A 55078-nucleotide genomic window follows, 5' to 3' on the forward strand; every position below is an offset into this window, starting at 1 on the left:
GAGGCGTCTCAACGAGCGTCCGCGTAAGACGCTAAACTTTGACACACCCGCCCAGCGGTTCCATCAATCCGTTGCATCGACCGGTTGAATCCGCAGCCCACGCCGGCCGCCACGCCCGATGCCGATGCGAACGTCGCATTGGTCATCAGGCTCGACGCATCGCCGGCCGCATACACGCCGGCGACGCTCGTCTGCTTCCACGCATCGACGCGAATCGCGATGCCGAGCGGCCCTTCGTCGAACGCGCAGCCGAGCTGCTGCGCGAGGTCGCTCGCCATGTCGGTGCGCGCGCCGACGAACAGCGCGTCGATCGGCACGACCTGCCCGTCGGCGAGCCGCAGCGCGTCGATACGCGGCGCGTCGCCGAGGATCTCGACGACCGGCGAGCGTTCGATGCGTACGCCGCGCGCGGCGAGCAACGCGGCTTCCTCTTCGTTCGCTTCGACCACGCCCTGCGTGAACCACGTCGTCGGGCCCCAGTCCGGAATCAGGATCGCCTGATGGACCGACAGCGGATGCGTGGCGAGCACGCCGAGCCGCTGGCCGCTCACTTCGTATCCGTGACAGTACGGACAATGCAGCACGCTGATGCCCCAGCGTTCGGCGAGCCCCGGCAGCGCGGGCAGTTCGTCGCGGATGCCGGTCGCGAGAATCAGCCGGTCGGCGCTCGCGCGGCTGCCCTCGGCGAGCGTCACGTGAAAGCGTCCGTCCGCATCACGTTCGGCGGTGCGCGCGTCGCCGTCGATGCGCTGCACGGTCGGATACGCGGCAAGCTGCGCGCTCGCTTCGGCGACGATCCGCGCGGGCGGCTTGCCGTCTTGCCCGAAGAAGCCATGCGCGTGTTCGGCAAAGCGGTTGCGCGGCCGGCCGGCGTCGATCACGAGCACGCGGCGGCGTGCGCGCGCCAACTGCATCGCGGCCGACAGCCCGGCAAAGCTGCCGCCGATCACGATCACTTCATGATGGGTATCCATGCATCCACTCCTTTCTGAATCTGCGTGACGGATAGACGTGCTTCGCTGGCGGTCAACTCATGAAACACGAGAAGTTGCATGATAGGGCGATGGTATCATTCATGCAACTTCAGAAGTTTCGAAAGAGGGGAGTCCCGCCCGTGAGAACCGACAGCCGTTTGTCGCGCATGCTGCATGCGCTGATCCACATGGACCAGGCCGACGGCCCGCTGACGTCGGAAACGATCGCGACGATGCTGGGCACGAATCCGGTCGTCGTGCGGCGCCTGCTTGGCGGGTTGCGCGATGGCGGCTACGTGCAGTCGGAGAAGGGGCACGGCGGCGGCTGGGCGCTGAGCGTCGCGCTCGACGACATCACGCTGCTCGACGTCTATCGCGCGGTGGGCGAGCCGCCGCTGTTTTCCGACCTGGTGTCCAAGGACGCGCCCGAATGCCTGGTCGAACAGGCGGTCAACGCGCATCTGTCGGCGGCGCTGAAGGAGGCTGAAGCGTCGCTGCTCGCGCGCTTCGGCGAAGTCACGCTCGGCATGCTGTCGCGCGATTTCGAAGCGAAGGCGGCGCGGTTGCGCAAGCCGCGCTGACGCAGCGCAGCACGCCCGCCGTACGCGCATAACGCACGCTGCGGCGCGCGCCGGCACGATCGAAACCGTCGCGCCGCCACGTTCTGTCCCCCAACTTCTGCCCGGTTCGCCCGCCACAGGGCAAAATACGGGTTTTCCGCACCCGCGAGGGCGCGTTCGAATCACGCGCCGGGCGGCGGCAGTGCGCATGCCGCACGCCGCCGCCGGGCGCCCAGGCAAGAAACGCTCGCCATGCCGCGAGCCCACAGGAGTCCAGACCCCATGCCCGAATCCAACCTGTCCTTTTTCGGCCGGCTGTCGCTGGCCGTCGGCACGTTCTTCTCCGTGCTCGGCAATCGCGAGTTCGCGGCCGAAGTGCTGCGCGTGCGCGATGGCGCCCCGGCACCGGTCGCGCCGGTCCCGACGCCGGCGCCCGCTGCCGCGCCCGTCGCGCCCGCGCCGGTGAAGGCGCCGGCCCCCGAGCTGCGCGAAGCGAGCCCGCAGGCCGCGCTGCAGCTGCTCGGCCTGCTGCAACGCGATGCGCGCTTCATCGATTTCGTCGAGGAAGACATCGCCGGCTACGCGGACGCCGACATCGGCGCGGCCGCGCGCCTCGTGCACGACGGCTGCCGCGCCGCGCTGCGCGAGCACTTCACGATCGTGCCGGTGCGCGACGAAGCCGAAGGCAGCCGCGTGACGCTGCCGGCCGGCTTCGACGCGACGGCCGTGCGCGTGACCGGCAACGTGGTCGGCTCCGCGCCGTTCACGGGCACCGTCAGCCATCGCGGCTGGCGTGTTTCCGACGTGCGCCTGCCGAAGCTGACGGGCAGCCACGACGCATCGGTCATCGCACCGGCGGAGGTGGAACTGTGAGCGATCCGCGCTATTCGATCGGTATCGACCTCGGGACGACCCACTGCGCGCTGTCGTACGTCGACAGCAGCACGAGCGACGGCGAAAAGATCGTGCAGCAGGTGCTGCCGATCGCGCAGCTGACCGCACCGGGCGCGCTGGAATCGCGCGACCTGCTGCCGTCGTTCCTCTACCTGCCGCATGAAAGCGAGCTGACGCAGGGCGACCTGACGCTGCCGTGGACGGATTCGCGCGCGTTCGCGGTCGGCGAGATGGCGCGCACGCGCGGCGCCGGCACGCCGATCCGCCTCGTGTCGAGCGCGAAAAGCTGGCTGTGCCACCCGGGCGTCGATCGCCGCGCGGCGATCCTGCCGAGCGATGCGCCGCCGGAAGTGGCGCGCGTGTCGCCGCTGGAAAGCTCGATCCGCTATCTCACGCACCTGCGCGAAGCGTGGGACCACGCGCATCCCGACGCGCCGTTCGCCGACCAGGACGTGACGGTCACGATCCCCGCGTCGTTCGATCCGGCCGCACGCGAACTGACGGCCGAGGCCGCGCGCGCCGCCGGCTACACGCGGATGACGCTGCTCGAAGAGCCGCAAGCGGCGCTCTACAGCTGGATCCAGAAAAGCGAAGGCGGCTGGCGCAAGCAGGTGCAGGTCGGCGACCTGATCCTGTGCGTCGACGTCGGCGGCGGCACGACCGACCTGTCGCTGATCGCTGTGGTCGAGCGCGACGGCAATCTCGAACTGCATCGCGTGGCCGTCGGCGAGCACATTCTGCTCGGCGGCGACAACATGGATCTCGCGCTCGCGCACGTGGTCGCGCGCAAGCTCGCGCAGCAGGGCACGCAGGCCGATCCGTGGCAACTGCGCGCGCTGACCTACGCGTGCCGCTCGGCGAAGGAAACGCTGCTGTCCGACCCGACCACCGACGCGGTGCCGCTCGTCGTGCCGAGCCGCGGCTCGAAGCTGATCGGCGGTTCGATCCGCACCGAGCTGACGCGTGCGGAACTCACGCAGACGATCCTCGAAGGCTTCTTCCCGCAAGTCGATGCGGCCGCGCGCCCGGTGAGCCGCGCGCGCGTCGGCCTGACGCAGCTCGGCCTGCCGTATGCGCAGGACGCGGGCATCACGCGCCATCTCGCGGCGTTCCTCGGCCGCCAGGTCGCGGCGCTCGACACGCTCGAAGGCGTGCAGCGCACGCTGCCGCAGGGCGCGACGTTCCTGCATCCGACCGCCGTGCTGTTCAACGGCGGCGTGTTCAAGTCGACGCTGCTCACGCAGCGCGTGCTCGATACGCTCAACGGCTGGCTCGCCGCCGAAGGCGCGCCGCCCGCGCGCCTGCTCGAAGGCGCGGATCTCGATCTCGCGGTCGCGCGCGGCGCGGCGTACTACGGTTATGTGAAGCGCGGTCGCGGCGTGCGCATTCGCGGCGGCACGGCGCGTGCGTACTACGTCGCGATCGAATCGGCGATGCCCGCGGTGCCGGGGCTGGAGCCGCCGGTGCAGGCGCTGTGCGTCGCGCCGTTCGGGATGGAGGAAGGCACGGACGCGGCGCTGCCGCCGCAGGAGTTCGGCCTCGTCGTCGGCGAACCGGTGCAGTTCCGCTTCTTCGGGTCGTCGGTGCGCCGCCAGGATCAGGTCGGCACGCTGCTCGACTACTGGTCGGCGGAAGAGCTGCAGGAGCTGGAGGAAATCCAGGCGACGCTGCCCGCCGAAGGGCGCACCGTCGGCGAAGTCGTGCCGGTGAAGCTGCACGCGCGCGTGACCGAAGCCGGCACACTCGAACTCGAGGCGATCCCGAGCGGCACGAACGAGCGCTGGAAAGTCGAGTTCGACGTGCGCGGCGCCGCCTGAGCGCGATGAAGCGTTATACGGTCGGCATCGACCTCGGCACGAGCAATACGGTCGTCGCGTACGTCGAGGCCGGTTCCGACGCGATCCGCGTGTTCGACGTCGAGCAACTGGTCGGGCCGGGCGCGGTGGCCGCGCAGCCGCTGCTGCCGTCGGTGCGCTATCACCCGGCGGCGGGCGAGCTGCCGCCGGACGCGCTGCGGCTGCCGTGGGCGGCCGATCCGAAGGCAAATACGAAGGCGAATGCGCAATCGGCCAGGACCGACGCGCCGCCGGCCGTGATCGGCCGCTATGCGCGCACGCTCGGCGCGCAGGTGCCGGGCCGGCTCGTGTCGAGCGCGAAAAGCTGGCTGTCGCACGCGTCGGTCGATCGGCTCGCGGCAATCCTGCCGTGGGGCGCGGCCGACGGCGTCGACAAGGTATCGCCGGTCGATGCGAGCGCGAGCTATCTCGCGCACGTGCGCGACGCGTGGGACGCGCGTTTTCCCGATGCGCCGCTCGCGCGGCAGGACGTGATCCTGACGGTGCCCGCGTCGTTCGACGACGGTGCGCGTGCGTTGACGGTCGAGGCCGCGCGACGCGCGAAGCTGCCCGCGCTGCGCTTGCTCGAAGAACCGCAGGCTGCGTTCTACGACTGGTTGTACGGCCAGCGCGCGACGTTGCGCGACACGTTCGCCGCGCCGCGGCGCGTGCTGATCTGCGACGTCGGCGGCGGTACGACCGACCTCACGCTCGTCGATGTCGCGCCGGGCGACGACGGCGAGCCGACCTTTACGCGCGTCGGCGTCGGCAACCATCTGATGCTCGGCGGCGACAACATGGACCTCGCGCTCGCGCGCCTGGTCGAGTCGCGGCTGACCGAGCCCGGCACGCGCCTGTCGGCCGCGAGCCTGTCGCAACTCGTCGAGCGTTGCCGCGCGGCGAAGGAGCGGCTGCTCGGCGACGACGCGCCGGCGTCCGTCACCGTCACGCTGCTCGGCGCGGGCAGCAAGCTCGTCGGCGGCGCGCGATCGGCCGAGCTGACGCGGCAGGAAGTCGAGCAGATCGTCGTCGACGGGTTCTTTCCGCAGGTCGCGGCCGGCGAATTGCCGCGCCGTGCGCGCGCGGCGATCGTCGAATTCGGCTTGCCGTATGCGAGCGACGCGGCCGTCACGCGCCATGTCGCCGCGTTCCTGAACCGTCATGCGGAAGGCCCGCTGCCCGACACGCTGCTGCTCAACGGCGGCGTGTTCCGCGCGAGCGCGCTCGCCGGCCGTCTCGCGCAGACGCTCGGCGCGTGGCGCGGCGCGCCGCTCGACGTGCTGCACAACGCGCATCCGGATGTGGCCGTCGCGCGCGGCGCGGTGGCTTACGGGCTTGCGCGTGCCGGCCATGCGCCGCGCATCGGCGGCGGCTCCGCGCGCAGCTATTTCCTCGTGCTCGACGATGGCGCGGACGCCGCCGCCGCACGCGGCGTCTGCCTGCTGCCGCGCGGCGCGGAAGAGGGCCGCGAGATCCGCCTCGACGATCGCACGTTCGCGCTGCAGCTTGGGCAGCCGGTGCGTTTCCACCTCGTATCGACCGTGGCCGACACGAAGTACCAGCCCGGCGATCTCGTCGATCTCGACGCCGGCGATTTCGTGCGGCTGCCGCCGATCGCGACGGTCGTCGACGCGAAGGCGGGCGGCGACGCACGCGAAACGCCGGTGAAGCTCACCGCGTCGCTGACCGAGGTCGGCACGCTCGAAATGCATTGCATCGCGACCGACGACGCGGCGCGCCGCTGGCGGCTCGAATTCCAGTTGCGCGGCGATGCGCCGGTTCATGGCGACGATGCGGCGCTCACCCGGCATCCGCGGCTCGACCAGGCGATCGAGCTGATCGAGCGCTCGTTCGGCAGCAAGGCCGCGGGCGTCACGCCGAAAGACACGCGCCGGTTGCGCGCGCAACTCGAACAGGTGCTCGGCGCGCGCGAAGACTGGGACGTCGCGCTTGCGCGCGAACTGTTCGACGCGTTGCTCGCGCGGGCGCGGCGGCGGCGCCGCTCGGCCGATCACGAGCGCGCATGGCTGAACCTCGCCGGGTATTGCCTGCGTCCGGGTTTCGGCCATCCGCTCGACGCGTGGCGGATCGAGCAGCTGTGGCCGCTGTTCGACGACGGCATTCAATACGTGACCGACGCGCAGGTGTGGTCCGAGTGGTGGACGCTGTGGCGGCGCGTGGCCGGCGGCCTCGACGACGATGCGCAGACGCAGGTGCGCGACGCGATCGCGTTCCTCGAACCGTCCGACGACAAGCGGCGCAAGCTGCCGTTCGATCCGGCCAAGGTCGGGCCCGCCGACATGACGCGGTTGTCCGCGTCGCTCGAACGGCTGCCCGTCGAGCGCAAGGTCGAACTGGCCGAGCGGCTGATCGCGCAATTGCAGAAGCCGGCCGACCGTGCGTTGTGTGCGTGGGCGCTCGGGCGGATCGGTGCAAGGCGGCCGTTCTATGGCAGCGCGCATAGCGTCGTGCCGGCGGAAATCGTCATCGGCTGGCTCGATGCGCTGTTCGCGCTCGACTGGAAGCAGGTCGAACCGGCTGCGTTCGCGGCCGCGCAGATCGCGCGGATGACGGGCGACCGCTCGCGCGATTTGCCGGACGACACGCGCGAGGCCGTCATCAAGCGCCTGTTGGCCGCGCATGCATCGGCGACGTGGATCGACATGGTCCGTGAAGCGATCGCGTTCGATGAAGCCGATACGGTGCGCGTGTTCGGCGAAACGCTGCCGGCCGGATTGAAGCTGCTGGGCGATTGAGAGTCGTGCGGGATGCTTCGATCTCGTTCGCGGATCGAAGCGTCCGGTCTCGGTCGACGTCGCGCCGCCCATGGCACGACGTCGAAGCCGGTTTCATTCAGGCGTGCGACACCCCTTCGCGACGCTTTTCCGCTGATCCGATTTCTGCGTCATCACGCGCGGTTGCCGAGCGGGAATCGCCAATACCGAGACGAGCATCTTGTTGTCGACGCACAAGGCGTGACGCGGCACGTTCCTGCGCGCGGTCAGGCGCCGGCCGCCGGCTCCGGAAACACCGGCTCACCAAGCGTCAGCATCAACCGGTTCGCCCAAGCGAAGATCGCGATGGCGTGCGACAGGTCGAGAATTTCCTCATGCGTGAGCCCTTCGGCTTCGAGCGCGGCAATATCGCTGTCATCGATCGCGTCGGGCCGTTCGGTCAATGCAATCGCATAGCGGACGATCGCGCGTTCGCGCGCCGTCGTGCCGGCCGTCGCCGGATCGTCGAACACCTGCTCGATCGCATCGGTGCGTTTCGCGAGCTGCGTGAAGCGCTGCGCATGCACCGACGCGCAGTACACGCAGCCGTTCACGCGCGACACCGCGGTGCTCGCCAGTTCGCGCTCGGCGCGCGACAGCCCGCCGGGGCCGTACATGATCGCGTTGAACACGCCCGAGCGCTGCAGCAGGATCTCGGCATGATGGACGAGCAGCAAATAGTAGTCGGACGTTTTCGCTTGCGGGTGGCTCGCTTCGAGCACCGCGAGCTGATCGGGCGTCGCCGCGTCGAGCGGGACCGTGTCGAGCCACGCGCGCCAGCCGAGCGTATCAAACGTGAAGCCGTGGGTAGCCGTCGTCATGCGGCCTCCCTGGCGGTGCGTGCCTGAAGTGCCCGCGCGGCGGCAGCCACGCGCAACTGATACGCGACGAACGCAACGAGCTGCGACAGCGCGACGATCGCGGGCGTCGTGAGTCCGGCCGATTTCAACGCGTCGAGATCGGCCGCGCGTGCGTCGACGGGTGCGTGCGTCAGGCGCTTCGCGTGCAACAGGATCGCGCCGAGGCGGCGAGGCAGCGCGTCGAACGCGTCGGCATCGGCTCGTTCGATATCGTCGAGCGTGCCGCCTGCGTCGAGCAATCGCGTGCGATAGATGTCGGCCAGTGCGTGTGCGTTCGACTGTCGCGCGACATAGCGCGCCGCATGCAGCCGCTCGACCGGCGAAAGATCGGGCAGGGATGGATCGAACAGCGCGGCTTCGCTCAGTTGCGTATGCAACAGCACCTTGCCGCGTGCACGGCGCAGCGCGGCGACGGCGTCGCCTTCGCGCAGGCCGGCTGTCGCATCGATCGTATCCGGCACGGCGGCCGGCGTGAGGGAGTCAGTCATCGTTTCGGTTTTCCTTCGTCGTCAAAGTGCCCGATGGCGTCGGCGTCGCGCCATTCGTCGCCTTGCAGTTCGGCATTCGCGTACGCGACGAGCGCGTCGTAGTGGCGGTCGCGATCGGCATCGAACAGCCGGCTCGCAATGCCGCGCGCGAGCCGCTGCGCACCCGCGCTGATGGCCGGAATGTCGCCGGACAGCTTGCCGTGGCTCAGGCTCGCCGCATGGTTGAAGCAATGAATCCGCGTGACGGCCGGGCACGCACCGCGCTCGCGCTCCTGGAAGGCGAACGCTGGGCCGAGATCGGGCGACTCGGCGAGTTCGTCGAGCCACAGCGCCGGTTCCGGCCGATAGCGATCCTTCCAGCGCCGCACGTGTGCGCCGAACGACGCGAATGCCTCGCGCGTCGTCCAGTCCGAATGAAAGCCCGTCGCGAAGATCAGGAAGTCGACCGTGTAGCGGCCGCGCGGCGTCGTCACGTCGAGGCCGTCCGCGTGGTCGGCGAGCGTCTCGATCGGGCTGCCCGCATGGAAATGCGCATGATCGTGACGCGACACGCGCAGCACGCTGTCTCGCGGCGGCGGCGTCTGCGACGTCAGCGCGTAGTGCATGAAGCGCCATTTCGTCGCGTCATCGAGATCGGCGTAGCCGTGCACGAGGCCCGGGCTGCCGATGCCGGTCAGCTTGTTGATGCGTGGAATGTCCGCGCGGCGGAAGAACAGGTCGACGCGCGCGGCGCCCGCTTCGAGCGCGGTGCCCGCGTTGTCGAACGCGGACGCGCCCGCGCCGACCACGCCGACGCGCTTGCCCGCGAGCGCGGCGAAATCGATCGGCTCGGACGAATGGGCCCAGCGCGTGCGCGGCGCGCGTTGCGCGACGGGCGGCACGTACGGGCCGCCGAGCCCGTCGCGGCCGGTCGCGAGCACGACGTGCCGCGCGAGCAGCGTCTGCGCTTCGCCGTTGCCGCGCACGTCGAGCGCGAGCAGCCCGTCCTCGCGCGGACGCAGCGCGACGAGCGTCGTGTCGTTGCGCACCTGCAGGTCGAGCGCGCGCCGATACCAGCGCAGGTAGTCCATCCATTGCGGGCGCGGAATCTTGTACAGCGCATCCCACGCGTCGCGGCCGTATTGCGCTTCGAACCACGCGCGGAACGTCAGCGCCGGCAGACCGAGCGCGGGGCCCGCAAGCTGCTTCGGAGAACGCAGCGTTTCCATCCGCGCGAACGTGACCCACGGGCCTTCGTAGCCGGCCGGCGCGCGATCGATCACGCACTGGTTGTCGATGCCGAGCAGTCGCAGTTCGGCTGACGCCGCGAGCCCGGCCATGCCGCCGCCGACGATCGCGACGTCGAGCACGCGCGCGCCGTCCGCTTCACGCGGCGGCACCCACGACGGCGCGGGCAGGTCGAGCCAGCGCAGGTCCTGCGCGAGCCGTGCTTCGAGTGCGTCGAGTGGCGTCGTCATGCGGCCTCCGGGCGCGCGCGGCGGGTTCGTGTCGGGCGAGGCGGGCGCGACGTGCGTTCGGTGCGCAGCCGGTCGCCGCGCAGCAGCGCGTCGTGCGCGGCGGCGTCGTGAAAGGTCACGTCGTCGAGCAGCGCGCGCGTCGTGCGGCGCAGCGCGTCGAGCAGCGCATCGACGGCGGCCGTGCGCGCCTTGCCGGCCGGCGTCGCGACGCCGAACGCGAACGGGATGTCGACGTCGAGCGCGCGTGCGACGACGCCGTCCACCGGCAACGCGACACCGGTTGCCGGATCGACGATGCCGATCCCGATACCCGCGCGCGCGGCCATCACCGCATTCAGCGACGCATTGGTTTCGATGAACACGCGCGCATCGACCCGCGCGGCCGCGAACGCCGCGTCGATCCGCTGGCGCAGCCGGTGCCGGTTCGCGACCGTCACGATGCGGCGCCGCGCGAGGTCGCGCAGCGCAATGCGAGGTTTCGCCGCGAGCGGATCGCCGGCCGGCAGCACGGCGACGCACGGCGTCTGCGCGATCCAGTGCACGTCGAGCCCGGCATGCGCCATCGGCAGCGTGACGACGCCGACATCGGCCGTGCCGGCCAGCACCTCGTGCACCACATGCTCGGCCGATTCGCTGCGCAACTGGTAGTGCGGCGCATGCGTATCGTCGGGCAGCGCGGCGAGCGCCGTCGGCACGAGCGTGGCCGCGAGCGACGGCGTGGCCGCGATGCGTACGGGTTCGGCGGTTTCGTCGCCGAGCGCGCGGGCCCGCGCCTCGATCGCGCGCAGGCCGACGAGCGAGCGTTCGACTTCCTCGTACAGCAGGAACGCGCGGCGCGTCGGCGTGACGCGCGGGCCGTGCCGGTCGAACAGCGCGTAGCCGAGATCGGCTTCGAGTTCCTGGATCTGCCGCGTGACGGCCGGCTGCGAGCGGCCGAGCAGTTCGCCCGCGCCGGTCACGCTGCCGGCCGACATGACCGCGGAAAAGGCTTCGAGTTGATGCAACTCCATGACGCGTTCCGATGATGCGATTTGCGCATTGTAGGAGTGCAAGCATGCGCGATTCATATAATGATTTTTGCTATCGACAGCGGGAAAACTGCGAAGCGCGCGATCGTCGCGGCGGCCGGCCATGCGCGCATGCGCGCCGATTGCGCGGGGTGACAAGAACAAAACGCCAATCGAATCAACGCGATGCGATGCATGCCGGCGTGTCGGTCGATGCGGTGGATCGCCACGATCGATCATGAACGTCATCCGCTTCGCGCCGCGGGCGATATCGATATGCGCAAAACTTCGTTGGATCGTCCTGAACCCGATGGTTACATGCCCTCACTCTTTTCGATTGACTGAAGCAGGGGGGACGCATGAACGTTTCGGGGAACGACGCGCGCGGCGCATGGCGGCGCGTGCTGGGCACGGTGGCGGCACTTGCTGCCGCATGGGGCTTGTCGACGGGCGGCGCGCTCGCGGCCGGCGTGTCGGGCGAGCCGGTAGTGATCGGCGTGAGCGGGCCGCTCACGGGCCAGGACGCGCAATACGGCGAGCAGTGGAAGCGCGGCTTCGATCTCGCGCTCGACGAGATCAACGGCAGCGGCGGCATTCACGGCCGGCCGCTCGCGATCGACTTCCAGGACAGCCGCAGCGACCCGCGCCAGGCGGTGGCGATCGCGCAGAAGTTCGTCGCCGATCCGCGCATCGCGATCGAGCTCGGCGACTTCTCGAGCGCGACGTCGATGGCCGCGTCGCCGATCTACCAGCGCGGGCAACTGATCCAGTTCGGCTTCACGAATTCGCATCCGGATTTCACGAAGGGCGGCGACTATCTGTGGAGCACCGCGCTGAGCCAGGCGGAGGAACAGCCGCTGCTCGCGCGCTATGCGGTGAAGGAACTCGGCTTCAAGCGCATCGCGGTGCTGTACCTGAACACCGACTGGGGCCGCACCAGCAAGGATATCTTCGCGAAGGCGGTGACGGGGCTCGGCGCGCAGGTCGTCGCGGCCGAGGGCTACCAGCCTGCGGAGAAGGATTTCCGCTCGACGCTCGTGCGCATCGGTGAATCGAAGCCGGATTCGATCGTGCTGATCTCGTATTACGCGGACGGCGCGCAGATCGTGCGCCAGGCGCGCACGTCGGGCGTCGCGCTGCCGATCGCGGCGGTGGGCTCCGTGTATTCGCCGAAGTTCCTCGAACTGGGCGGTACGGCCGTTGAAGGCGTCTATACGGAATCGAACTTCTTCCCGGCCGAACCGCGCCCCGAGGTGCAGGCGTTCGTGCAGCGCTATCGCGCGAAATTCCACGCCGATCCCGATTCGTTCGTCGCGCGCGCGTACGACGCGCTGATCCTGTCGGCGGAAGTGCTGCGTCGCTACGGCACGACGCGCCAGGCCGCGCACGACGGCTTCGCGAAGATCAGCGACGTGCCGAGCGTGATCTTCGGCAAGGTGCGCTTCGATCCGCAGACGCGCCGCGTCGCCGGCGCGCGCACCGTGTATCTGGTCGTGAAACAGGGGCAGTGGGCGCTGTGGGACGGCGCGAAGCCGCAGCTCGCGGCGCGCTGAACCCGAACCGCACGCACATGACGGACGCATCCTGATGGCTTCCTGGCTCGACTACACGCTCAACGGCCTCATCGTCGGCAACATATACGCGCTGCTCGCGGTCGGGCTCGCGCTGATCTTCGGCGTGTCGCACCTGATCAACTTCGCGCACGGCTCGGTGTACATGGTCGGTGCGTTCATCGGCTGGCTGTGCCTGACGCGCTTCGGGCTGCCGCTGCCGGTCGCGCTCGCGGCGGTCGTGGTCGGGTGCGGCGCGCTCGGCATCGCGATCGAGCGGATCGGGTTGCGGCCGCTGCGCCACGCCGCGCGCATCGCGCCGCTACTCGCGACGATCGGCATCAGCTTCATCCTCGACCAGCTCGCGCAGCTCGCGTTCGGCGCGGACCCGCGCGCGGTGCCGACGCCGCTGCCCGACTGGCACGTGCGGATCGCCGGCGCGACGCTCGGCTCGCTCGACCTGCTGATCGCGGGCATCGGCATCGCGGCGGCCGCGCTGCTGTACGGCTTCCTGCGCTTCACGCGGCTCGGCTGGGCCGTGCGCGCGACCGCGCAGGATCGCGACGCCGCGTTGCAGATGGGCGTCGACGTCGATCGCGTGAACCAGACCGTGTTCGCGATCGCGTGCGCGCTCGGTGGCGTGAGCGGGCTGCTGGTCGGCATGTACTACAACAGCATCGACCCAGCGATGGGCTTCCAGGCGACGCTGAAGGGCGTCGTCGCGCTGCTGATCGGCGGGCTCGGCAACGTGCCGGGTGCGATCGCGGGCAGCCTGCTGCTCGGTCTCGTCGAAAGCTACGGCGTCGCGCTGTTCGGCACCAGCTATCGCGACCTGTTCGCGTTCGGACTGCTGATCGTATTCCTCGTGTGGCGGCCGAACGGCTTGTTCAGTGCGAACCGTGCGCTGCCGCCGGAGCCGATGACGGGCACCTTCCTCGCCGCCGCGAAAGCCGTGCGCGTGCCGCGCCCGGTGCTCGTCGCGCTGATCGCGGCGGCGGCCGTGCTGCCGTGGCTCGGGGCATCGCCTTACGTGCTGCAGACGCTGACCAACGCGTGGCTGTACGGGTTGCTCGCGCTGAGTCTCACGCTCGTCGCGGGTACGGTCGGGCAGATCTCGCTCGGCCACGCCGCGCTGCTCGTGATCGGCGCGTATGCGTCGGCGCTCCTGTCGTCGGATCTCGGCTGGTCGCCGGCCGTGACGATTCCGTGCGCGGGCGCGATCACCGCCGTGCTCGGCACGCTGCTCGTCTATCCGGCGTTCCGCTTGCGCGGGCATTACGTGTCGATCGCGACGCTCGGGATCGGCGAAGTGGTGAGCCTCGTGATCCTGAACTGGGACGGCCTGACGCGCGGCCCGCTCGGCATCACCGGCATCGCGCCGCTGCCGTGGGCGACGACCGCGCGCGCCGCGTACTGGTTCACGTTCGCGGTGCTCGTCGTGTTCGCGCTCGTACAGGTGCGGCTGCTGCGTTCGCATCTGGGCCGCACGCTACGCGCGGTGCGCGAGGACGACGTCGCCGCGCGTGCGCACGGCATCGCGCCGAACCGCTACAAGGCGATCGCGTTCGCGGTCGGCGGCGTCGCGGCGGGCGTGAGCGGCGGCATCGCCGCGCATCTGTACAGCTACATCAATCACCAGACCTTCGATTCGCAGGTGTCGATCCTCGCGCTGACGATGGTGATCCTCGGCGGGCTCGGCAACGTGCTCGGCGGCATCGTCGGCGCGATCGCGCTGATCGGGCTGCCCGAGCTGTTCCGCTGGGCGGCTGACTACCGGATGCTGATCTACGGCCTCGTGCTGCTGCTCGTCCGGTTCCGGCCGCAGGGCCTGCTGGGCACGGTGTGAGGAGAAATGCGATGACCACCACTCGACCCCTGCTCGACGTGCAGGGCCTGACGCGCCGCTTCGACGGCGTGACCGCGCTCGACGGCGCAAGCCTCACGCTAGCGGACGGCGAACTGCTCAGCGTGATCGGCCCGAATGGCGCGGGCAAGTCGACGCTGTTCAACCTGATCGCGGGCGCCGACCGGCCCGACGCCGGCCGCGTAACGTTCGACGGCCGCGACATCACCGGCACCGCGCCCGAGCGGCTCGCGGCGCTCGGCATCGCGCGCACGTTCCAGCACGGCCGCGTGTTCGGCAACCTGAGCGTGCTCGACAACGTGCTGATCGGCGCGCATGCGCGGCTGCGTGCGGCGCGGCCCGGCTGGCCGGCGCTCGGCGCGGCCGCCGAAGTGTTGCGCGCGCTCGTGCGGCCCGCGTCGGTGCGGCGCGAGGAAGCCGCGTTGCGCGAAGAAGCGCGCGCGATCGTCGCCGGCTTCGGCGAACGGCTCACGCCGCGCATCGATCATCCGGCGCACAGCCTGTCGTATGCGAACCGGCGGCGCGTGGAAATCGGCCGTGCGCTCGCGCTGCATCCGCGCCTGCTGCTGCTCGACGAGCCGACGGCCGGCATGAACGAGACGGAGACGGCCGAGATGCTGCAACTGATCCAGTCGCTGAAGGCGCGCGGGCTGACGATCCTGCTGATCGAGCACAAGCTCGAGCTCGTGATGCGCGTGTCCGACCGCGTGATGGTGCTCGACAACGGCGTGAAGATCGCCGAAGGCGCGCCGCGCGACGTGCGGCACGATCCGCGCGTGATCGAGGCTTATCTCGGCCGCCGTCACGCGGGCGGTGTGCCGGCCGAGCGCGCCGCGCAGGCGGCCGCATGAGCTTGCAATCTTCCGGACCCGATACGACCATGACCGACGCGCTGCTGAAACTCGAACACCTCGACACGTTCTACGGGCCGGTGCAGGTGCATTTCGACGTGAACTTCGAAGTCGGTCGCGGGCAGATCGTCAGCCTGCTCGGCGGCAACGCGAGCGGCAAGTCGACGACGATGAAGCTGATCCTCGGGCTGATGCGTCCGCGTCGCGGGGTCGTGCGTTTCGACGGCGACGACGTGACCGCGCTCGCGACGCCGCAGCGCGTACGGCGCGGGATCGCGGCCGTGCCGGAAGCGCGGCGGCTGTTCGGCGACATGAGCGTGCGCGAGAACCTGCTGATGGGCGCTTACACGCGCGGCGATCGTGCGGCGGTGGCCGACGACTACGCGCGTGTGCTCGATTTGTTTCCGCGGGTGCGCGAACGGCTCGCTCAGCGCGCGGGCACGCTGTCGGGCGGCGAGCAGCAGATGCTCGCGATGGCGCGTGCGCTGATGGCGCGGCCGAAACTGATCTGCATGGACGAGCCGACGATGGGGCTGTCGCCGCTGTACGTCGACAAGGTGCTGGAGCTGATCGACGCGATCAACAAGCAAGGCGTGACAGTGTTCATGGTCGAGCAGAACGCGAGCCTCGCGCTGGAGATCGCGCACTATGGGTACGTGCTGCAGACGGGGCGCGTCGTGCTCGAAGGCCCCGCGAAAACGCTGCTCGACGACGAGCGCGTGCGCGATGCGTATCTCGGTGGGGAGGCGGTGGCGGCGTAGGCGGCGCGAGCTGGGGCTGCCAAGCGCCGTGAAATGTGGAGTAGATTGGCGTTCTGTCGCGATCGACACCACGGAGAGCACCGCGCCATGTTGACCTATTCCATCCAGAAAGTCGGCTACGATTTCAATCAACTCGATCAGCAGGGCGCGACCGACTACGCGTCGTTCGTTCACGCGTTCGATGCGTTTCCTTGGGCCGCTCAGCACGTCGAATGGAACGAGACGCAGGACGGCCCGCTGCCGGCGCTCGTGCTGCAGCATGCCGACGATCAGCGCGAGCTGTGGGTGACTGCGTTGACGGATGCGCATTCGGACGGCTTCCAGCTGAATGCGGTGTCCATGCGGATGAAGAAGGGGCTCTTCGGCATCGGCAAGGGCAAGCTGGAGCAGCACGTCGACACGATCGACGTGAGAAAGCGCGTCGACGCCGATGCGTTGTGCCGGTTGTTCTGCGAGCGCCAGTATGACGAGCTGGACCAACGGGTTGCGCGACACGCGAAGCGCAACCCCGACGACGATCGGGACAGCGACGACTGAACGCGTGTTGCGCGGCGGCGTTCGATCGAACGTGCGTGCGCCGGATCTGCGGTTGCCTAAGCGTCGCTTGCGGCGTGCGTCGTCGCCGCGCGTGGAAACATCAGCACCACCGCGAACCCGCCCGCATCGGGAAACGCAAACCCCACGCGCCCGCCGTGCGCCTTCATCACTTCCTGCACGATCGCGAGCCCGAGACCGGACCCGGTACGTCGCTCGCTGCCGTCCGGCGCGATTCGCACGAACGGCTGCAACGCCGCGTCCCAATGCTCGCGCGGTATCCCGCGCCCGTTGTCGGTGACGGTCAGCGTCACCGCGCCCTCTGCATTGCCGGTGGTCGCGACCGACACGACGATGTCGTCCGCGTGGCCGTGCAGCAGCGCGTTGTGCAGCACGTTCGACAGTGCTTCCTGAAGACTGATCGCATCGCCGTCGATCCATGCGTGCGGCGCGTCGCTCGCGAACGCAACGGCCACGTCGCGTTCGCCGGCGAGCGGAATCGTGCGGCCCAGGACCTCTTTCGCGAGCGCGACGAGTTCGACCGGTTGCAGCGGCACGGCCTCGGTGCGATGAATCACCATCGCATGATTGAGCAACTGCCCGGTGAGCCGGCCGACGTCCGACGAGGTCGCACGCAGCGCGTCGAGCCGCGCCGCATGACGCGCGGGATCGGATTCGCCGTCGAGCAGCTCGATCTGCGCGTCGAGCCGCGCGAGTGGCGTGCGCATCTGGTGCGCGGCGTCGGCGATGAAGCGCTGCATCGCGTTGATCCGCTCGGCGAGGCGGTGCATCAGGCCATTGATCGACCCGATGATCGCGTCGATCTCGCTCGGCGTATCGACGGCCACCGGCCGCAGGTCGGCCGGGTCGCGCGCGGCGATGATCGTGCCGATCTGCGCGAGCGGGCGCAGGCCGCGCCGGATCGCGAGGCCGCTCGCGCCGATCGCGAGCACGCTCATCAGCAGGATCAGCGTCCATACCTTGATGCTCATGTCGTTCGTCAGCTGCTGGCGCGCGTTGGTTGTCTGCGCAACCGTCACGAGCGCCCAGCCCGGCGTGCTTTCCTCGGGCATGAAGCGCGCGATCGTCGCGGTGCGCACCCGATGCCCCTGGTAGACGGCATTCGCGAACGCGGGGCCCTGCTTCGCGGCGGCGAGCGTCGCGGGGCTCGCGAGATCGTGGTAGCCGGCCACGACCACGCCGCGCGAATCGACCACCTTGTAGTAGACGAGGTCGTAGCGCGACAGCGTCGACAGCGCGGCCACCGGCGGATTCAGCGCGAGCACGCCGCCTTGCACGTAGAGGTTTTCGGCAACCTGGATCGATGCGCCGGCGAGCAACTGGTCGTACGCGCGTTCGGCCGCGACGCCCGCGTAGTAGCGCGCGATCGCCGCGAGCGCGAGCGCGCCGGTCGCGACGACGAACGCGATGAACAGCAGCGTGCGCCCGAACAGCGTCTTCGGGAACCAGTCAATGCGCGGCAATCTGATACCCCATCCCGCGTGCGGTGCGGATCTCGACCGAGCTGCCCTGCAGCTTCTTGCGCACGCGCGTCACGTATTGCTCGACCGCATTCGCGGTCGGCTCGTTGCCGAAGCTGAACAACTGGTTCAGCAGTTCTTCCTTCGAGAAAATGCGTTGCGGGCGACTCGCGAGGATTTCGAGCAGCGCGAATTCCTGGCGGGACAGCGACAGCGGCTGGCCGTCGAGTTCCGCGAGACGGCTGCTGCGGTCGATCACGAGGCCGCCGAGCGTCAGCACGTCGTTCGCATGGCCGCTGTTGCGGCGCAGCAGCGCCTGCACGCGTGCGTCGAGTTCGCGGTAGTCGAACGGCTTCACGAGGTAGTCGTCGGCGCCGAGGCCGAGGCCGCTCACGCGGTCGTCGATCGCCGAGCGCGCGGTGACGAGTAGCACGGGTGTCGTGCTGCCCGATGCGCGCAGGTTGCGCAATACCGTGAAGCCGTCCATGCCGGGCAGGTTCGCATCGAGCACGACGAGATCGAAGCGCTCGACGCGCAGCAGCCCGTTCGCGGTCGCGCCGTCGGTTTCGAGATCGACGGCGTGGCCGAGCCGGGCCAGACGGCTGCGGATCGCCGCGCCGATTTCGGCATCGTCCTCCACGACGAGAATGCGCATGGTGCCGTTTGCAGATAGGTGGGTTAGGGGTTTTCCCGGGGCCGGGATGTCAGCATTTTCTCAGACTCGGCCGATAACCTGTGTCGAGCCGGAAGCAGGATGCAAGGACGGCATTAATACCAGAAATATTCATGGAGACGGCAACATGCAGCATGTCACGGGCACGACGAACGCGCGCCGCGGCGCCACGCCGGCCTGCGCGTGGCCGCAGGCCGTCGGCCGCACGGCGGCGCGCGCATGACGACGTCGCCGCGCCGCCGCGCGTTGATCGCAGCCGGCCTCGGCGTGCTGGGCGTGCTCGGGGCGCCGGCGCGGGTGCGCGCGAAGCCGCGCACCGTGCGGATCTCGAAAGGCTATGGCGTGCTGTACCTGCCGCTGCTCGTGATGGAGAAGCAGCGGCTGTTCGAGCGGCATGCGGCGCGCCACGGCGTGCGCGACGTCGCGGTCGAATGGGTGCTGCTCGACGGCGGCAATTCCGTCAACGACGCGATGATGGCCGGCACGCTCGATTTCGCGGCCGCCGGCGCGCCGGGTTTCATCGAGCTGTGGGCGCGGGCGCGCGGCATTCCGAACGTCGAGGTGATCGGCATCAGCGGGCTGTCGACCACGTCGCTGTCGCTGAACGCGAACCGCGCGGGCCTCGTGTCGCTGCGCGACTTCACGCCGTCCGACCGGATCGCGGTGCCGGGCATCCGCACGTCGCTGTCGGCGGTCGTGCTGCAGATGGTCGCGAGCCGGCAGCTCGGCCCGACGCATTTCGCGCAACTCGATTCGATCACCGTGAACCTGCCGCATCCGCAGGCGATGCAGGCGCTGATCCGCCGCGAGAACGGCGTGACCGCGCACTTCACGTCGCCGCCGTTCTCGACGCTCGAATTGCGGCAGCCGGGCATCCATCGCGTGGTGAATTCGGTCGACGTGCTCGGCCCGCTGACGCTCGACGTCGTGTTCGCGCCGAAGCGGCTCGTCGATGCGGAGCCGGCGCTCGCCGCCGCGTTTCTGGGCGCGCTCGACGAGGCGAATCGAATGATCGCGCAGGACCCGCGCGCGGCGGCCGCGCTCTATGCGTCGTCGTCGGGCGTCGGCGTGTCGCACGACGACGTGATGCGGATGCTCGCCGCGCCCGACACGCGCTTCTCGGTGTTGCCGAACCAGCTGATGGACTACGTCGAATTCCTGTACCTCGCCGGCACGATCAAGGCGAAGCCGCGCGCGTGGCACGAGATGTTCGCGCCGATGCTCGACGACTACCGGTCGGGTTGAGCCACGCGGGCCGCGATCCGAGTCCGTTTATCGAACCACGTGACGCCCGCGCGTTCATCAAGCGCGGCGCCGATTCAACCGACAAGCAACCGATATGCAACCGATTCACCCAAGGAGCCTGAAGTGAACGCTACCGACACCCTGGACCCCGCGTCCGCCGAAGAACAGCGCATCATGTCGAAGATGGCGCGGCGCCTGCTGCCCATCCTCGTCGTGATGTTCCTGATCGCGTTCATCGACCGGCAGAACGTCGGTTTCGCGAAACTGCAGATGGTGCACAGCCTCGGCATGACGGAAGCCGCGTTCGGGCTCGCGTCGTCGCTGTTCTTCATCGGCTACCTGCTGTTCGAGGTGCCGAGCACCCTCGCGCTGCATCGTTACGGCGCGCGCGTGTGGCTCGCGCGGATCATGCTGACGTGGGGGCTCATCACGGTGCTGATGGGCTTCACGACGTCGATGCCCGCGTTCTGCTCGCTGCGCTTCCTGCTCGGCATCGCCGAGGCCGGCTTCTATCCGGGCGTGATTTATTACCTGACGCTGTGGTTTCCGCAGAGCTACCGCGCGAAGGTGCTCGGCATCTTCACGCTCGGCAGCGCGCTCGCGAACATGCTCGGCTCGCTGGTCGGCGGCCTGCTGCTGAGCCTGAACGGCGTGTGGGGGCTCGCGGGCTGGCAGTGGGTGTTCGTCGCGACGGGCATTCCGGCCGTGATCGTCGCGATCGTCGTGTTCCGCGTGCTGCCCGCGTCGTTCCGAGAAGCGCCGTTCCTCGACGAGCGCGAGAAGCAGATCGTCGCGGTCGCGCTGGAGCGCGAGAAGCCGGCGCAGGCCGAGCACGGCCAGCCGTGGAAGGCGCTGCTCGATCCGCGCGTGATGCTGTTCGCGGCGACCTACATGCTGATGTCGACGTCGCTGTACGGCGTCACGTTCTGGCTGCCGACGCTCGTGAAATCGTTCGGCGTGTCGAGCACCACGAACGGCTTCCTGAGCATGCTGCCGTGGGCGCTCGCGGTGGTGCTGCTGGTGTGGCTGCCGGCGAAGCTGCGTCGCGCGAAGAGCATCCTGCGCACGATCGCGATCGTCGCGGCGCTCGGCGCGCTCGGCTTCCTGCTGAGCCTCGTGCTGCCGTCGACCGCGCTGCGCTTCATCGCGCTCGTGCTGGGCGGCGCGTGCATCCCGCTGCTGTATCCGTGCTTCTGGTCGATGCCGCCGCGTTACTTCACCGGCGCGCGGGCGGCCGCAAGCGTCGCGGCGATCAACTCGATCGGCAACCTGGGCGGCTTCTTCAGCCAGAACCTGATGCCGTTCGCGGGCAAGGTGACGGGCACCGCGTTCGGGCCGATGATCGTGCCGATCGTGTGCCTCGCGCTGCTCGGCGTCGGCGCGCTGGTCGCGTGGACGCGCTCGGAGCGGGGGATGGTGGCGGTGCGGGCGTGATGGCGTGCGGGTTCGACGGCAAGTACTCGAGCGCGCTACCATGCGGTGCACATGCGACGGATGGAGCGGGCAATGAAGAAAGTGACGGCGATGGAGATGTCTTGCGACGGCGATGAGCGCCGCCGCATGCAGCGCGAGTTTGTCGCGCACGGCCTGGCATCGCGTGATGAAGCACGGCTGACCGGCGAGTATATCGATGCGGCAAACGTGCGCGCGGAACTCGAGCGCATGCTCGAAGCGGCGCGTTCGACGAAGGCGGTCGACTAAGTCATCGTCGTGCGGCGGCTTCCACCGCCCTCCATCTAGCCCCGCGAACTCCCGTGCCCGCCATGCGCGAGCGCCGCGGACACCGGAACCCGCGGAATCTCGACCTCGACCGTCGTGCCTTCGCCGAGCGTCGTCGCGATCCGCAGCGTGCCGCCGACCAGATACGCACGCTCGCGCAACCCCACCAGCCCGAACGAAGCCGACTTGCGCGGCACCGCGGGATCGAAGCCCGCGCCGTCGTCGCGTATCGTCAGCGTGATCGCTTCGCTGCCGCACACGAGCTCGACGTCCGCGTGCGACGCGGCCGCGTGCCGGGCGACGTTCGCGAGCGCTTCCTGCGCGATGCGGAACACGGCCGTCGCATACGGCTCGTCGAGTTGCAGTTCGGGCGGCTCGACGTGCAGCGAACAGGCGATCCCGTGACGGTGCCGGAAATCCTCCACGAGCCATTGCATCGCCGCCGCGAAGCCGAGATCGTCCAGCATCAGCGGGCGCAGGTCCGACGCGATGCGGCGCGTCGCGGCCACCGCGCCGCGCGCGAGCGCATGCATCGCCGCGATCTTGCGTGCGAGCGATGCGTCGTCCTGCGGCACGCGGTCGATCAGCCATTCGAGATCGTTCTTCAGCGCCGCGAGCGACTGCGCGAGTTCGTCGTGCAGCTCGCGCGCGATGCGGCGCTGCTCGGCTTCGCGCGCGCTGGCGCTGATCGCGGCGATCTCGCGCAGCTCCTCGCGCGACGCCTGCAACGCTCGCTCCGCGCGCACGCGCTCCTCGACTTCGCGCCGCAGGTCGCGGTTCGACGCGCTCAGCTGCGCGGTGCGCGCGGCGACGCGCTGTTCGAGCCGTTCGTTCGCATCGTTCAACTGCGCGCTTTTCTGCACGACGAGCAGATGCTGGAAGCGTGCGCCGGCCAGCGCGCGCACCGTCTGCGCGTGCAGCCGGCCGTTCTCGAACAGCATCGCGAACAGCACGACGCCCGACGCGACGAGGCCGTACGCGCGCCCGGCGTAGAAGCCGAGATCGAAGCGCCCGTGGTTCAGCATCGACGACAGCGCGATGTCGAACAGCCACGCGACGAGCACCGTCATCACCCACAGGTCGAGCACCGAATGGCGGCGCCGCTGCCGCCACATCAGCATCAGCGCGACGAGATTCAACCCCCAGACGACGGTGATCGCTTTCGTCATCGTCGCGGTCATCCGGTTGCCGCTCATGATGCGCGGCAGCAGGTCGTGGCCGGCGGTCGCGAGCAGCGCGAGCGCGATCGTCGCGCCGATCGCGGCGGCGATGCAGAGGCCGACCGGAATCGCCGCGCGGCGCTGCGGGGCCGGAGCCGGCGCCGGACGCCCGCGCGACGTCGCGCGCAGCAGCGCGCACGCGGCGACCGACAGCGGAAAGCCGCCATGCCAGAACAGGTATAGCCATGCGGTGGTCTGTTCGCCGGCGCCGAGCAGGCCGGTCCGCGCGAACAGCCCGGGGAAGGTCAGCATGTGCGTGCCGGCCATGAACGCCGTGAACAGGTAGCCGCCCGCCAGCACGAGCAGCGGCTTCTCGCGCAGGATCGCATACTGACCGAGCAGCAGGCCGGCCGTCACCATGTCGTTGACGACGATCGCCGACTGGTACACGGGGATGAACGCCCAGCCCGGCGCGAGCGGCATGGCCGCGAACGGCGCGAGCGCCGCGAAGATCACGGCCGACACGAGTACCGTCGCGAGCGCGAGCCGCCGTTCGCGCCGGCCCGGCGGCAGCGATGACATGAAGAGGCGCGACGTATCCGGATCGTCGTTGTCCGGCGGCGGCGACGGCGACGGCGGCGGCGCGGACGGGAAGCGGAAGGCGGCCATCATGCGTCGTCGGCCCCGAGGTCGAGATCGTGGCGCACCGTGTAGCGGACCAGTGCGGCTTCGTGCGGCAGCCCCATCTTCTCGAGGATCCGCGTCTTGTACGTGCTGACCGTCTTCGCGCTTAGTGCGAGTTCGGACGCGATCCGCGTGACGGTCTGACCGGCGACGATGCGGCGCATCACGTCGAACTCGCGCGCGGACAGTCGCTCGTGCGGCAGCGCCTGAGCCGGTGCGCGCAGCGTGTGCGCGAGGCTTTCCGCCGCGGACGGGCTCACGTAGACGCCGCCCGCCGCCACCTTGCCGACGGCCTCGACGAGTTCGGCAGTCGCACTGTCCTTCGTCAGGTAGCCGGTGGCGCCGGCCTTGAACGCGCGCGCCGCGTACTGCGCTTCCGCGTGCATCGTCAACACGAGCGTGCGCAGCGACGGCGCCTGGCGCTTGACCAGCCGGATCAGCTCGATGCCGGTCGGCGCGGGCATCGACAGGTCGAGCAGCAGCACGTCGGCGGCCATGCGTTCGGCCAGCGCGAGCGTGCCCGAGCCGTCGCTCGCCTCGCCGACGATCTCGAAACCGCCGGCCATCTCCAGAATGTGACGCAGTCCGTCCCGCATGACTGCGTGATCGTCAGCCAGAATTACCCTGATCATCTTCCAGCGGTCCTCTTCGGGATGACGCCGCGCGTTGCCGTCGTGGCTGTCCGGTTGTCGCCGCGGCCGTTCTTCTGACCAATATATGCCCCCGGACCCGAAAACGGTACTCGTTCGCGAAATTTTCAAGGGGGTTGATCGCGGAATGCGCACTGCGACGAAATAATCTACCGGCACGTATCGTGCGCAGCGCATGCGAATCAGGGTATTCCCGAATGAGCGTTGCACCGGACGCGGGTCGGCGCGGCATCGCCGGGCTCGCCCCGCGAACCGCTCCGATTCGGGACTAAACTGGTGCCCGATGCCATCTGCGCGAACCGAGGAGTCCTGCAATGATCGAGCTGGCCGATATCCTGCCGTCCGCCCTGCCTGCCGCCGTTGCCTGGGCCGAAGCGGAGGCGGCCCGCGGGCTCGCGCAGGGCGCGCCGCTGACGCCCGCGCAAGCCGACGACGCGCGCACGGTAGGCGTCGCGCAGCCGGACCGGATTCGCGTGGTGGCGGTCGAGCGCATGCCGTTTCCGGACACGCCGACGCTTGCCGCGATCGCCCGCGACACGGGGCTGCTGTCGCCCGGGACGATCGGCCTCACGCTCGGTCATGCGGTGTACGTGCTGCGCGGGCAGGACACGCGCCGGCTGCTGACTCACGAGTTCCGTCACGTGCATCAATATGAGGCCGCCGGCTCCATCGGCGCGTTTCTTGCGCGCTATCTGCACGAGATCGCGACGGTCGGCTACCACGACGCACCGCTCGAGGCCGACGCGCGGCAACACGAATTCGATTGACCCCTGACCTCGACACCGGCGCGAGCGTGCGCATGTCGCGATGAACGTATCCAATGCCCCTCCCGGCCCGCTGTTCGCGCATCGGGCCGCACCGTTCGGGAGTGTGCGATGAGCGACACGATCCATGCGTGGATCGGCGCGATCGGCGCGCATCCGCTGCTCGTGCTGGCGATCGTGTTCGTGGCCGCGTGCGCCGAGGCGATCGCGCTGATCGGCACGGTCGTGCCGGCCGGCGCCGTGATGTTCGCGGCCGGCGCGCTGATCGGCGCGGGCGCGCTCGACGCATGGGCGACGATCGGCGTCGCGGCCGTCGGCGCGGTGATCGGCGACGGGATCAGCTACGAACTCGGACGACGTTACCGCGGGATGATCCGCACTGCGTGGGCGCGCTTCGGCTCGGCGAACGCATACGCGCGCGGCGAGGAATTCGTGCTGCGTCACGGCATGAAGAGCATCGTGCTCGCGCGCTTTCTCGCGCCCGTGCGTGCGGTCGTGCCGGTCGTCGTCGGCTGCGCGACGCTGCCGCGCCGGTCGTTCTATCCGGTCAACGTGATCTCGGCGCTCGTGTGGGCGCCCGTGCACGTCGCGCCCGGCATCCTGTTCGGCGCGTCGGCCGCGCTGGCCGCGGCGATCAGCGTGCGAGTCGCCGCGATCCTGCTGGTCGTGGCCGCGCTGGTCGCCCTCGTGTGGATCGGCGTGCGCGTCGCGCTGCGGCGCGGCTGGCCGTTGTTGTGCTGTGCGCTCGCCGAAGCGGTGCACGCGTGCGTGCGCCGCTGGCCGCGGTTCGGCGCGCGGTTGCACGACGGGATCGCCTACCTGCGCGGGCTGCCGGGCGCGGTGCCCGTACTCGCGCTGTTGTTCATCGGCTGCGTGTGGCTGTTCGCGGGGATCGTGCGGGACGTCGTTGCGAACGATCCGCTGATGCACGCGGACATCGCGCTGTACGCCTTCCTGCAGCACCTGCGCACGCCGCCCGCCGACGCCGCGATGAGCGCGCTCGCCGTGCTGCACGGACACGACACGGGGCTGATCGTCGCGGCCGCGTTTCTCGTCTGGCTGATGATCCATCGCTGCTGGCTGACGGCCGCATGGTGGCTCGCGACGATCGGCGTCGCCGTCGTGCTCGTGCCGGTGTTCGGCGCGGGCACGCCCGGCGCGACGCCTGCGAGCCTGCCGCCTGGCGCGCTGCACGTGCCGCTGCCCGACGGCGACGCCGCCTTCGCGATCCTCGCGAGCAGCGGCCTCGGCTGGGTACTGACGCGCGACCGGCTCGCGCTGTGGCGCATTCCGGTTGTGACGGCGGTCGTGCTGTGGATCGTGCTCGGCGGCTTCGCGCGGCTGTATGTCGGCGATACCTGGTTGTCGGGGCTGCTGGGCGGATGGAGCCTCGGCCTCGCATGGTTCGCATTGCTTGCCGGCGCCTATGCGTACTGGCGCGTGCGCGAGCATGTGCAGCCGCGCGGCGCGCTCGTCGCGGTCGTCGTCGTGCTCGCGACGGCCGGCGTATGGACGGTGCCCGCGCAATGGCAGCTCGATCGCGCGGCGCGTCCGCATGTCGGCGACGTGGTCGCGATGACCGTCGACCAATGGTTGCGCGGCGGCTGGCAGCGCGTACCGACGCGGCGCACCGAGACCGGCGGCGACCGCGAGGAATATCTGCCGCTGCAATGGAGCGCGACGTCGGACACGCTCGACCGCCATCTTGCACAGGCCGGCTGGCAGCGCGCGACGCCGTGGTCGCCGGCCACCGCGCTGCGCTGGCTATTGCCGCAGGCGCCCGCCGATACGCTGCCCGTGCTGCCGCGCTATACGCATGGCGAGAGCACGCGGCGCGTGTTCGTCCGCGTCGATCCGGCCCACCCGGAAAGCCGCTTCGTGCTGCGGCTGTGGCGTTATCCGTACGTGTTGCAGGATGCGCTCGGCATGCGGCCGCTGTGGTATGGCGCGCTGTATCGCGAAACGCTGCGCCGGCCGGCGCGGCTGATGACGATCGTGCACACGACGACGATCGACGATGCGACGACGATCGCGCACGCGTTGGCGGTCGAGCCGACGATCGCGCATCCGCCGGCGGGGATGACGGCCGCGCCGGATCAGATGCTGCTGGTGTGGATGGTTCAGCCGTGAGGGGGCGTTCAGGTTTGCGGGCCAGTAGACGGAAGACCGGAAAGGTCGCCGGCTTCGATGACCGCTTGCAGTGCGAGGAGGGCCGCGGCGTGATTGTCGGGATCGCCGAGCGATTCAGCCGCAGCCTTCAAATAGGCGGCTGCAAGCCCGGGGTCGGTGCGTAGTTCGACGATTTCCGCGTCGTGATGCGATACAGCGCCTTTGGATGGGTTCATGGTCGCTTCGTTGATTTATGGGTTGGGACAGGGCTAGTGAATGGCCTTGGATGTCGGCGTCACGCGGGGATCGTCGCACAAGCGCTCGCACCCTCCGTCGCATATCGGGACCAGCGTCACGGCAATCTGATTGAGCGAAAGGCGCCCGTCGTTGTCGACGTCCGAGTGCTTGATGGTCCTTGTATCTACCCAGATGTTCTGTTCACCGATGCCCAACTGAATAAGGTAGGTTTTCAGGGCAACGGCGCGCCGGTGAGCGAGGGCGGCCGGATCGCGTTCCCCGACGTAACCTCCTGCGTAGACGATCCCGCGTATGCCGACGTTTGGCCAGCTGCGGGCTTCCAGAACCATTTCAGCGATCCGTATCCGTGCCTTGTTGGGGATGTCGGTGGAGTTCAGCGGCAACGTATCCGCCATGTCCGTCGAAATCGTGCAAGCGTGGGCGAGCGGTGTTGCGACGAATATCGAAAGCGCGAACAGGTGCGCGAAGAGAATGGGGCGCATCACGCGAGTTCCTTATCCGTCGAAGCCGACATAGCACGCAAGACTGTCAGCGTTGCGAATTGCTTTGTCGGGATTGGATTGTGCCCAGAAGGTCAAACCGATTGACACGCCATACATTTCGTCGGTGGAGTCGAACACATCCGCGAAATGCGTGCATTCGTGAATGAGTGTGAGTAGTTGGCATCCTCGCCAGCGTTGCGCCGGCGGCGATGTGCAAAAATGCGAATAGATCGCGATGATACGCTTCTCGGAATCGGGCTTGCATACTGCGGCATCCGTGTGGCCGTTGTCCGGGAAGACGGTGCACGTGATGTTTCGTTGTTTCTGCTGATCCCATCTGATGACGTTCTCCGGTTTGAGCGATTGCATGACGTCCAACAGCTTTGGCATTCCGAGCCGCAGGGTATCGCGTGCGATGTCGTCGCTTCGGCCGAACCACTTCCGTGCGCGCGACTGCTCGGCATCGTCCCATCGCGCCAGCCCGGCAACGCGATCCTGAATCAAAGGAATGGCCATGTCGCGAAGTCGGACGATCGACGCCCGGAATGTTTTGTTCGACACGTTTTGGCATATCGGTGTCAGGTCCAGTTCGATATCCCGGATCGAGTCCGCTGTCGTATTCGTGGCAACGGTGCCGGCCGATTCCCATCCGTCGTCGGGCAGCGGACCGGTGTTTCTATTGCACATTGGTTAGGTCCCCCGATATATCTCGATGTCGATTACGTCGTGACCGGATGTCTCGACCCGGCATGTCAGACCTTTTTCATCGGTCCGTCCCTCGACGAGCCGACCTGAAGAGTCCGTGATTCGATAACGGATGTCGGCGAGCGGCCATCCGGAAAACCGATCGATCAGCCGGATCTGCTCGTCGTGAACTGCCGGTGCGGGCGTTGCGGAGCACCGATGGAAGGGACTCGATTCCGCGAGCGGCGTGTTTCCCGACGACTTTAGAAATATCCCGGGGTTGGGGCCTGCAATGACGCGATTTTTCATGCATGGACACGCTACCCGGTCACCGTCGACCACTACGTTTCGGCCGATTTCCGACATGCCCTCTCCGGATCCGATAATTTCGAAGGTGCCCTCGCAATTTCCGCATGTCGCTTTTTCGCCGCTCAATGCGACACGTTTTCCTTTGTCGTAGATCGTCGAAGAAATTGCGATGACGAAGCCGCGCGTTGTTGTCGGATCGTTATCCCGGACAGCCGCTTTTCTCACTGGAGTTCCCCGCTTTGCTAGTGTTTGTTGTCGCATGTTCGACGCCGCCCCATGGTTGCCGAGAATTGACGGCAGCGAGCGCTGACGTCGAACCGGGCAGATGGGGCGAGCCACTGCTACTTGGCCATTCAGCAGTTTTCTCCATCAATTTGGGATGCTGATGATAAGGCAGGGAGATCGCGAAATGTCGTGTTATTGAGACAGGGTGGCGGTAGATTGTTGCGGATTGTCAGAGTGATATGTGAAGCATGAATGGCGTGCGGTGGCATGGATTCAGTCGGTTCAGATTGAGACGAAGCAGCGCTCGCGAATCGGCCAATGCAGACATGTCTGCGTGGTCCGACCCGTCCCGACGCAAACCTTGCGAGCGTGCGCAACGCGCCCCGCACCGAGCGCAGATAAAACGCCTGCAGATGAAACACATGGCGGTGCACCGCGCGTCGGAAAACAGCACGCCATGTCTGACAGCATGGACAAGAATCGACGGCACGCCGCGCGGCCCGGGTTCATCAACCCGCCGAGTTTCGGCCAGGGGGCCAATCGCTGATACGGCACGCCGCCGGCCGCGTACTGCAGTGCGGCGACGCGACGCGAGCGGGCGACCGTCGATGAATCGCGGTACGATCGCTCGTTCCCCCGTCTGGCCTGCCGACATCACCTCACGAGAGACCCGCATGATCACGATTCGCCCGATGACCAACGACGATTTCGCGCGCTTCTGGCCGACCTACCGCGCGATCGTCGCTGCTCAGGAAACCTATGCATTCGATCCCGAGCCGACCCAGGAAGCGGCGCGCGCACAGTGGCTCGACGCGCCGCTCTGCACGTGGATCGCCGAAGAGGACGGCGTGGTGCTCGGCTCGTATTTCCTGAAGGCGAACGCGGCCGGGCCCGGCAAGCACGTGAGCAACTGCGGCTACATGGTGAGCGAGGCCGCGCGCGGACGCGGCGTTGCGCGCCTGATGTGCGAACACTCGCAGAAGGTGGCGCGCGAGCGCGGTTTCCTCGCGATGCAGTTCAATTCGGTGGTCGCGACGAACGAGGTCGCGGTCGCGCTGTGGCAGAAGCTGGGATTCGAGATCGTCGGCCGGGTGCCGCGCGCATACCGTCACGCGCGGCTCGGCTTCGTCGACTGCTTCGTGATGTTCAAGTGGCTCGGCGACGCGGCGGCCGCCGAAGCCTGAGCAACCTGCTCGCTGCGTCAGACGGCGAACGCGCCGTCGAACACGATCCGTTCGTCGAGCGCGAGCGTGCCGCGCGCGAAGATCAGGTCGAGATGGTGGCTGCCGTTTTCGCCGCCGCCGAGGCCGAGATGCAGGCCCGGATGGCGTTCCTCGAACCCCGCGTTGCGGCCGTACAGGCCGCGAATGCCGAGGTTCGTGCCGATGCCGAATTCCTCGATCCGCCGGTGATTCGCGTGCCGGTCGAGATAGGTCGTGAAATCGCGCCGGAAGCCCGCATCGTCGGTGTCGAAATCGACGATCGTGCTGTGCTCGACATGCAGCGTCGCGAGCCGCTCGGCCACCTTGTACTTGATCGCGAACGGCACGGTGCCGAGAAACGTGCCGCTGAACACGACGGTGCCGTTCAGGTCCGTCACGTGCGTCGCGATCTCGCCGGGCACGACGTCGAGGTTGCCCATGCCGTCCACGCTCGTCCATTTCTGGTCCGGCGCGAGCGAGCCCGTCAGCGTGTTGCCGGCTTCGTCGATGAAGCGGATCTGCGACGCGCGTGCGGCGGCCTCGATCAGCCGGCCGTTGCGCGCGGCGATGTCGTCGAGCGATTCGGCGAACGCCTCGTCGAGGTGCGGGCCGTAATCCTTGAATAAAACCGATTTGCCCCAGTGTTCGACGATCGCGGGGCGGATCGCGGCGAGAAACGGCGGCCCGCTCGGCGACGGCGTCGGCAGGCACGACGAGTCGTACAGCAGCACGAACAGGTCGGCGTCGTCGAGTGCGGCGGCGATATCGGCGGGTGCGGTGCTTTCGAGGCAGAGGGTGGTCGCGTCGATCGAATCGGGCAGGGCGGAAAAGGCGCGCAACGCGGTGTCGCGGTTGCGGGTGTCATAGCCGACCAGCAGTTTTCCCGATTCGCCGCGTGCCAGCTTGTCGCGCAGCGCCGGGTGAAAACCGAGCGCGCGGTGCAGGTTCAGCATGCGTATCTCCGGAAGCGGCGGAAGGGCCGAAACCCTTCCGCGAGAACGGGTGGCCCGCTCAGACCGGCCAGAGCGCGGTGCCGAACGGCACCACGGCGTCCTCGACCATCATGTCGACGGCCTCGGGGTGCGTGTCTTCCTGCATCCAGTCAAGCAATTCGATTTGCTGGGTTTCCTGCATGTCAATTCTCCTGTGGTGAACATGAGTGATTCAACATGAAAGCGCGGCAAAAACATGGCCGCTCCTCGTTCGGAATTTTGTGAATACCGGTCGAGTGGAGTCGATATTAATCTGACGAATTTACGAATGCAATGCGTCTCATTGTTTTTAGCCAAGACGTGCTAAACACGGGGAGTTTGCGATCCACATATTGGAAAGCGTGGATAAACGAGTGACAGATCGCACGTCATTTTTTAGAAAATTGAATCGCGGGCAATGGAATAAATTCGGTTATTTTTAATTTGAATTCAATTGAACGGATTGATGCGTTTTCTGTCATTCACGAAAAACGCGAGCGCGATCGCCCGGCGCTCGAACCGGTCTGCCGATTTCACGCGGCACGCGGTCGGTCCACATCCGCACGTCATCCGAGCAGCGCCTTTCCGATCGCCTTCGTCGGTTCCGAGCGCAGCACCAATGAAGTCGTGACCGCGCCGAAGCGGGCAATCGCGTCGATCAGGGTTTCGAGCTGGCCCGGCGTCGGCACCAGCACCTTCAGCAGAAAGCAGTCCTCGCCGGTCATGCGGTGGACTTCGATGACATGCGGCATCTCGGCAAACGTGCGCAGCGCCGGCTGGATGTGCTCGTGCGTGGTTTTGAGCCGGATGATGGCCATCATGCCCAACCCCAGCGCCGCGGGATCGATCCGCGCGCCGTAGCCGGCGATGATCCCGCGTTCTTCCAGCCGCTTCACGCGCTCCGACGTGGCGGGCTGCGACAGCCCGATGCGCCTGCCGACTTCCGACAGCGGCGTCCGCGCGTTGTCCTGCAGCGCTTCGAGGATCGCAAGATCCAGGCGATCCAGTGCTTCTTCCGGCATGACGGTCCTCCGGTACCGTTGATTCATCGGCATTTTGTCCCAATAACCGATGACTTGCCATTCCATGCCGACTGATGCGTGGTCACACTCTGGGCTTTCGTCGATGGAGGGAGTGATGGATCGAGCGATCGTGATCGTGCCGGGTATCGGCAATTCGGGACCGGATCATTGGCAGAGCCACTGGGAGGCGGCGTTGCCCGGCGCCGCGCGCATCGCGCCGGCTTCATGGGATGCGCCCGACCTGGCCGACTGGACGGCGGCGCTGGACGAGGCCGTCGCGAACGCCGGGGTGCCTCCGCTCGTGGTGTGTCATTCGCTGGGTTGTCTGTTGTTCGCGCATTGGCATGCCGTGTCGGCTCGGGCGGTGCGCGGCGCGTTTCTCGTGGCCGTGCCCGACCCGGCAGGGCCGCGCTTTCCCGTTGCCGCCGCCGCGTTCGCGAACCTGCCGACCGGTGGGTTCGGGCGCGTGCCTGTGCTGGCGATCGCGAGCGAGGACGATCCGTACGATCCGTCGGGGCGCGCGCTCGAATGGGCAACGGAACAGGGTGCGACGCCGCTTCTGCTCGGCGCGCGCGGCCACCTGAACGCGGCGTCCGGGCTGGCTGGATGGCCCGAAGGGCGCGCACTGCTGGCGGCGTTTGCGGCCGGACTCGGGCGATAGCGCGTGCCCGCGCCGGCTGGTTTCCCGCGGTGTCCGGCCGTCGTGTCGGGGGAGCGGGAACCGGGCGCGGCGGCCGTCGCGGTTGTGCCGCTGCCGCGCGTGCCGATTTCGTGGCGGCTCCAGTATGATCGAGCGACGGCGGCGCAAGCCCCGGAATCGAACAACGAAGGAGACACCCCGATGCGTGCAGTGCCGCAACCGGAGCGTGACGGTCGCTTGCGGCCGGACGCCGGCGCCACCGATCCCGGCCGCATGGCCGCGTGGCGGCTCGCGATCTGCCTGTCGCTCGGCAGCGCGATCGCGCTCGGCCTCGCACGCTTTTCGTATGCGTTGCTGCTGCCGCCGATGAAGGCCGATCTCGGCTGGACGTTCGCGCAGGCCGGCGCGCTGAATACGGCGAACGCGGCCGGCTACCTGATCGGCGCGCTTGCATTCCCGCTGCTGTCGCGGCGCGGGCGCGCGGGCACGCTGCTCGCGGCCGGCTGCGTGCTGACCGCCGTGCTGATGGCCGCGGGCGGGCTCACGTCGGACATGCACGCGTTGCTCGCGCAGCGGCTGGCGACGGGTGTCGGCAGCGCGTTGATCTTCATCAGCGGCGGCGTACTGGCCGCGCGGCTCGCCTCCGCGTCGCCGCGCGATGCGGGGCTGCTGCTCGGCCTTTACTACGGCGGCACCGGATGGGGCATCGTCGCGTCGTCGCTGCTCGTGCCGGCCACGCTCGTGTCACGCGCGCACGGCTGGCAGCCCGCGTGGTTCGCACTCGCGACGGCGTGCGTGCTGTTCTCGGCAGTCGCCGTGTCAGCCGCGCGCCGCATCGAGCATGCCCATGCGGCACCGGCCACGCGGGCCGACGGTGCGAAACCGGCGGCTGCCGCGAGCCCGGCCCGCTTCGCACTCGCGCTGGCCGGCTACGCGCTGTTCGGCGTCGGCTATATCGGCTACATGACGTTCATCGTCGCGCTGCTGCGCGGCGCGGGGATGAGCGGCTCGGTCGTCGCCGCGTTCTACGTGATGCTCGGCGTCGCGACCGTCGTGTCGGCGCGGCTGTGGTCGGGGCTGCTCGACCGGATGCGCGGGGGCCAGGCGCTCGCGGTGCTCAACGCGCTGCTCGGCGTCGCGACGCTGATGCCCGCGCTGTTCGTGCATCCGGCCGCCGCATTCGCATCGGGCTTGCTGTTCGGCGCGACGTTCCTGTCGGCGGTCGCGTCGACGACGGCCTTCGTGCGGCACAACCTGCCGCCCGACGGATGGGCGAAGGGGATCAGCGCCTTCACGACGGTCTTCGCGTTCGGGCAGATCGCGGGGCCGGTCGCGATCGGCTGGGTGTCGGACAGCGCGGGGCTCGCACGCGGGCTCGTGTATTCGGCGCTCACGCTGTTCGCGGGCGCGGCATTCGCGGCCGGGCAGCGCGCGCTGCGCAGCACGTCCGCGTAGTCAAGCACTCGTCACCGCACGCACGCGGTGCGCGACACGCGATGAAACGCGCGGCTGAAGTAGATCAGGCTGTCGCCGTCGTCGCGCACGCGAATCGACGTCGCCTCGATGAACATCACCGAATGCGAGCCGACTTCCTTCATCTCGGCGATCGTGCCCTGCAGGCTCGCGAGCGCATCGCGCAGCACCGGCACGTCCCGTTCGCCGCGATCCCACACGGGCAGCTCGAAGCGTTGTTCCATCGGCAGGTCGGTGAGCCCCGCGAAGTGTCGCGCGAGCAGCTCGTGCTCGGCCGGCAGCACGTTGATGCAGACCTGACGGTTGCGCTCGAAGGTCGCATGCATCGCGCTCGACCGGTTCAGGCACACGAGCAGCGTCGGCGGCGCGTCGGTGACCGAGCACACGGCGCTCGCGGTGATCCCGCAACGGCCGTGCGGCCCCGCGGTGGTGATCACGTTGACGGCCGCGCCGAGATGGGCCATCGCCTGGCGGAAGGCCTTTTGCGCGTCGGTCGGTTCGACGCGCGCCGGTTGCGGGATATCGGTCGTGGAAGACATGGGCGCTCCTGGTTGGACGAAAGCGGCGATCGCGGGCGCTGCCGATGCAGCATCGCTTGGCCGACGATGATCCAAGCGTACGCCGCGAAAATCTGGCCGACCATTCGCACGATTGACGATCGGGATGGCGTTCCTGCCAACGTATCTAAAGGTTCTACCTAGATGCGCGCCATCGCGCGCGAAAAAAACCGCGATTGCGCGTTCGTGCGGCTGGTGAAGGGGTTTGCAGCGGATTTTCGGCTCGTTATGATGTGCCGCACACCCCAGCGAACGACGCTCGCGACACGCCGGCCACCGGCGTTGCGCGCGGCGCGTGCGATACCGATACCGATATTCAGCGAGACCCCCGCGATGACGTCACCCGCACCGATCGTATACATCGTCGACGACGACGGCGGCATGCGGACGTCGCTCGCGTGGTTGCTCGAATCGGTCGGCATCGCGTCCGAAGGATTCGCGAACGCGGCCGATTTTCTCGCGCGCTTCGACGTGAACCTGCCTGCGTGCCTCGTGCTCGACGTGCGGATGCCGGAGAAAAGCGGCTTCGACGTGCAGGCCGAACTGAATGCGCGCGGCGCGACGCTGCCGGTGATCTTCGTCAGCGGGCACGGCGACATTCCGATGTCGGTGCGCGCACTGCAGAACGGTGCGATCGATTTCGTCGAGAAGCCGTACAACTCGCAGCAGATGCTCGAGCGCGTGCAGCGTGCGCTGCGGCTCGCGCAGCAGCGGCATGCGGTGAGCCAGCGCCACCGTGAGCTGCGCCAGCGGCTCGACGCGCTGACCGCGCGCGAGAAGGAAGTGCTGCGCGGCGTCGTGGACGGCAAGGGCAGCAAGCAGATCGCGTCGGACCTGTCGATCAGCGTGAAGACCGTCGACGTGCATCGCGCGAGCATCAAGGAGAAGCTCGGCGCGACGTCGATCGCCGCGCTCGTGCGCGACGTGATGGTCGTGTGGGGCGACGATGGGGAGGCGTCTCGATAGCGGTTGGGGCTGTGCGCGGATCGGCTTGTGCATCCGGGCCACGAGAAGCATGCAACGCACGCGACGCAGCCGACGCGCACGCACACCGCGCACACGCACCGCGCGCCCGATGCGTGCGTACCGTTCAGCGCATGTACAACCCGCCGTTGATGTCCCAGCATGCGCCGTTCGCGAAATGCGCGTCGCCCGACGCGAGCAGCACGGCCGCATCCGCGACGAAACCGGCCGATCCGAGCTTGCCGCCCGGCAGGCTCGCGAGCACCTGACGCAGCTTTTCGGGCGCGACGCTTTCATACACGATCGGCAGATCGAGCGGGCCCGGCGAGATCGCGTTGACGGTTACGCCCTGCGCGGCGAGATCGCGGGCGAACACCTTGGTCAGTGTCAGCGTGCCGCCTTTCGCGGCCGCATAGTGCGCGCCCGTCGCCGAGCCGCCGTTCTGCCCGGCGAGCGACGCGATGTTGACGATGCGGCCCGCGCCGCGCTGCGCGAAGTACTGGCCGAACACCTGGCAGCCGAACAGCACGCTGCGCAGGTTCACGTCGATCACCTGGTCGAACTGCTCGGCCGTGATCTCCATCGCCGGCACGACCTTCGATGCGCCCGCGTTGTTGACGAGCACGTCGATCGTGCCCCAGCGCGCGACGAGCGCATCGCGCGCGGCTTCGAAATCGCGTTTCGACGTGACGTCGAGCGGCAGCGCGATCGCGCGTTCGCCGCTCGGGTCGAGCTCGCGCGCATGCGCGTGAATCGCGTCGGCGGCGATGTCGGCCAGCGCGACGCGATAGCCGGCCGCATGGAAGCGTGCGGCGATGACGGCACCGAGCCCGCGCGCGGCGCCGGTGACGAGAGCGACTCGATCTGACATGGTGTGGAATTCCGTGGTTCGCGGGCGCACGTGGGTGGCAGCGGCGCCCGTATCGTGGTTCATGCGGCCAATGCCGCCTCGAAGTGTGCCGCGATCGCGCAGACCCGTTCGTCCGCGCCCTTGCGTCCGACGATCTGCAAACCGGCTTTCAACGGCGAACCGGCGAGCGGCAGCGGCACGCTGAGCGCAGGATGGCCGCTCAGGTTGAACGGCCGGATCAGCGACGACATCGCGATTACCGAGACGCCGTCGCGTGCCTGCTGCAGCGTGATCGGCAACGCGGGCAGCGTCGGCAGCACCAGCACGTCCGCGTGTTCGAGCGCGGCATCGACCTGCGCGGTGAAGCGTGCGCGCACGGCTTCGGCTTCCGCGAGCGCGGCCGGTGTCGTGGTCGCGGCCGTGCGCAGTCGCGCGTCGAGATCGGCGCCGAGCTTGCCCGTTTCGACCAGATGACCGAATGCGCGCGACGTTTCCGCATTGATCACGGTGAGCCCGGCCGCGAACGCCGCCGGCATTGCATCGAGCACGACCGTATGCGAACGCAGGTCCGACGCGCGAACGGCCGCATCGAGCGCGGCCGCGATCGCCGGATCGGCGTCGACGACGAGTTGCGCGATCGTGCAGCCTTCAACGGAGGCGGTCGCCTGCGCACGATCGAAGCCCGGTGCGATCGCGGCCATCACCGCGACGAGCGTGCGGATCTCGCGCGCGAACGGCCCGACGCAATCGAGCGTGGTGTCCGCGGGTGCGACGCCGCGCCGCGACACGCGGCCGAACGTCGGTTTCAGCCCGGCGACGCCGCAGCACGCGGCCGGCCCGCGAATCGAGCCGCCGGTATCGGTGCCGAGCGCCGCGTCGACGGCGCCGAGCCCGACGAGCGACGCGGAGCCGCTCGACGAGCCGCCCGGAATGCGCGTGGCGTCCTGCGGATTGACGGGCGTGCCCGTGTAGTCGTTGATGCCGGTCATGCCGAATGCGAGCTCGTGCATGTTCGCCTTGCCGGCGATCTGCCAGCCGGCGTCGAGCAGCAGGCGGACCACGTCCGCGTGTCGTACGGCCGGCGGCGCATCGGCGAGCGCGCGGCTCGCCGCGCGGGTCGGATGGCCCGCGATGTCGATCGTGTCCTTGATCGCGATCGTCGGGCCGGGGCCGCCGAGCGTGAAGGTGTCGATGAAGCCTGTCATGGTGCGATGGCGTGCGAATACGGTGGAAGGGTTCAGGACCGTGGCGCGGCGGCGAGCGGCCACGGGCCGTCGAGCACGCGTTCGGTGCGGAAATGGCGGATCAGCCAGGCGGCGCCGTCGGTGGCCGGCGCGAAATCGATCGTCAGCCGCGCGGCGATCAGCTCGGCCGAATCGTCTGCGTAGCGCGACGCCTGGAGCATGATCCAGCGGCCGCGTGCGCTTGCATGGTCGACACCGATCTCGATCGACTCCGACGTCAGGAAGTGCAGGTTCGCCGAGAAATGCGGATCGGGCGGAAGATAGCGGCCGAGCATCGCGACGATCGCGGCCGGGCCTTCGAGACGGCCGAACTTCCGCGCGTACCGCGGGCCGATGCCTTCCCACACGGCGTCGGACGTGAACAGTTCGGCCAGCGACGGGCCTTCGCCCGCATCTTCGGGTACGTCGCACAGCGCCATGTAGCGCGTGATCGTCGCGCGCACCGCGCGCTCGGCGTCGAGCGCCGCGACGCGCTGTGCGAGCGCGTCGATCGCGGCCGGAGACAGATCGGTCATCGCGCGCCTCACGCCGCGGGCTTCGCGGCCGGCGGCACGGTCAGCGCGCGGCCGACGCGTGCCTCGATCTTGCCGTAGCGCCACAGGTTGTATTCGCCGACGGGCGTCGTGCGGTACAGGTTGCACACGGCGACCGTCGTGTCGAAATCGGCGACGTCGGCCATGATGTAGAAGGTCCACGGTGCGCCGTCGGCCTGGCCGACCACGAGGCGATCGTCGTCCATCACGCCGAGCACGCGCACGCCGGGCATCGCTTCGACGGCCGCGAGCATCGCGCCGTACGCCTGCCACACTTCGCCGATCTTCTCGCGCGGCAGGTCGAAGAAATTCTGCGACACGCCGCAGCAGAACAGCACGCGCAGCGGCAACGGATTCGAATCGGACATAGTGGGTTCTCCAGAGGAATCGGTCGGGCGCATGAGCCGGCCGGCGACGGTGCGGTGGCTTCATGCGCGTTCATCGAAAGTGTCGGGCGATGCAGGTTACAGATAGCCGGGAAACGGCGTGACGCCGGTGAAGACCGCGCCCGCGCCGTCGAAGTTGCCTTCGGCGAGGAACGCGTGCTGCGTGACGACCATCGCATCGCGCAGCAGCCGCTGCAGCGGATGCGACCGGTAGATCGCGGCCGTGCCGCCGAGGCGGTACGCGCGTTCGACGACGCTCGCGCCTTCGCGGGCGATCTGCGTGGCCGCGAGCCGCAGCAGGCTGACCTGGTCGGGCGTCACCGGGTTGCCCGCGAGAATCGATTGCCACACCGAATCGGTCGCATCGTAGAAAAACGCGCGCGCCGAGCGCAGTTGCGCCTCGGCCTTCGCGAGCTCGATGCGGAAATACGCGCGATCGGCGAGACGCGGCGCGCCGGTCGTCGTCTGGCGGCCGCCCGACATGCGGTTCACGACGTCGAGCGCCGCGCGCGCGAGGCCGAGGTTGACGACCGCCAGCACCTGCGCCGCATACGCGACGGTCGGATAGCGGTACAGCGGCTCGTCGACGGTCGCTTCGCCGCCGCGCACGAAGGTCCACGCCTCCGGCACGAAGCGGTCGTTCACGCGCAGGTCGTGGCTGCCGGTGCCCTGCATGCCGACCACGCTCCAGTTCTCGACGATCTCGACGTCCGCGGCGCGGAACACGGCGGTGCGCGGCTTGTTCGGCGCGGCGTCCTGCGCGCCCGGCACGGCGATGCCGACGCCGAGCCAGTCGGCGCCCTTGCAGCCGCTCGCGAATTTCCACGTGCCGTTCACGCGCCAGCCGCCCGGCGCGGCCTGCGCGGGCTGCACCGGGAACAGGCCGCCCGCGAACACCTGGTCGGGGCCGCTCGCGTACAGCTCGGCCTGCGTGTCGAGCGGCAGCGCGGCGAGATAGACGTTCGCGGAGCCAAAGCTCGCGACCCACGCGGCCGAGCCGTCGGCGGTCGCGATCCGTTCGATCATGTCGAGGAACGCGGTCGGCGCGAGCGCATCGCCGCCGAAGCGGCGCGGCGTGCCCGCGCGATAGATGCCGGCCTGCTTGAACAGCGCGATCACGTCGCGCGGTACGTGCGACAGCCGGTCGAATTCGTCGCGGCGCGCGGCGACGGTTTCGATCACCGCGTCGAGCGGCGACAACGGCGCGGCCGCGGGACGGGCCGCGGGCGGCGAGGTCGGCGCGGATTCGATGGCGAGGGCGGCTTGCGGCATGAAAGTCTCCTGGGGATGGGGCGATTCCGGGCATTCGCATGTGCGTTTCATATGCAAACAGACCCTAGTCTAGAAACGCCGAAAACACGCAGCAATTGGTGCGTTGGGCCGCGCGACTGGTGACGCTCCGTGCCGGCCTAAAGAAATCTTCAGATGCGATCGGCGCGCGCCGGTGCTATGTTGGGTTTCCGGCCGCGCGATGTCGCGCGCCTTCCTCCGAATCCGATCATGAGTTTTCCCGACGAAGACGATTTCCACCGGCTGCTCGACGCGCTGACCACCTGCGTGCTGCTGCACGACGCGCGCACCCGGGCGATCGTGTGGGCGAATCGCGCCGCGTGCATCGCGCTCGGCTTTTCCGTCGAGGAATTGCTGCCGCTGAAGGCGCCGGACATGACGCGCCCCGAGCCGAAGTACCGGCGCGAGATCGCGGTGAGCGCATGGGATCGTGCGCTCGTCGACGGCCCGCAGGTGTACGAATGGTGCTATCGCTCGCGCACGGGGGTCGACATGCTGTCCGAGGCCACCGCGACCTACGTGCCGCTGCGCGGGCGCGACGTCGTGATGGTGCAGTTCCGCGACATCAGCGCGGAAGAGGCGGTGCGCCAGCAGTTGCGCCGCTACGAGGCGCGGCTGCGCGAGTTCATGCAGGATCTCGACGAAGGGATCGCGGTCGTGACGCCGCACGGCGGCGTGCAGTTCATCAGCGAGTCGGGCCGCCGCGTGCTCGGGCTTGCGCCCGACGAGCCGCTCGGCGAGGTACTCGACTACTGCTCGGCGGCCGATCGCGACCGGCTCGTCGCGCAGTTGCGCGACGCGCCGTCCGCATGCCCGTCCGCGCCGCAGCGCTACCGGATCGTGCGGCGCGACGGCTCCGCCCGCTGGCTGCGCATCCTGTGCCGGCAGGTCGAGATCGAAGGCGATCTCGACGGGCTGCTCGTGCAGTTTCGCGACGTGAGCGACGAAGTCGCGATCGAGGACGCGCGGCGCGCCGAGGCGCGGATGCTCGAATACGCGGGCCGCTACAACGCGATGGGCGAGATGGCGACCGTGATCGCGCACGAACTGAGCCAGCCGCTCGCGGCCGTGCGCAATTTCATCGAAGGCGCGGTGCGGCGGCTGAACGGCAACGGCGCCGTCGACGACGCGATCTGGGGGCTGCGCAGCGCGGATCGGCAGGCCGAGCATGCGGCGCTGATCATCAAGAGCGTGCGCGAATTCATCGTGAAGCGCGAGCCGGTCGTCGCGCGGGCCGACCTGCGCGACATTCTCGCGGACGTCGCGTACTTCATCGAGCTGCGCGCGAAGGAGGCCGGCGTGACGGTCGCGATCGTGCAGGCCGACGCGCCGCTGCCGATCCACTGCGAGCGCGTGCTGCTCGGGCAGGTGATCCTGAATCTCGCGTTCAATGCGATCGAGGCGTTCGCTAGTTGCGAGCGCGCGCCGCGCACGCTGACGCTCGGCACCGCGAACGTGGCCGGCCATGCGGAGTTGCGTGCGATCGACAATGGCCCGGGCATCGAGGCCGGCGCGCACGACCGGCTGTTCGACGGCTTCTCGTCGTCGAAGGCCGGCGGCAACGGAATCGGGTTGTCGCTGTGCAAGAGCATCGTCACACGCCACGGCGGGCGGATCGCCGCGAGCCCGGCAGCGGGCGGCGGGCTCGACTGCCGCGTGACGCTGCCGCTCGCCGACGGGTGAGCGCAACCGTGTCGGCGCGTGGCGGCGGGGCGGCGACGCGCGGTGCATGATCAGCGCCCCAGCGCCCGCGCGGTCTGGCCGCCAATGCCGAAGTCGGTGTTCGGAATGTCCTTGATGATCACGCGCGTCGCCTGCAGCGGCGCGTCGAGCACGTTCGCGCCCGCATCGGACAGCGCGGCGATCAGCGCGCGCTTCTGTGCGTCGGTGCGCCCGGCGATCAGGATCGCGACGATCACCGGCAACGACGGCGGCGCGCCGTCCGCGGCGCTGCGGCCGCCGAGGCCGATATGCGTCGCGGGTAGCTCGGTGAGTAGCACGCGCACCGATTCGATCGGTGCGCCGATCGCGTCGACGGTCGCGTGGCTGAGTCGCGCGATCAGTTCGGCCTTGCGCGCATCGTCGTGGCCGGCCGGCAGGAAAACTTCGAGTGTGGGCATGGTCGTCCGGAAAGGTGAAGGTGACTGGCTCACCGTTGCGCGAGTGACGGCGAACCGGCAGCCGCTCACAGGTGAAGGTGCCCGGTTCACCATTGCGCTGGCGACGGTGAACCGGCCGCGGCTTACAGCAGGAAGCCGATCGCGCTGAGCGCTTCGGTCGAGTCGATCAGGCGCACGATCTTTTCGGCGATCCGCATCTCGCCTTCGGCATCGACGTGCAGCTTGTGCGTGACGTCGGCCGCGAACAGCGTCGCGACGCCGCGCTTGTATGCGACCACGACCTGCGCCGATTTCAGCTCGACGGTATCGGCGCTGCCGCTTTCCAGCGTGAAGCGCGACACGGTGCGCACCGTGCGCGCCGCGTCGGCGGCCGACGCCGAATAGCCGGACACCATCCGCTGCACGCGCTTCTCGCGCATGTCCTGGTCGTCGAACACGTAGTTCAGCGCCGCCGCGAAGTCGGTCGTGTCCGGATCGATCGGCACCACGTAGTGGCCGGCCGGGTCCCACAGGTCGAGCCACGCGCGATAGTCGCGGCGGTCGAGCATCTCGGCTTCGCGCCACACGAATTCGACCGCGCGGGCGAAGGTCTGCTCGGAAAAGAGGGCGTTGCGGTCGTCCATCACTGTTGCTCCATCATCTTGCGCCATTGCTGGTAGGCCTCGCGCATGCCGGTTTCGTCGGTCGCATGCGCGGTCTTTTCGCCGTTCGCGGCGGTCGTCTCGCGGTTCAGCCCGCGATTCACGAGGATCGGCACGTCGGGCCCCGCCTGCGCGCCGCGCTGCACGCGCTCCCACGCTTCCGCATCGTCGGGGCTGCCGAAGCCGAATGGGCCCTGGAAGTGCTCGTGGATGCGCAGCCGCTCGCGGTTCGCTTCGTCGGGGCCGCCGTCCATTGCGAGCGCGACGTGGCGGATCTCGGTTTCGTTCGCGGAGATCGGCCGCAGCACGCGGAAGAACGCCATCGACAGCGCGAGGTTCGGGAACAGGTTCAGGTTGAAGCCGACGCCCATCAGCGAGCGCACGATGCGGCGCACCTCGTCGGGCGTGTGGCGCTCGGCGAGTTTCGCCGCGAGCGGCGCGAAGCGTTCGGCCAGCGGTGCGCCGTCGTCTTCGTCGAGATCGATCAGTTCGGGCATCAGCACCGCGAGGCTGTGGCCGTTGCCGAGCGCGCGGCAGAACGCGTCTTCGCTCGTCATGAAGCTCGTGATCGCGGCGGCCGTCTCGTCGTCGATCGACTTCATCCACGACTTGTGTACGACCGGGAAGTGATAAAGGTCGGTGGTGTTCTCGAGCTGGATCTTCCAGTTGCCCTTGAACTTGAACTTGTGCTCGCCGTTCGTCTTGATCGGGTAGCCGGCGCCCTGTTTCATGAACAGGTCGATCCACGGCTTCGCGCCGCCGAGGAAATCCTCGAGCGGCTCGATATCATCGTTGAAGCTCGCGAAGATCAACCCTTGGTACACGCCGACGCGCAGCTTCACGAGCGGCAGGTCGCCTTTTTCGCACACGCCTTCGTAGCCGTCGCCGTACGGCAGCGCGCGCAGCGTGCCGTCGAGCGCGTACGACCAGCTGTGATACGGGCACGTGAAGCCCTTCGCGTTGCCCTTGTGCGATTCGCACACGGTCGCGCCGCGATGGCGGCAGCGGTTCTGCAGCACGTTGATTTCGCCGGTCTTGTCGCGCACGACGATCACCGGCTGGCGGCCGATCGTCGTCGTGATGAAGTCGCCCGGGTTCGGCAGTTCGCTGTCGTGCGCGACCCAGATCCAGGTGCGGTAGAAGATGCGGTCGAGCTCGGCTTCGAACAGCGCGGGATCGTGATACATCGCGGGCGCGATGCGGTCGGGCTGCGCGAGACCGTGCAACGCGCGGGTGTCGATCGTCTGGTAGGGAATGTCGCTCATCGTCGTCGTGGGGAAAGAGTCGCGAAAATCGGGCCGCGCTGGGCGCAGCGTCCGGAGACCAGTCTCGTCTTCTGCAGCATATCGGTCAAATTGATCTAAAATCGATGATCAAATAAATGCGGCAAATGATGGAGGTCACGATGACATCGGTCGATCATCTCGATCTGAACCTGTTGCGCGTATTCCAGGCGATCGTCGAGGAACGCAGCCTGACGAAGGCCGGCGAGCGGCTCGCGCTGTCGCAGCCGGCCGTCAGCTATTCGCTCGGCCGGCTGCGCACGCTGTTCGACGATCCGCTGTTCGTGCGCACGCGCTCGGGCATGCAGCCGACGCCGGTCGCGCTCGAACTCGCGGGCATCGTCGGCAAGGCGCTCGACATGGTGCGCGTCGCGCTGCGCTATGCGGAGCGCTTCGATCCGGCCACCAGCACGCGCACGTTCCGAGTGTCGCTGTCGGATGCGGGCGAGATGGCATACCTGCCGGCGATCTGCCAGGCGCTGCGCGAGCGCGCGCCGCGCGTGACGTTGAGCGTGCAGCCGCTGCCGGTGGAGGAGATCGAGGAGGCGCTGCGCGCGAGTCGGCTCGATTTCGCGATCGGCAACCTGCCTGAGCTGATGCCGCGCACGCGCCACCAAGTGCTGTTCGAGGAAACCTACGTGTGCATGACGGGGCGCCGGCGCGGGCTGCCGACGGCCGCCGCGCTGAGTCTCGAGCAGTTCGTGCGCGCCGCGCACGTCAACGTGAAATCGGTCGAGCACAGCCACCACGCGCTCGACGACGCGTTGCGCGCGCAGGGCGTGGGCCGCAACATCGCGCTGGAGGTGCCGCACTTCGTCGCGCTGCCGAGCGTGCTGTCGGTCACCGATCTGTATGCGACGCTGCCGAAGCGGCTCGCGCAGATCCTGAACCGCGACAACGCGTTCCGCCTGTATGCGCTGCCGGTCACGCTGCCGCCCGCGCCGGTGACGATGCATTGGCACGAGCACTTTCACGAGGACGAGGGCAATGCGTGGATGCGCGCGCTGCTCGCCGAGATCGTCGAGCGTTTCGACGAATGACGGTCGGGCGGCTCGTGCCCGACGCAACCGCGGTGGCGGAGTGTCCGTCGGCCGCGCATCTTTACATGAGTCGATCAGTAGATTGGCGCGGCAACACGTTGGCGCGCTCGGCGCATCAGAGATCGAGCACGAGCACCGCCGAGCGCGCACGCGACACGCAACAGCAGATCACCGTGTTGCTCGCGCGCTCGGCCTTGCTGAGGCAGTGATCGCGATGATCGGGTTCGCCGTCGATGACGGGCACCATGCAGGTGCCGCACACGCCTTCGCCGCATGACGTATCGACCTCGATGCCGATCTTCGCGAGTGCGTCGACGATCGACGTATCGGGCGCGACGCGCACCGATTGGCCGCTGCGTTGCAGGCGCACTTCGAAGCCTTCTGCCGGAGCGGCATCCGCAGTGACCGTCGCGGAGGGTTCCGCCGCGAAGCGTTCGAGATGAATCGCATCTTCCGGGATTCGCTCGGCCGCGGCTGCGACGACTGCATCCATGAACGGCCCCGGCCCGCACGTATAGACATGCGCTTTCAGGTCGATCGACTCGATGCAGCGACCGAGTTCGCCCGCGAGCGCATGGGGCTCGACACCGTAATGGAACGTCACGTGCGACGCGAACGGTTCGGCCGACAGTTCGTCGACGAACGCCGCATGGTCGCGGCTGCGCGCGAAATAGTGCAGTCGATAACGCGCGCCGCGCTGGTGCAGCGCATACGCCATCGACAGCAGCGGCGTGATGCCGATGCCGGCCGCGATCAGCACGTGCTCGCTCGCGTCATCGGTCAGACGAAACAGGTTGCGCGGCGTGCCGATCCACAATTCGGCGCCGACGCTCACGTCGTCGTGCAGCGAACGCGAGCCGCCGCGCGACTGCGCTTCTTTCTTTACCGCGAACAGATAGCTGCCGCGCTCGTCGGGGTTGCCGCACAGCGAGTATTGCCGCGTGATGCCGGACGGCGCGGTGACGTCGATATGGGCGCCCGGTTCGTACGCGTCGAACGGCTGGCCGTCGACGCGCGAGACCCGGAAACAGCGGATGTCCTGCGCCGCGTCGATCAGCGCGTCGATCCGGACCTGGTGGCGGTTCGCTTGCATGGGAAATTCCGTGGGGTAGAGAAACGCGGCGCGGCGGAGCCCCGCGCCGTCATGCAGTCGAGAATAGGGACGGGCATCGCATAAATCAAATCGATTAAAAAGCGATACTGAAATAAGTTCGATGGATGATGGTGGGCGTGCCGATCGTCACCGATCAGCGGTGCGGCAATCGCGCGGCCGGTGCGCCGACCACGCGATCGGTGAACGGCGCGACCTCAGCGGGCGGCAATGGTGTTGCCGCCGTCGACGGCCGCATCGGCCGAAGCCGATGCCGACGCGTGGCCGCGTTCGCGCTCGAGGCTGCGGCGATAGTGGCGGCAGCCGGCGGCGAGCAGCAGCGCGGCGAGCGTCGCCGCCGCGACGTTGACGATCGACATCGAGTGCCCGACCGCGGCCGGCGCGCCGAACACGCGATCGGTAAACAGCGCGACGACGGTCGTGCCGATCCCGAGCGCGATCAGGTTCGACACGAGCAGGAACAGCGCGGAGATCTGCGCACGCATCTGGTTCGGCGCGAGCGTCTGCATCGCGGCGGTCGACGTCGGCATCGGGAACGACGCGAAGAACATCGCGACGACCAGCATCGCGAGCGACGCCGGCAGGCTGTCGAGCTGCGTGAACAGCGTCGCGGGAATCACCATGCAGGCGGCGCCGATCGCGCCGGCGCGCATCGGCGCATCGCCGCGGCCGCGCCGCAGCAGCCAGTCGTTGAGCCAGCCGCCGCAGAACACGCCGGCCGTGTTCGCGACCAGCAGCACGATGCCGAGCGTGTAGCCGGCTTCGACGGCCGTCATTCCGAAGCGGCGGATATAGAACGCGGGCGTCCAGCTCAGCAGGCAATACAGCGTCATCGCGTAGAACGAGAAGCCGAGATAGTGGCACGAGAAGGTCGCGCGGTGCATGCCGACGAAGCGCAGCGAATCGCGCATCGACACGCGCCGCACGGCGCCCGAGCGATCCTGCGCGAGCCCCTTGCGCTGCGGGTCGCGCACGGTCGCGGCGAACAGCAGCGCGACGAGGATGCCCGGCAGCCCGACGATCAGGAACGTGACCTGCCACGCATGCACCTGCCCGACCACCGGCAGCGTGAATGCGCTCGCATGCTTGAGCAGCGCGATCACGTAGCCGCCGATCAGGAACGCGATGCCGCCGCCGATGAACGAGCCGAGCGAATACACGGCGATCGCGCGGCCGAGCTTCTCCTTCGGGAAGTAGTCGGCGAGCATCGAATACGCGCCGGGGGACAGCGCGGCCTCGCCGACGCCGACGCCCATCCGCGCGACGAACATCTGCACGAAGTGCTGGCTGAGCCCGCACGCGGCGGTCGCGACGCTCCACAGCGCGATGCCGAGCGAGATGATGCGCGGGCGCGCATAGCGGTCGGCGAGATACGCGACGGGCAGCCCCATCACCGCGTAGAACAGCGAAAACGCGAAGCCGTTGAGCAGGCTGAACTGCGTGTCGGACAGGTGAAGATCGCGCTTGATCGGTTCGATCATCAGCACGAGGACCTGGCGGTCGACGAACGAAAAGACGTACGCGAGCATGCAGATGACGACGACATACCATTCGTACGTATAGCGCTTGCCGTCGGCAGCGCGGGCCGTGGATGCGGACATGCGGGTTCTCCAGGAGCGGGCGGTGGAAAAGCGCGGCATCGGCCTCGCGGGCCGGGCGCCGTCGCGGCGCGAAAGCGTGCGGATGACACGATCGGTGACGCAGCGTAGTCGGCCAAATTCGGCCGCCATAGCCGGAGTGACAGCCGCGCCACACGGACATCTACCGACCCGGATAAAGAAAACACCGAGGCCGTGCGCGCGGGCCGCCGCGCAGCGCGCGTGCGGCGGGGCCCGTGCGCGTCATGCGGCGCGTCTATAAGCGTTATAGAGCGCATTGCGTCGACGTCCGAAATTGTCGTTCCTAGACTCGGGCCGGTTTTGATCGGCAGCGTTCGCATCTGAAAGCGAACGCGCTTCACATCAAGCGGCGCGATGCCGACAGGCGCCGCAACTTCTACGGGACGACGCAGATGAACCATTCGAACGGGCGAGCCTTCCGGCTTGCCGTACCGCTCGCCGCGCTGCTCGCGTGCAACACGCTGCCTGCCGTCGCGCAATCGAGCGTGACGCTCTACGGCCGCATCGACACCGCGATCGAATATGCGAACGCCGGGCCGAACCACGTGACGCGCATGGGCAGCGGCAACCTGTGGGCGTCGCAGTGGGGGCTGAAGGGCGTCGAGGATCTCGGCGGCGGCTACGCGACGATCTTCAAGCTCGAGGACGGCTTCAACGCGGCGAGCGGCGCATTGTCGAACAGCAGCGCGCTGTTCGGCCGCGAAGCGTGGGTCGGCATCACGGGGCCGTTCGGCGGCGTGCAGTTCGGCGAGCTCTACACGATCCTGCATACGACGCTCGTCACGTACAGCCTGCCCGGCCTCGGCGCAGGGCTCGCATGGGGCAACGCGACCAACAACTTCGTCGGGCCCGCGTTCCTCCGCGTGCGCAACTCGATGCGCTACACGTCGCCGCGCTACGCGGGCTTCCTGCTGCGCGCGATGGCCGCGCGCGGCGCCAACGGCGCGGCCGGGCAGCCGGCGACGCTCGGCGATACGTATGGCGCCGGCATCAACTACGTGCGCGGCGGATTGTCGGTCGACGTCGACTACATGCAGCAGAAGTTCAGCCCGGTCGCCGCATCGACGCTCGGCGCCACGAGCACGGCCGCGAACGGCAACTACACGCTCGGCGCGATTTCGTACGACTTCAGCGCCGTGAAGGTGGCCGCGCTGTACATGCGCCATCGCGGCGGTCCCGACGTCGCGACCGCGATCGACAGCCAGAGCGCGTATCCGCACAGCGACATCATGGAACTCAGCGCGACGGTGCCGATCGGGCGCGCGTCGCTGCTGCTGAGCGTCGGCCACTACCGGAAGGTCGCCGACAGCGACGGCAACGCCGATTCGTACGGCATCCGCTTCGACTATCCGCTGTCGAAGCGCACGGTGCTGTACACGGGCGCCGCGATGGTGCGCAACGGCGCGCATGCGCGCTTCGTCGTCAACGGCGCGGCGGGCGGCGGCGTCGCGGTCGCGAAGCCGGGCGCGACCGCAAGCTCGCTCGTCGCGGGCATCCTCACGTCGTTCTGAGCGTGCCGGCGGGCCCGTGCCCATGCTCGCTCGAGCCGCTACGCGCAAGCAGGCGGCTGCGGCGCGAGCCATGCATCGAACGGCGCCTGCTCGCCGATATTGAACAGTTCGAGCAGCAGCGCACGCAGCCAGCGATGGCCGGGGTCCGCATCGAAGCGCCGATGCCAGTACGCGTTGACGGCCCATTCGCCGGCGCCGGCGATCTCGTACAGCACGCACGGCTGGCGCGCCGCGAACGTGATCGCGATCGTCTCCGGCAGGATCAGCGCGTAATCGCCGTCCTGCAGCAACGCCGGCACGACCATGAAGTCGGGCAGCGCCGCCCGCACGCGCGGCATCAGTTCGTGCCGTTCGAGCAACTGCATCGACTGCGGATGCGACGTGACCGCGACGAAGCGCAGCGCGTCGGGCGCCGTGCCGTCGAGCACGAAATCGTCGGGCAGCCCGACGCGCTGCGCGGTGCGGCGCGGCGTCAGCAGCACGCAGCGCTCGTGCAGCAGCGCGGTGCGCTGGAAGTGGCTCGACGCATCGGCGAAATGCCCGAGCGCGAAGTCGATGCGCCCCGATTCGAGCGCGACGTTGAGCTGGCATTCGTCGACGTGCAGCGTCTCGATCACCGCGCCCGGCGCGCGCCGGTCGAATGCGGCGAGCAGCGTCGGCAGGAACGCGCTCGCCGCGAAGTCGCTCATGTGCAGACGGAACACGCGCTGCGTGCTGTCGGGCGTGAAGCGCGAGCCTTCGTCGAGCACGTGCTGCAGGATCGCGAGCGCCTTGTCGACCGAGATCGCGAGCCGTTGCGCGCGCGGGGTCGGCTCGACGCCGGTGCCGGTGCGTACGAACAGCGCGTCGCGAAACATCAGCCGCAGCCGGCCGAGCGCATAGCTGACGGACGGCTGCGTGACGCCGAGCCGCAGCGCCGCGCGGCCGACGTGCCGCTCTTCATACACCGCGCGAAACGTCTTCAACAGGTTGAGATCGAGATCCTGCACACGCAGGCCGTCGGTGGCGTCGCTGTCGTGCGGCGCGGGTTCGGGGCGGGCCGTCGGCCGACCGGGGGCGGAGTGCGTCATCGAGCTTGCCTCGCGGTGACGGAAGGCGCGTGGCCGTAACGCCGCGCATACGCCTTCGCGAAATGGCCGAAGCCATGGATGCCGTGCGCGATCAGCACGTCGGTCACGCTGCGCGCGTCGCCGCGTTGCAGCGCCGCGTGCACGGCGGCGAGCCGGCGCTCGCGCACGTACGCGGCCGGCGTGGTGTGCAGGAACGCGCGGAATGCATGCTGCAGCGTGCGCGGCGCGACGCCCGCGACGGCCGCCAGCGCGGCGAGCGCGAGCGGTTCGTCGAGGTGCGCATCGACGTGAGCGCACGCACGCCGCACATGGGCCGGCAGCGGCGGCGTGCCGCGCAGCAGCGTGTCGCTGTACGAATGCGGCAGGTGCGTGAGCAGCAGCGACATCAGCCACGCGGTGAGGTCGGTGCCGAACACCGGCGACGCGGTGCCGATGCCCGGCTGCGCGCCGATCCGGCACAGGTACTCGAAGGTCGGCAGCACGAGTGCGGCGCTCGCGCCGGCGCCGCCGGCTGCCACGTCGAATTGCAGCGGCCGCGCGAGCGGCGCATGCAGCATGTCCTGCAGCTTGCGTTCGAGCGCGCCGCGTTCGAGCCGCAGCACGAGATTGCGGCAATCGGGGCTCGTGCGCAGGCGGCTCGCGAGCGCGGGCGACGACACGGTCAATTCGCCGGGGCCGGCGCGCGCGACGACGTTGCCGGCCTGCAGCTCGCACGCACCGGCGAGCGTCAGCCGGAACAGGAAGTGATCGGCGTCTTCGCCGAACTCGATGCGCGTTTCGCGTCCGTAGCTGAGTTCGAGCAGCGCGCCGTGATGCAGCGGCACCTCGTACAGCTCCGCGCGAAACGGATCGCGGCCGGACGCTGCCATCCGGTGCGGTCCGAGCCGATGCGCGACCGCGCGTTCGACTTCGTCGGGGGCGTGCAGCGTGCCGAGCCGGTTCGGTGCATGGCGGGAAAGGGCGATGTCCATTGATAGACCTCGTAGCGGATGCAGGGGCGGCGCGGCTTGCGCGGCCTCGCGAATGCGTTGCGCGAACGGGCGCGACGTTGCGCGTTTTGAAGCGACGCGGCGCAGGCGGCCGCGTAGTCTCGGACGTACTCGATCACCAGGAGAAAACGATGAAGGTATGTGTTCTGGGCGGCGGCCACGGCTGCCATGCGGCGGCCATCGACCTGCTCGAAAAAGGTCACGACGTGACGTGGTGGCGGCGCGATCGCGAGCCGCATGCGCGGCTGCGTGAACTTGGCGTGCTGAACGTGACCGACTATCGCGGCAAGCGCGCGGTACCGCTCGGCGACGCGCCGGGCGCGATCCGCCTGATCGATGATCTGGCCGTCGCGCTGCACGGCGCGCAGCTCGTCGTGGTGCCGTTGCCGGCCACGTCGCACGACGCGCTCGCCGCGCAGGTCGCGCCGCTGCTGGAGGACGGCCAGGTCGTGTTCCTGCCGCCCGGCACGTTCGGCAGCGCCGTGTTCGCCCGCGCGGCGGCCGACGCCGGCAACCGTTCGCGCGTCGCGTTCGCCGAAACGGGCACGCTGCCGTACCTGGTGCGCAAGCATCGCGACAACGACGTCGTGATCAGCGCGTACGCGACGCGCCTGCCGACCGGCGTGTGGCCGGCGAATGCAGCCGGCTGGGCGTTCGACGTGTTGCGCGCCGGCTATCCGTCGGTCGAGCCGGTCGAGGATGCGTTGTCCGGCGCGCTGATGAATGCGGGCCCGGTGATCCATCCGCCGCTGATCCTGATGAACGCCGGGCCGCTCGAACACTTCGACGCGTGGGACATCCACAACGAAGGCACGCAGCCGTCGATCCGCCGCGTGACGAACGCACTCGATGCCGAACGCATCGCGGTGCGCGAAGCGCTCGGCTACCGCGCGCCGCATTTCCCGCTCGCCGATCACTACGCGACCGACGGCGACGAGTGGATGTACGGGCGCGGCGCGCACGGCAAGCTGACCGATAGCGGCGACTGGCGCGAGAAGATCGATCTGCGCACGCATCGCTACATGCTCGAGGACACCCGGCTCGGGCTGTCGTTCGTCGTATCGTGCGGGCGCTGGGCCGGCGTGCCGACGCCCGTCGCGCAGGGGCTGCTGAGCGTCGCGAGCGCGGTCGCGGTGCGCGACCTGTATGCGGAAGGCCGCACGCTGGAGCGACTCGGGCTCGCGGCACTGTCGAAGGACGCGCTGCGCGCGCTGCTCGACGCGGGGTACGCGGCATGAAGGCGGCCGACGATGTGACGCGCATCCACGTGCTCGGCGCGGGACGCATGGGGCAGGGCATCGCGCTCGTGTTCGCGTTCGCCGGCCTCGACGTGACGCTGATCGACTTCAAGCCGCGCGACGTGCATGCGTGGCGCGCGTTCGAGGACCGCACGCGCGACGAGATCGCCCGGCCGCTGCAGGCGCAGGTCGCGCTGGGCCGCATCGACGCCGTGCAGGCCGACGCCGTCGTCGCGCGCATCGCGCTCGTCGCGCGGGACGGCGCGGCCGATGCGGTGCGCGATGCCGATATCGTGTTCGAAGCGCTGCCCGAAGTGCTCGATGCAAAGGCCGACGCGCTGCGCTGGCTCGGTGAACACGTCGATGCGCACGCAACGATCGCGTCGACGACGTCGACGTTCGTCGTCACCGAATTGCAGCGCCACGTTGCGCACCCGGCGCGGATGCTGAACGCGCACTGGCTGAACCCCGCGCTGCTGATGCCGCTCGTCGAGGTCAGCCGCAGCGATGCGACCGATCAGGCCGTCGTCGACGCACTCGCGGCGCTGCTCCAACGCGTCGGCAAGAAGCCGGTGATCTGCGGGCCGGCGCCCGGCTATATCGTGCCGCGCATCCAGGCGCTCGCGATGAACGAGGCCGCGCGGATGGTCGAGGAAGGCGTGGCCAGCGCGGAGGATATCGACACCGCGATCCGCACCGGCTTCGGCCCGCGCTTCGCGGTGCTCGGCCTGCTCGAATTCATCGACTGGGGCGGCTGCGACATCCTGTACTACGCGTCGCAGTACCTGGCCGGCGAGATCGGCCCGCGCTTCGCGCCGGCCGCGAGCGTCGTGCGCAACATGGAGGCCGGGCGCGACGGCGTGCGAACGGGCGCCGGCTTCCACGACTATGCGGCGGTCGACGTGCCCGCGTACATGCGGCAGCGGCTCGGCGAATTCGCGCGGCTGCTCGACCATCTCGGGCTCGCGCCGGCGTTCGACGGCGCACGGCGCGACGCCGGGCGCTGAGCGTCGCGTGGTCATGCTTGGTCGCCGCGCGAACCGTCGGCGGGCGTGGTGCGCGTCTCGCGCATCACGCACAGCGTCGCGACCGTGACGAGGCCGAGCGCAATCAGGAACAGCGACACCGGCCACGACGCGTGATAGCGCGCCAGCAGCGCGGTCGCGATCAACGGCGACATCCCGCCCGCGAAGATCGACGCGACCTCATGACCGAGCGCGACGCCCGAGTAACGCACCTCGGTGCTGAACAGCTCGCCGACGAGCGCGGGCAGCGTACCGATCATCGCGCCGTGGCTGACCGCCGTGCCGACCGTCAGCGCGAGCCATACGAGCGGCGTCACGCGCGTGTCGAGCAGCCAGAAGAACGGAAACGCGCATGCGACGAGGCTCAGCGCGCCGATCAGGTACACGGGCTTGCGGCCGATCCGGTCGGACAGGCGGCCCCATGCGAGCATCGCGCCCATCTCGACGATCATCGCGATCATCACGCCGGTCAGCATCGTACCGTTCGGAATCCCGACATACTTGCCGTAGACGAGCGAGAACGCGAGGAAGATGTACGCGCCGCCGTTCTCGGCCACGCGCAGCCCCATCGCGAGCAGGATTTCCTTCGGGTGACGGCGGATACACTCGACGATCGGCAAGTGCGTGTGCGCGCCGCGCTTGCCGGCCTGCTCGAAGTCGCGGCTTTCCGGCAGATGGCGGCGGATATAGATGCCGATCGCGAAGATCGCGATGCTCGCGAGGAACGGCAGCCGCCAGCCCCACGTGCGGAACATGTCGTCCGGCAGCGCCTGCGCGGCGAGAAACGCGGCCGACGACAGCACGAAGCCGCCGCCCACGCCGAGCTGGCTCCACGCCGCGTAATAGCCGCGCTGCTCGGGCGGCGCGTTCTCGCTGATCATCAGCACGCCGCCGCCCCATTCGCCGCCGGACGCGATGCCCTGCAGCAGGCGCAGCACGACGAGCGCGGCCGGCGCCCACAAGCCGACCTGCGCATAGGTCGGCAGCAGGCCGATCGCGAACGTCGACGCGCCCATGATCAGCAGCGTCCACACGAGCGACGCCTTGCGCCCGTAGCGATCGCCGACGTGGCCGAACACGATCCCGCCGAGCGGCCGCGCGACGAAGCCGAGCGCGAACGCCGCGAACGCGGCGAGGCTGCCGGCGAGCGGCGATGCGCCGGGCGGAAAGAACACATGGCCGAACACGAGCGCCGCGGCCGTGCCGTATACGAAAAAGTCATACCATTCCATCGCGTTGCCGGCGACGGAGGCGATGACGATCCGGCGTAGCTGCCGGTCGGCGAGCGGCCGGGCGGCGCTCGGGGATTGCACGGTGTCGGTCGGGTACATGGCGGACTCTGAAGGGGGAGGCGGGCGCGTGCCGTCTTGTGCGGCACTGCGGGCTAGTGTTGTCGGCCCCGCCGGCCCCGGTCAAATCCGCAGAAAAAGGGGAGTGTCATCACTCCG

General features: G+C 68.8%; 52 protein-coding genes and 2 pseudogenes. 24 read left to right on the forward strand and 30 right to left on the reverse strand.

Annotated elements, in window-relative coordinates; genetic code table 11:
• Window positions 1-74: 74 nt before the first annotated feature.
• Window positions 75-974 (reverse strand): annotated as a pseudogene (locus HWX55_RS14515) (NAD(P)/FAD-dependent oxidoreductase); the annotation flags it as partial.
• Between the two features lie 140 nt (window positions 975-1114).
• On the opposite strand from HWX55_RS14515, the gene HWX55_RS14520 reads away from it, so the two are divergent.
• The 4 genes from HWX55_RS14520 (at window position 1115) to HWX55_RS14535 (ending at window position 7019) form a co-directional block, all read left to right on the forward strand.
• Entirely contained in the window at window positions 1115-1555 is a 441-nt protein-coding gene (locus HWX55_RS14520) for an Rrf2 family transcriptional regulator (protein ID WP_175976191.1), read from the forward strand.
• A gap of 261 nt (window positions 1556-1816) precedes the next feature.
• Complete coding sequence (locus HWX55_RS14525; protein WP_175976192.1) at window positions 1817-2407, forward strand: DUF2760 domain-containing protein; 591 nt, start codon at window positions 1817-1819, stop codon at window positions 2405-2407.
• Window positions 2404-4245 carry an Hsp70 family protein gene (locus tag HWX55_RS14530; protein WP_175976193.1) on the forward strand — a complete coding sequence of 614 codons (1842 nt, stop codon included), beginning with the start codon at window positions 2404-2406 and terminating at the stop codon, window positions 4243-4245. The genes HWX55_RS14525 and HWX55_RS14530 overlap by 4 nt, the downstream gene beginning before the upstream one ends.
• Before the next feature lie 5 nt (window positions 4246-4250).
• Window positions 4251-7019 (forward strand): Hsp70 family protein, encoded by a 2769-nt coding sequence (locus HWX55_RS14535; RefSeq protein ID WP_175976194.1) that lies wholly within the window; start codon window positions 4251-4253, stop codon window positions 7017-7019.
• A 245-nt stretch (window positions 7020-7264) separates the two neighbouring features.
• Here HWX55_RS14535 and HWX55_RS14540 read toward each other — a convergent pair whose 3' ends face one another.
• From HWX55_RS14540 to HWX55_RS14555, 4 genes are read right to left on the reverse strand one after another with little or no spacing between them, the layout of a single operon-like run.
• Window positions 7265-7858 (reverse strand): peroxidase-related enzyme, encoded by a 594-nt coding sequence (locus tag HWX55_RS14540; protein WP_175976195.1) that lies wholly within the window; start codon window positions 7856-7858, stop codon window positions 7265-7267.
• Complete coding sequence (locus HWX55_RS14545) at window positions 7855-8385, reverse strand: hypothetical protein (RefSeq protein ID WP_175976196.1); 531 nt, start codon at window positions 8383-8385, stop codon at window positions 7855-7857. Before HWX55_RS14545 ends, HWX55_RS14540 begins: the two co-directional genes overlap by 4 nt.
• Window positions 8382-9842: an NAD(P)/FAD-dependent oxidoreductase gene (locus HWX55_RS14550; protein ID WP_175976197.1), complete on the reverse strand. Its 1461-nt coding sequence runs from the start codon at window positions 9840-9842 to the stop codon at window positions 8382-8384. Before HWX55_RS14550 ends, HWX55_RS14545 begins: the two co-directional genes overlap by 4 nt.
• Window positions 9839-10852 carry a LysR family transcriptional regulator gene (locus HWX55_RS14555; protein ID WP_175976198.1) on the reverse strand — a complete coding sequence of 338 codons (1014 nt, stop codon included), beginning with the start codon at window positions 10850-10852 and terminating at the stop codon, window positions 9839-9841. Before HWX55_RS14555 ends, HWX55_RS14550 begins: the two co-directional genes overlap by 4 nt.
• Before the next feature lie 44 nt (window positions 10853-10896).
• On the opposite strand from HWX55_RS14555, the gene HWX55_RS14560 reads away from it, so the two are divergent.
• The 6 genes from HWX55_RS14560 to HWX55_RS14585 all read left to right on the forward strand — a co-directional run bounded on the left by HWX55_RS14560 (window position 10897) and on the right by HWX55_RS14585 (window position 16412).
• Window positions 10897-11091 (forward strand): hypothetical protein, encoded by a 195-nt coding sequence (locus tag HWX55_RS14560; protein WP_175976199.1) that lies wholly within the window; start codon window positions 10897-10899, stop codon window positions 11089-11091.
• Window positions 11092-11208: 117 nt separating this feature from the next.
• The gene (locus HWX55_RS14565) at window positions 11209-12402 is read left to right on the forward strand and encodes an ABC transporter substrate-binding protein (protein ID WP_034174957.1); all 1194 of its coding nucleotides are present in this window, start codon (window positions 11209-11211) and stop codon (window positions 12400-12402) included.
• Between the two features lie 34 nt (window positions 12403-12436).
• The gene (locus tag HWX55_RS14570; RefSeq protein ID WP_175976200.1) at window positions 12437-14245 is read left to right on the forward strand and encodes an ABC transporter permease; all 1809 of its coding nucleotides are present in this window, start codon (window positions 12437-12439) and stop codon (window positions 14243-14245) included.
• Window positions 14246-14256: 11 nt separating this feature from the next.
• The gene (locus tag HWX55_RS14575) at window positions 14257-15114 is read left to right on the forward strand and encodes an ABC transporter ATP-binding protein (RefSeq protein ID WP_175976201.1); all 858 of its coding nucleotides are present in this window, start codon (window positions 14257-14259) and stop codon (window positions 15112-15114) included.
• On the forward strand, window positions 15111-15875 hold the full coding sequence (locus HWX55_RS14580; RefSeq protein ID WP_050014377.1) for an ABC transporter ATP-binding protein: 765 nt from the start codon (window positions 15111-15113) through the stop codon (window positions 15873-15875). The genes HWX55_RS14575 and HWX55_RS14580 overlap by 4 nt, the downstream gene beginning before the upstream one ends.
• Window positions 15876-15962: 87 nt before the next feature.
• Entirely contained in the window at window positions 15963-16412 is a 450-nt protein-coding gene (locus tag HWX55_RS14585) for a hypothetical protein (protein WP_175976202.1), read from the forward strand.
• A 56-nt stretch (window positions 16413-16468) separates the two neighbouring features.
• Here the strand turns inward: HWX55_RS14585 and HWX55_RS14590 are convergent, their stop codons facing one another.
• Both HWX55_RS14590 and HWX55_RS14595 read right to left on the reverse strand, forming a co-directional pair.
• Window positions 16469-17893 carry a sensor histidine kinase gene (locus tag HWX55_RS14590; RefSeq protein ID WP_175976203.1) on the reverse strand — a complete coding sequence of 475 codons (1425 nt, stop codon included), beginning with the start codon at window positions 17891-17893 and terminating at the stop codon, window positions 16469-16471.
• The gene (locus HWX55_RS14595; RefSeq protein ID WP_012338672.1) at window positions 17880-18545 is read right to left on the reverse strand and encodes a response regulator transcription factor; all 666 of its coding nucleotides are present in this window, start codon (window positions 18543-18545) and stop codon (window positions 17880-17882) included. Before HWX55_RS14595 ends, HWX55_RS14590 begins: the two co-directional genes overlap by 14 nt.
• A gap of 237 nt (window positions 18546-18782) precedes the next feature.
• Here HWX55_RS14595 and HWX55_RS14600 point away from each other — a divergent pair, with 237 nt between their 5' ends.
• The 3 genes from HWX55_RS14600 (at window position 18783) to HWX55_RS14610 (ending at window position 21509) form a co-directional block, all read left to right on the forward strand.
• The gene (locus HWX55_RS14600) at window positions 18783-19808 is read left to right on the forward strand and encodes an ABC transporter substrate-binding protein (protein ID WP_175976204.1); all 1026 of its coding nucleotides are present in this window, start codon (window positions 18783-18785) and stop codon (window positions 19806-19808) included.
• 123 nt (window positions 19809-19931) lie between these two features.
• Window positions 19932-21242, forward strand: a complete 1311-nt coding sequence (locus tag HWX55_RS14605; RefSeq protein WP_175976205.1) for an MFS transporter — start codon at window positions 19932-19934, stop codon at window positions 21240-21242.
• A gap of 51 nt (window positions 21243-21293) precedes the next feature.
• Window positions 21294-21509 (forward strand): hypothetical protein, encoded by a 216-nt coding sequence (locus HWX55_RS14610; RefSeq protein ID WP_244140573.1) that lies wholly within the window; start codon window positions 21294-21296, stop codon window positions 21507-21509.
• A 35-nt stretch (window positions 21510-21544) separates the two neighbouring features.
• Here HWX55_RS14610 and HWX55_RS14615 read toward each other — a convergent pair whose 3' ends face one another.
• Together HWX55_RS14615 and HWX55_RS14620 are read right to left on the reverse strand one after the other, a co-directional pair.
• A complete protein-coding gene (locus HWX55_RS14615; protein WP_175976206.1) occupies window positions 21545-23359 on the reverse strand; it encodes a sensor histidine kinase in 1815 nt (604 codons plus the stop codon).
• Window positions 23356-24003 (reverse strand): response regulator transcription factor, encoded by a 648-nt coding sequence (locus tag HWX55_RS14620; RefSeq protein WP_050014388.1) that lies wholly within the window; start codon window positions 24001-24003, stop codon window positions 23356-23358. The genes HWX55_RS14615 and HWX55_RS14620 overlap by 4 nt, the downstream gene beginning before the upstream one ends.
• Before the next feature lie 332 nt (window positions 24004-24335).
• Between HWX55_RS14620 and HWX55_RS14625 the strand changes: the two genes are divergently transcribed.
• Window positions 24336-24788: a hypothetical protein gene (locus HWX55_RS14625; protein ID WP_175976207.1), complete on the forward strand. Its 453-nt coding sequence runs from the start codon at window positions 24336-24338 to the stop codon at window positions 24786-24788.
• Between the two features lie 108 nt (window positions 24789-24896).
• Window positions 24897-26915 carry an LssY C-terminal domain-containing protein gene (locus HWX55_RS14630; RefSeq protein ID WP_175976208.1) on the forward strand — a complete coding sequence of 673 codons (2019 nt, stop codon included), beginning with the start codon at window positions 24897-24899 and terminating at the stop codon, window positions 26913-26915.
• Between the two features lie 50 nt (window positions 26916-26965).
• On the opposite strand, the pseudogene HWX55_RS14635 reads toward HWX55_RS14630, so the two are convergent.
• The 4 genes and pseudogenes from HWX55_RS14635 to HWX55_RS14650 form a co-directional block, all read right to left on the reverse strand.
• Window positions 26966-27130 (reverse strand): annotated as a pseudogene (locus HWX55_RS14635) (transcriptional regulator); the annotation flags it as partial.
• Window positions 27131-27163: 33 nt separating this feature from the next.
• Window positions 27164-27634 carry a hypothetical protein gene (locus HWX55_RS14640; protein ID WP_175976210.1) on the reverse strand — a complete coding sequence of 157 codons (471 nt, stop codon included), beginning with the start codon at window positions 27632-27634 and terminating at the stop codon, window positions 27164-27166.
• A gap of 12 nt (window positions 27635-27646) precedes the next feature.
• Window positions 27647-28321, reverse strand: a complete 675-nt coding sequence (locus tag HWX55_RS14645; protein WP_175976211.1) for a M35 family metallo-endopeptidase — start codon at window positions 28319-28321, stop codon at window positions 27647-27649.
• A gap of 3 nt (window positions 28322-28324) precedes the next feature.
• The gene (locus HWX55_RS14650; RefSeq protein ID WP_244140574.1) at window positions 28325-28888 is read right to left on the reverse strand and encodes a PAAR domain-containing protein; all 564 of its coding nucleotides are present in this window, start codon (window positions 28886-28888) and stop codon (window positions 28325-28327) included.
• A gap of 638 nt (window positions 28889-29526) precedes the next feature.
• Between HWX55_RS14650 and HWX55_RS14655 the strand changes: the two genes are divergently transcribed.
• The gene (locus HWX55_RS14655) at window positions 29527-30036 is read left to right on the forward strand and encodes an N-acetyltransferase (RefSeq protein WP_175976212.1); all 510 of its coding nucleotides are present in this window, start codon (window positions 29527-29529) and stop codon (window positions 30034-30036) included.
• Between the two features lie 17 nt (window positions 30037-30053).
• On the opposite strand, the gene HWX55_RS14660 is transcribed toward HWX55_RS14655, so the two are convergent.
• The 3 genes from HWX55_RS14660 to HWX55_RS14665 form a co-directional block, all read right to left on the reverse strand.
• Complete coding sequence (locus HWX55_RS14660) at window positions 30054-31007, reverse strand: leucyl aminopeptidase (RefSeq protein ID WP_175976213.1); 954 nt, start codon at window positions 31005-31007, stop codon at window positions 30054-30056.
• Window positions 31008-31065: 58 nt separating this feature from the next.
• A complete protein-coding gene (locus HWX55_RS36335) occupies window positions 31066-31188 on the reverse strand; it encodes a hypothetical protein (RefSeq protein WP_006479692.1) in 123 nt (40 codons plus the stop codon).
• A 403-nt stretch (window positions 31189-31591) separates the two neighbouring features.
• Window positions 31592-32047, reverse strand: coding sequence for an Lrp/AsnC family transcriptional regulator (locus tag HWX55_RS14665; protein ID WP_175976319.1), 456 nt, complete (start codon window positions 32045-32047; stop codon window positions 31592-31594).
• Window positions 32048-32162: 115 nt separating this feature from the next.
• On the opposite strand from HWX55_RS14665, the gene HWX55_RS14670 reads away from it, so the two are divergent.
• Both HWX55_RS14670 and HWX55_RS14675 read left to right on the forward strand, forming a co-directional pair.
• Window positions 32163-32708, forward strand: coding sequence for an alpha/beta hydrolase (locus tag HWX55_RS14670; RefSeq protein WP_175976214.1), 546 nt, complete (start codon window positions 32163-32165; stop codon window positions 32706-32708).
• Between the two features lie 180 nt (window positions 32709-32888).
• Window positions 32889-34142, forward strand: coding sequence for a YbfB/YjiJ family MFS transporter (locus HWX55_RS14675; protein ID WP_175976215.1), 1254 nt, complete (start codon window positions 32889-32891; stop codon window positions 34140-34142).
• A gap of 11 nt (window positions 34143-34153) precedes the next feature.
• Here the strand turns inward: HWX55_RS14675 and hpaC are convergent, their stop codons facing one another.
• The gene (gene hpaC, locus HWX55_RS14680; RefSeq protein WP_175976216.1) at window positions 34154-34699 is read right to left on the reverse strand and encodes a 4-hydroxyphenylacetate 3-monooxygenase, reductase component; all 546 of its coding nucleotides are present in this window, start codon (window positions 34697-34699) and stop codon (window positions 34154-34156) included.
• 351 nt (window positions 34700-35050) lie between these two features.
• On the opposite strand from hpaC, the gene HWX55_RS14685 reads away from it, so the two are divergent.
• Window positions 35051-35683: a response regulator gene (locus HWX55_RS14685; protein ID WP_050014407.1), complete on the forward strand. Its 633-nt coding sequence runs from the start codon at window positions 35051-35053 to the stop codon at window positions 35681-35683.
• 124 nt (window positions 35684-35807) lie between these two features.
• Here the strand turns inward: HWX55_RS14685 and HWX55_RS14690 are convergent, their stop codons facing one another.
• The 5 genes from HWX55_RS14690 to HWX55_RS14710 form a co-directional block, all read right to left on the reverse strand.
• Window positions 35808-36551 (reverse strand): SDR family oxidoreductase, encoded by a 744-nt coding sequence (locus HWX55_RS14690; RefSeq protein WP_175976217.1) that lies wholly within the window; start codon window positions 36549-36551, stop codon window positions 35808-35810.
• 59 nt (window positions 36552-36610) lie between these two features.
• Entirely contained in the window at window positions 36611-37735 is a 1125-nt protein-coding gene (locus tag HWX55_RS14695) for an amidase (protein WP_175976218.1), read from the reverse strand.
• A gap of 32 nt (window positions 37736-37767) precedes the next feature.
• Complete coding sequence (locus HWX55_RS14700; RefSeq protein ID WP_175976219.1) at window positions 37768-38289, reverse strand: nuclear transport factor 2 family protein; 522 nt, start codon at window positions 38287-38289, stop codon at window positions 37768-37770.
• 8 nt (window positions 38290-38297) lie between these two features.
• Window positions 38298-38675: a hypothetical protein gene (locus HWX55_RS14705; protein ID WP_011356094.1), complete on the reverse strand. Its 378-nt coding sequence runs from the start codon at window positions 38673-38675 to the stop codon at window positions 38298-38300.
• 96 nt (window positions 38676-38771) lie between these two features.
• Complete coding sequence (locus tag HWX55_RS14710; protein WP_089489036.1) at window positions 38772-39965, reverse strand: acyl-CoA dehydrogenase family protein; 1194 nt, start codon at window positions 39963-39965, stop codon at window positions 38772-38774.
• Between the two features lie 153 nt (window positions 39966-40118).
• Between HWX55_RS14710 and HWX55_RS14715 the strand changes: the two genes are divergently transcribed.
• Window positions 40119-41666, forward strand: coding sequence for an ATP-binding protein (locus tag HWX55_RS14715; RefSeq protein WP_175976220.1), 1548 nt, complete (start codon window positions 40119-40121; stop codon window positions 41664-41666).
• Between the two features lie 50 nt (window positions 41667-41716).
• Here the strand turns inward: HWX55_RS14715 and HWX55_RS14720 are convergent, their stop codons facing one another.
• The 3 genes from HWX55_RS14720 to HWX55_RS14730 all read right to left on the reverse strand — a co-directional run bounded on the left by HWX55_RS14720 (window position 41717) and on the right by HWX55_RS14730 (window position 44009).
• Window positions 41717-42103 (reverse strand): tautomerase family protein, encoded by a 387-nt coding sequence (locus tag HWX55_RS14720; RefSeq protein ID WP_175683286.1) that lies wholly within the window; start codon window positions 42101-42103, stop codon window positions 41717-41719.
• A gap of 122 nt (window positions 42104-42225) precedes the next feature.
• Entirely contained in the window at window positions 42226-42729 is a 504-nt protein-coding gene (locus HWX55_RS14725; RefSeq protein WP_175976221.1) for an aromatic-ring-hydroxylating dioxygenase subunit beta, read from the reverse strand.
• Window positions 42726-44009, reverse strand: coding sequence for an aromatic ring-hydroxylating dioxygenase subunit alpha (locus tag HWX55_RS14730; protein ID WP_175976222.1), 1284 nt, complete (start codon window positions 44007-44009; stop codon window positions 42726-42728). The genes HWX55_RS14725 and HWX55_RS14730 overlap by 4 nt, the downstream gene beginning before the upstream one ends.
• A gap of 140 nt (window positions 44010-44149) precedes the next feature.
• Here HWX55_RS14730 and HWX55_RS14735 point away from each other — a divergent pair, with 140 nt between their 5' ends.
• The gene (locus HWX55_RS14735; RefSeq protein WP_050014513.1) at window positions 44150-45067 is read left to right on the forward strand and encodes a LysR family transcriptional regulator; all 918 of its coding nucleotides are present in this window, start codon (window positions 44150-44152) and stop codon (window positions 45065-45067) included.
• Between the two features lie 115 nt (window positions 45068-45182).
• Here HWX55_RS14735 and HWX55_RS14740 read toward each other — a convergent pair whose 3' ends face one another.
• Together HWX55_RS14740 and HWX55_RS14745 are read right to left on the reverse strand one after the other, a co-directional pair.
• Complete coding sequence (locus HWX55_RS14740; RefSeq protein WP_175976223.1) at window positions 45183-46160, reverse strand: PDR/VanB family oxidoreductase; 978 nt, start codon at window positions 46158-46160, stop codon at window positions 45183-45185.
• Between the two features lie 215 nt (window positions 46161-46375).
• Window positions 46376-47779 carry an MFS transporter gene (locus HWX55_RS14745; protein ID WP_175976224.1) on the reverse strand — a complete coding sequence of 468 codons (1404 nt, stop codon included), beginning with the start codon at window positions 47777-47779 and terminating at the stop codon, window positions 46376-46378.
• Between the two features lie 410 nt (window positions 47780-48189).
• Between HWX55_RS14745 and HWX55_RS14750 the strand changes: the two genes are divergently transcribed.
• A complete protein-coding gene (locus HWX55_RS14750) occupies window positions 48190-49308 on the forward strand; it encodes a porin (protein WP_175976225.1) in 1119 nt (372 codons plus the stop codon).
• A gap of 38 nt (window positions 49309-49346) precedes the next feature.
• Here the strand turns inward: HWX55_RS14750 and HWX55_RS14755 are convergent, their stop codons facing one another.
• Both HWX55_RS14755 and HWX55_RS14760 read right to left on the reverse strand, forming a co-directional pair.
• On the reverse strand, window positions 49347-50378 hold the full coding sequence (locus tag HWX55_RS14755; protein WP_175976226.1) for a LysR family transcriptional regulator: 1032 nt from the start codon (window positions 50376-50378) through the stop codon (window positions 49347-49349).
• Complete coding sequence (locus HWX55_RS14760) at window positions 50375-51349, reverse strand: AraC family transcriptional regulator (protein ID WP_175976227.1); 975 nt, start codon at window positions 51347-51349, stop codon at window positions 50375-50377. The genes HWX55_RS14755 and HWX55_RS14760 overlap by 4 nt, the downstream gene beginning before the upstream one ends.
• 149 nt (window positions 51350-51498) lie before the next feature.
• Between HWX55_RS14760 and HWX55_RS14765 the strand changes: the two genes are divergently transcribed.
• Together HWX55_RS14765 and HWX55_RS14770 are read left to right on the forward strand one after the other, a co-directional pair.
• The gene (locus HWX55_RS14765; protein WP_175976228.1) at window positions 51499-52605 is read left to right on the forward strand and encodes an NAD/NADP-dependent octopine/nopaline dehydrogenase family protein; all 1107 of its coding nucleotides are present in this window, start codon (window positions 51499-51501) and stop codon (window positions 52603-52605) included.
• Entirely contained in the window at window positions 52602-53612 is a 1011-nt protein-coding gene (locus HWX55_RS14770; RefSeq protein ID WP_175976229.1) for a 3-hydroxybutyryl-CoA dehydrogenase, read from the forward strand. The genes HWX55_RS14765 and HWX55_RS14770 overlap by 4 nt, the downstream gene beginning before the upstream one ends.
• 11 nt (window positions 53613-53623) lie before the next feature.
• Here the strand turns inward: HWX55_RS14770 and HWX55_RS14775 are convergent, their stop codons facing one another.
• On the reverse strand, window positions 53624-54961 hold the full coding sequence (locus HWX55_RS14775; RefSeq protein ID WP_175976230.1) for an MFS transporter: 1338 nt from the start codon (window positions 54959-54961) through the stop codon (window positions 53624-53626).
• Window positions 54962-55078: the final 117 nt, after the last annotated feature.

The organism is Burkholderia sp. BCC1047, assembly GCF_902833155.1.
In the GTDB taxonomy this organism is placed as follows: domain Bacteria; phylum Pseudomonadota; class Gammaproteobacteria; order Burkholderiales; family Burkholderiaceae; genus Burkholderia; species Burkholderia sola.

What these genes read in the sequence shown, in the direction of transcription:
- HWX55_RS14525 (WP_175976192.1), top strand. Translation starts at nt 1,817, where the DNA reads ATGCCCGAATCCAACCTGTCCTTTTTCGGCCGGCTGTCGCTGGCCGTC.
- HWX55_RS14535 (WP_175976194.1), top strand. Translation starts at nt 4,251, where the DNA reads ATGAAGCGTTATACGGTCGGCATCGACCTCGGCACGAGCAATACGGTC.
- HWX55_RS14540 (WP_175976195.1), bottom strand. Translation starts at nt 7,858, where the DNA reads ATGACGACGGCTACCCACGGCTTCACGTTTGATACGCTCGGCTGGCGC.
- HWX55_RS14545 (WP_175976196.1), bottom strand. Translation starts at nt 8,385, where the DNA reads ATGACTGACTCCCTCACGCCGGCCGCCGTGCCGGATACGATCGATGCG.
- HWX55_RS14550 (WP_175976197.1), bottom strand. Translation starts at nt 9,842, where the DNA reads ATGACGACGCCACTCGACGCACTCGAAGCACGGCTCGCGCAGGACCTG.
- HWX55_RS14555 (WP_175976198.1), bottom strand. Translation starts at nt 10,852, where the DNA reads ATGGAGTTGCATCAACTCGAAGCCTTTTCCGCGGTCATGTCGGCCGGC.
- HWX55_RS14560 (WP_175976199.1), top strand. Translation starts at nt 10,897, where the DNA reads ATGCGCGATTCATATAATGATTTTTGCTATCGACAGCGGGAAAACTGC.
- HWX55_RS14565 (WP_034174957.1), top strand. Translation starts at nt 11,209, where the DNA reads ATGAACGTTTCGGGGAACGACGCGCGCGGCGCATGGCGGCGCGTGCTG.
- HWX55_RS14570 (WP_175976200.1), top strand. Translation starts at nt 12,437, where the DNA reads ATGGCTTCCTGGCTCGACTACACGCTCAACGGCCTCATCGTCGGCAAC.
- HWX55_RS14575 (WP_175976201.1), top strand. Translation starts at nt 14,257, where the DNA reads ATGACCACCACTCGACCCCTGCTCGACGTGCAGGGCCTGACGCGCCGC.
- HWX55_RS14580 (WP_050014377.1), top strand. Translation starts at nt 15,111, where the DNA reads ATGAGCTTGCAATCTTCCGGACCCGATACGACCATGACCGACGCGCTG.
- HWX55_RS14585 (WP_175976202.1), top strand. Translation starts at nt 15,963, where the DNA reads ATGTTGACCTATTCCATCCAGAAAGTCGGCTACGATTTCAATCAACTC.
- HWX55_RS14595 (WP_012338672.1), bottom strand. Translation starts at nt 18,545, where the DNA reads ATGCGCATTCTCGTCGTGGAGGACGATGCCGAAATCGGCGCGGCGATC.
- HWX55_RS14600 (WP_175976204.1), top strand. Translation starts at nt 18,783, where the DNA reads ATGACGACGTCGCCGCGCCGCCGCGCGTTGATCGCAGCCGGCCTCGGC.
- HWX55_RS14610 (WP_244140573.1), top strand. Translation starts at nt 21,294, where the DNA reads ATGCGACGGATGGAGCGGGCAATGAAGAAAGTGACGGCGATGGAGATG.
- HWX55_RS14615 (WP_175976206.1), bottom strand. Translation starts at nt 23,359, where the DNA reads ATGATGGCCGCCTTCCGCTTCCCGTCCGCGCCGCCGCCGTCGCCGTCG.
- HWX55_RS14620 (WP_050014388.1), bottom strand. Translation starts at nt 24,003, where the DNA reads ATGATCAGGGTAATTCTGGCTGACGATCACGCAGTCATGCGGGACGGA.
- HWX55_RS14625 (WP_175976207.1), top strand. Translation starts at nt 24,336, where the DNA reads ATGATCGAGCTGGCCGATATCCTGCCGTCCGCCCTGCCTGCCGCCGTT.
- HWX55_RS14630 (WP_175976208.1), top strand. Translation starts at nt 24,897, where the DNA reads ATGAGCGACACGATCCATGCGTGGATCGGCGCGATCGGCGCGCATCCG.
- HWX55_RS14640 (WP_175976210.1), bottom strand. Translation starts at nt 27,634, where the DNA reads ATGCGCCCCATTCTCTTCGCGCACCTGTTCGCGCTTTCGATATTCGTC.
- HWX55_RS14645 (WP_175976211.1), bottom strand. Translation starts at nt 28,321, where the DNA reads ATGTGCAATAGAAACACCGGTCCGCTGCCCGACGACGGATGGGAATCG.
- HWX55_RS14650 (WP_244140574.1), bottom strand. Translation starts at nt 28,888, where the DNA reads ATGCGACAACAAACACTAGCAAAGCGGGGAACTCCAGTGAGAAAAGCG.
- HWX55_RS14655 (WP_175976212.1), top strand. Translation starts at nt 29,527, where the DNA reads ATGATCACGATTCGCCCGATGACCAACGACGATTTCGCGCGCTTCTGG.
- HWX55_RS14660 (WP_175976213.1), bottom strand. Translation starts at nt 31,007, where the DNA reads ATGCTGAACCTGCACCGCGCGCTCGGTTTTCACCCGGCGCTGCGCGAC.
- HWX55_RS36335 (WP_006479692.1), bottom strand. Translation starts at nt 31,188, where the DNA reads ATGCAGGAAACCCAGCAAATCGAATTGCTTGACTGGATGCAGGAAGAC.
- HWX55_RS14665 (WP_175976319.1), bottom strand. Translation starts at nt 32,047, where the DNA reads ATGCCGGAAGAAGCACTGGATCGCCTGGATCTTGCGATCCTCGAAGCG.
- HWX55_RS14670 (WP_175976214.1), top strand. Translation starts at nt 32,163, where the DNA reads ATGGATCGAGCGATCGTGATCGTGCCGGGTATCGGCAATTCGGGACCG.
- HWX55_RS14675 (WP_175976215.1), top strand. Translation starts at nt 32,889, where the DNA reads ATGCGTGCAGTGCCGCAACCGGAGCGTGACGGTCGCTTGCGGCCGGAC.
- hpaC (WP_175976216.1), bottom strand. Translation starts at nt 34,699, where the DNA reads ATGTCTTCCACGACCGATATCCCGCAACCGGCGCGCGTCGAACCGACC.
- HWX55_RS14685 (WP_050014407.1), top strand. Translation starts at nt 35,051, where the DNA reads ATGACGTCACCCGCACCGATCGTATACATCGTCGACGACGACGGCGGC.
- HWX55_RS14690 (WP_175976217.1), bottom strand. Translation starts at nt 36,551, where the DNA reads ATGTCAGATCGAGTCGCTCTCGTCACCGGCGCCGCGCGCGGGCTCGGT.
- HWX55_RS14695 (WP_175976218.1), bottom strand. Translation starts at nt 37,735, where the DNA reads ATGACAGGCTTCATCGACACCTTCACGCTCGGCGGCCCCGGCCCGACG.
- HWX55_RS14700 (WP_175976219.1), bottom strand. Translation starts at nt 38,289, where the DNA reads ATGACCGATCTGTCTCCGGCCGCGATCGACGCGCTCGCACAGCGCGTC.
- HWX55_RS14705 (WP_011356094.1), bottom strand. Translation starts at nt 38,675, where the DNA reads ATGTCCGATTCGAATCCGTTGCCGCTGCGCGTGCTGTTCTGCTGCGGC.
- HWX55_RS14710 (WP_089489036.1), bottom strand. Translation starts at nt 39,965, where the DNA reads ATGCCGCAAGCCGCCCTCGCCATCGAATCCGCGCCGACCTCGCCGCCC.
- HWX55_RS14715 (WP_175976220.1), top strand. Translation starts at nt 40,119, where the DNA reads ATGCGATCGGCGCGCGCCGGTGCTATGTTGGGTTTCCGGCCGCGCGAT.
- HWX55_RS14720 (WP_175683286.1), bottom strand. Translation starts at nt 42,103, where the DNA reads ATGCCCACACTCGAAGTTTTCCTGCCGGCCGGCCACGACGATGCGCGC.
- HWX55_RS14730 (WP_175976222.1), bottom strand. Translation starts at nt 44,009, where the DNA reads ATGAGCGACATTCCCTACCAGACGATCGACACCCGCGCGTTGCACGGT.
- HWX55_RS14735 (WP_050014513.1), top strand. Translation starts at nt 44,150, where the DNA reads ATGACATCGGTCGATCATCTCGATCTGAACCTGTTGCGCGTATTCCAG.
- HWX55_RS14740 (WP_175976223.1), bottom strand. Translation starts at nt 46,160, where the DNA reads ATGCAAGCGAACCGCCACCAGGTCCGGATCGACGCGCTGATCGACGCG.
- HWX55_RS14745 (WP_175976224.1), bottom strand. Translation starts at nt 47,779, where the DNA reads ATGTCCGCATCCACGGCCCGCGCTGCCGACGGCAAGCGCTATACGTAC.
- HWX55_RS14750 (WP_175976225.1), top strand. Translation starts at nt 48,190, where the DNA reads ATGAACCATTCGAACGGGCGAGCCTTCCGGCTTGCCGTACCGCTCGCC.
- HWX55_RS14755 (WP_175976226.1), bottom strand. Translation starts at nt 50,378, where the DNA reads ATGACGCACTCCGCCCCCGGTCGGCCGACGGCCCGCCCCGAACCCGCG.
- HWX55_RS14760 (WP_175976227.1), bottom strand. Translation starts at nt 51,349, where the DNA reads ATGGACATCGCCCTTTCCCGCCATGCACCGAACCGGCTCGGCACGCTG.
- HWX55_RS14765 (WP_175976228.1), top strand. Translation starts at nt 51,499, where the DNA reads ATGAAGGTATGTGTTCTGGGCGGCGGCCACGGCTGCCATGCGGCGGCC.
- HWX55_RS14770 (WP_175976229.1), top strand. Translation starts at nt 52,602, where the DNA reads ATGAAGGCGGCCGACGATGTGACGCGCATCCACGTGCTCGGCGCGGGA.
- HWX55_RS14775 (WP_175976230.1), bottom strand. Translation starts at nt 54,961, where the DNA reads ATGTACCCGACCGACACCGTGCAATCCCCGAGCGCCGCCCGGCCGCTC.